Here is a 57024-nt window from a genome sequence, read left to right as displayed (position 1 = left end):
TCCCGAGTAGGGGAGGCGACCACTCCGGCGTCATCCAGCTCGGCGTCGATCATCGTCCGACACCCGCCCCGCTCGGTGTCGCCGCGGAATGCGCCAGCTCGGCGATCCGACGGCTTGTGAAGGCTGCCCGCAGTTGATCGGCCAGTTCATCACTGGTCCGGTCCGCGGCACCGCGCCGGGCGCGGATGACCACGAATGTCTCGACGGCCGGGCAGAGATGCCTCGATGATGCAAACGCGGCCCGCAGCCGTCTGGCGACGGCATGACGGGCCACGGCGTTGCCCACGGATTTGCTCACGACGAGGCCAAGCCAGGGTCCACCTGTCATGGCGACGTCGCGTCGTAACCCGGTGGGATCCGGCCACTGCGGGCCGACCGGAGCCAGGTGTACGGAGAAATCACGAGCATTCACCCGCGCACCGGACTTGAGGGTGCGTGAGAAGTCGGATCCACGAGAGATCCGATGAGAAGACGCAGTCATCGATCAGCTGACCGGACCCGAAGGATCCGGTGGATAGCCGACGATCAGGCGGTGAGCTTCGCGCGGCCCTTGGTACGACGGCTGCTGACGATCGCACGGCCGGCGCGGGTCCGCATACGCAGACGGAAGCCGTGCACGCGCGAACGACGACGGTTGTTCGGCTGGAAAGTACGCTTGCCCTTGGCCACGGTGACTCCTTGTGCTCCCTGTGGGCACGCCGGTTACCCGTGCGTGACCCACATGTTGTGGTTGGTCGTTGATCCAGGACGGTGCCGAACTCGTGTCGGTGATGAACTCGGCGAACATGACAAAACGTAAAACGCCGCGCAAATCCGCAACCTGGATGACCAGTCGAGACTACTGACAGCGCGCGCTCAAATCAAACGCGGCCGTCGGACCGGCCGAACAGTCTCTCACCAGGTGTGTTCTGGAGCACTCGGATAGTGACAATCAGTCCGAACGAGTCAATTGTCCCGATCGCTTTGTACCCCGCCGAGACCTCTGTTACGTTCTGTCACAGCGTCGGCCGCGAGCCCCCGCCGGGACACCACGAATCGTCCCCGGGAACCGAAGGTACCGACCAAAGTCCCAAGTTCGTCATCACCGTTGTACACAGGTGTGGATAACTCTGTGGAGAGATGCGGTTGATGACGTGGGTGCCCCGGTCCCTGTCAACGCTGGTAGTTTTCCGGGTCAGGAGGCCAGCCCCGTGACTTCAGACCGCGACACATTCGGTGAGGTGTGGCAACAGGTCGTCGCCGAACTCAACGACGACGAAGCCGCACGTGACCACGAACCACTGACCCGCCAGCAGAAGGCGTGGCTGTCACTGGTCCGTCCCCTCACACTCACCGAGGGCTTCGCCCTTCTCACCGTGCCGACCGCTCTGGTCCAGGAACAGATCGAGCGGAATCTGCGCGAGACCATCCGGTCGGTCCTCAGCCGTCATCTCAACGAGCCGGTCGATCTCGGTGTCCGCATCCAGACGCCCCGCAACGACGAACCGGCCCCGGAGCCGGCAGCACCCGATCCCCGCACCGTGAACGGCACAGGCGCGGTCGACTACTCCCCGGTCCCGGGTGCGGCCATCGGTGCCGGATACCCGGCGACGCCCGGACACGGATCCGCGCCGGGTGCCGACACCCAACGCCCCTCGGGCGACTGGGCGTCGTACTTCGCCGAGCGGCCGACCACCACCACGCCGTCGCCGTCGGGCGCAAACCTGAACCCCAAGTACACCTTTGACACTTTCGTCATCGGTGCGTCGAACCGGTTCGCGCATGCATCCGCGGTCGCGGTGTCCGAAGCTCCGGCACGGGCGTACAACCCGCTGTTCATCTGGGGGGAGTCGGGACTGGGTAAGACCCACCTTCTCCATGCGGCCGGGCACTACGCCCAGCGCCTGTTCCCCGGGATGCGCGTGAAGTACGTCTCGACCGAGGAATTCACCAACGACTTCATCAACTCGCTCCGTGACGACCGGCGAGTGGCGTTCAAGCGCCGGTACCGCGACGTCGACGTGCTGCTCGTCGACGACATCCAGTTCCTGGTGGGTAAAGAAGGTATCCAGGAGGAGTTCTTCCACACCTTCAACACCCTCCACAACGCCAGCAAGCAGATCGTCATTTCGTCCGATCGACCGCCGAAACAGCTTGCAACACTTGAAGATCGGCTGCGCACGCGATTCGAGTGGGGACTGATCACCGACGTTCAGCCGCCGGATCTGGAAACCCGGATCGCCATCCTGCGCAAGAAGGCACAGATGGACAACATCGCCGTGCCCGACGACGTCCTCGAACTGATCGCGTCGAAGATCGAACGCAACATCCGCGAGCTCGAGGGTGCGCTGATCCGTGTGACGGCCTTCGCCTCGCTCAACGACGCCGCGCTCGACAAGTCGCTCGCCGATGTGGTGCTGCAGGCACTGCTGCCCAACTCCGGCACCCTGGAGGTCAGCGCCGCCAGCATCCTGGCGATCACCGCCGAGTACTTCGACATCTCGGTCGAGGAACTACGCGGCCCCGGCAAGACCCGGTCCATCGCGCAGGCACGTCAGATCTCGATGTACCTGTGCCGCGAGCTGACCGACCTGTCGTTGCCGAAGATCGGCGAGACGTTCGACCGCGACCACACGACCGTCATGTACGCCGAACGCAAGATCCGCAAGGAGATGGCCGAACGACGCAAGGTCTACGACCACGTCCAGGAACTCACCGCCCGCATCAAGCAGCGTGCGGTGGGCTGACCGGCGTCCTTCTCTTCTCGCTCTCCACGCGCCTCTCGTGCCTCGCACGGGAGGCGCGTTTCGTATGTCAGGGGCGATCTGGGGGCTCTCTGGCCGGATGTGCGGCGGGTTTCGACCCACTCAACTGACAGAGGGCTGCCTGCCGACCGGGTAGCGCCCCCCGAACGAAGTGAGGACGCCGCGTATCGAGGTCGCTCCGACACCCCGTCGGAACCACAACTCTGCTCTCCGGGTCGAGACTCGCGCGCCGTGTTTCCTGTGTTCTCCCGCACTCGACGGGCCGGAGAGAATGACAATTTCCGGCCGTCGCGGGCTGTGGATCGCCTTGGGACAACAGGAGATCAGTTGTGCACCGACGGTGGACGCCGCGCGAACAACAAGTTTTCTCCACAGATTCTTGGGATTCGGCTCAACGACAGTCCACCGGTGATGCACACCCCCGCACCCGCTCCGACTGGCCCGATGCGACGGTTGTCCACAGATTTCACAGTTCCTATTACTGAGATGGATCCTTCCCTATAAAGAAATCTTTTGTAAGAAGGACTGTGCACAAACACCCATCCGGCCCACTGCCGAGCCCGGCCTCCCGGATGGACTGACTTGGCCCCAACCATCCCGGCCTCGGCGGTGGCGTTCTACAGTGGGATTCCCGGAGTGGGACGTGATCGACCATGCCGTCGCTTCGGCTTCGGCATGCCGACCGCACGAGAGAGAAGGGCAACCTCCCAGCATGAAGTTCCGTGTCGCACGTGACGAGTTCGCTGATTCCGTCGCCTGGGTCGCTCGAAGCCTGCCCTCTCGTCCGCCGGTACCCGTTCTGGGCTGCGTGGTGCTCAACGTCGGCGAGACCGGCCTGACGGTCTCGGGATTCGACTACGAGGTCTCGGCCCAGGAGAACCTGGGTGCCGAGGTCGCCGAGCCCGGCCAGGTGCTGGTCTCCGGTCGACTGCTGGCCGACATCACCAAAGCTCTGCCCAACAAGCCCGTCGACGTGACCCTCGACGGTGCACGTGTCGCGATCACCTGCGGTAGCGCCAAGTTCTCCCTGCCGACGATGCCGGTCGAGGACTACCCGCAGCTGCCCGACGTCCCGTCGATCACCGGCACCATCCCGTCGCAGCTGTTCGCCGAGGCGATCTCCCAGGTGGCCGTCGCGGCCGGCAAGGACGACACCCTGCCGATGCTGACCGGTGTGCGCGTGGAGATCGAGGGCAACTCCGTGGTCCTCGCGGCGACCGACCGTTTCCGCCTCGCGGTTCGCGAATTGCAGTGGGAGCCTTCGGACCCCGACACCAAGGGTGCGGTTCTCGTCCCGGCGAAGACGCTCTCGGAGAGCGCCAAGACCGCCGGATCCGAGGGCACCGGCGTCGTCTCGCTGGCCTTCGGCGGCGGCGCGGCCATCGGCTCCGACGGGATCCTGGGCATCCTCGGTGAGACCAAGAAGACCACCACCCGCCTGCTCGACGCGGAGTTCCCCAAGTTCCGCCAGCTGCTGCCGGCCAGCCACACCGCGGTCGCGACGATCGACAGCGCACCGCTGATCGAGGCGATCCGTCGTGTGGCCCTGGTCGCCGAGCGCGGCGCGCAGGTCCGCATGGAGTTCACCGAGGGATCCGTGCTGCTCACCGCCGGCGGCGACGAAGCGGGTAAGGCCGAGGAAGAGCTGCCGGTGTCGTTCCACGGCGAGCCCCTGACCATCGCGTTCAACCCGGGTTACCTCCAGGACGGTCTGTCGGCGATCAACGCCGACAGCGTCGACTTCGGTTTCACCACCCCGAGCCGCCCGGCGGTCCTGCGCCCGGCCAGCGGCGAGGATCCGGTGGCCGACGAGTCCGGCGCCTTCGTCGCCCCCGAGAGTGCGTTCAGCTACCTGCTGATGCCGGTCCGCCTGCCGGGCTGACCCGCACCGCATCACCGCCGATCATCGCGCCGCCGAAGTGTTCGTTCGTGAGCTGCACCTGAGGGATTTCCGCTCGTGGCGGGCCGTCGATCTCGATCTGCGGCCCGGCCCGACGGTTTTCACCGGCCGGAACGGCTTCGGCAAGACGAACCTGCTCGAGGCGCTGTTCTACCTGGCCACCCTGCGGTCGCACCGGGTGGGTTCCGACTCCCCGCTGGTGCACTCCGGATCCGCGTCGGCGCTGGTCACGGCCACCGTCGAGAACGAAGGCCGGGAACTGACCGCGGAGCTGCGGATCAATGCCGAGGGGGCCAACAAGGCGTCGATCAACCAGAGTCCGGCACGACGCTCCCGCGACCTGCTCGGGATCCTGCGGACCGTGCTGTTCGCCCCCGAGGATCTGTCGCTCGTACGAGGGGATCCCAGCGACCGGCGACGCTTCATCGACGAACTCGTCGCGCAGCGCGGTCCCCGGTGGGTCGCCGCGCGTGCCGACTACGACCGGGTGTTGCGACAGCGGTCGGCGCTGCTGAAGACGGCGGCCGCCGCTCTGCGTCGCGGTGGTGACCAGGCCGATTCGGTGATCAGCACCCTCGACGTCTGGGACGGACAGTTGGCCGATCTCGGTGGTCAGGTCACCGCGGCACGGCTGCAGGTGCTGGCCGAACTCGAACCACACTTCACCCGGTCCTATGCGTCGATCGCGCCGCATTCGCGACCGGCGACCCTGAGCTACCGGCCCGCCGGCGGCATCGGGTTCGAGGTCGCGACGGCCGAGTCGATCAGTGAGATCCTCGCCGCGCGACTGGGCGAATTGCGCGACAAGGAGATCGAGCGCGGGATGTGTCTGGCCGGTCCGCACCGCGACGACATCGACATCATCCTCGGCACCGACATCGCGAAAGGCTTTGCCTCCCATGGTGAATCGTGGTCTCTGGCACTGGCCTTGCGGCTCGGATCCGTCGAGCTGACACGTGCCGAGGGCATCGAACCGGTCATCATGCTCGACGACGTGTTCGCCGAACTCGATGCCAAACGGCGCAAGAAACTCGTGGAGTTCACCGCCGGTGCCGAGCAGTTGCTCATCACCGCCGCCGTTGCCGACGACATCCCGGGGGAGATCGGCGGCCGCCGGATCTTCGTCGACGTCGTCGACGATGAAGACGGGCGTCGATCCACGGTCATCGGTGACGAGGCGGACGGTCGAACTCAGCCAGGGGGCACACGGCTCGGGGGGTCACAGCTCCCGCAGGTAGATGAATCGGTGAGCGGGGTATCCGATGAGTGACGAAGCCCACCCGCCGACTCAGGCGGGAGCCGGCGAACCGGCGAACCGGCCGATCGAGCCGGGTGAACTCGGGGGATACGAGCGCGCCCGGAAGGCTCTCGAAGAGGCTCGGGCCGCGGCACGCGCGGCGGGCAAGTCGGTGGGGCGTGGTCGTGCGTCGCCGACCCGCCGGACACCCCGCGCCGCCCAGAGCCGTCGGCGCTGGTCCGGTTCGGGTCCCGATGCGCGGGATCCGCAGCCGTTCGGTCGTCTCGTCGGTGGTCTGGCGAAGGATCGCGGCTGGCAGGAGAAGATCGGCGAGGGCACCCTGTTCGGCATGTGGGACCAGATCGTGGGTGCCGACATCGCCGCTCACGCGAAGCCGATCGAGTTGCGCGACAACATACTTCATGTTCAGGCCGAGTCCACCGCATGGGCGACGCAGTTGCGGTATGTGCAGGCGCAGATCCTCGCGAAGATTGCGGCCGCCGTCGGTGACGGCGTGGTGAAGTCCCTGCGCATCAGTGGACCGAAGGGCCCGTCGTGGCGAAAAGGCGAGCGACATGTGCGGGGGAGGGGCCCGCGGGACACCTACGGGTAGAGCGGGCGTAGCAGACTCCGGAACAGATTACTAGTCGCTGCGCCCTGTGAGCCGATTTTCCTCCCCAGGCCATGATCGAACCGGGAACTATCCAAAATAATCGATCTGAGGGCCTGTTAGCGGCCCCGGATGCACGTTCCTGGGCAAGTCAGGCAGTACACTGTGAGGAGTTGTCCCGACAGGGGACCACAACGGCAGATCAACCGTCGCCCTCAGGCCAGCCGGGCAAGTCCCGGGCACACCTGCGTGCGCATCGTCCTGCGTGCCCCCTGGTCGAGTAGATCGACGACGGATCCCCGGTCCCCTGGGATCCGTCGATGAGCAGAACAGGAGCGGACGCACCTCGTGGCCGACACCAACGACACCGGACCCAAGAAGAGCAAGAAGAAGCCGTCGGAGTACGGCGCCGACTCGATCAACATCCTCGAAGGTCTGGAAGCCGTCCGCAAACGGCCCGGCATGTACATCGGTTCCACCGGTGAACGAGGCCTGCACCACCTGATCTGGGAGGTCGTCGACAACTCGGTCGACGAGGCGATGGCCGGCTTCGCGAGCCGCGTCGACGTCACGCTCCTCGAGGACGGCGGCGTCCAGGTCGTCGACGACGGTCGTGGCATCCCGGTCGAGAAGCACCGTACGGGCGTGCCGACCGTCGAGGTCGTCATGACCCAGCTGCACGCGGGCGGCAAGTTCGACTCGGACTCCTACGCGGTGTCCGGTGGTCTGCACGGCGTCGGCATCTCGGTCGTCAACGCCCTGTCGACCAAGGTCGAGCTGGAGATCGCGCGCGACGGTCACAACTGGGAGCAGACCTACACCTACGCCAAGCCGGGCGCCCTCGAACAGGGCGACGCCACGCGCAAGACCGGTACGACGGTGCGGTTCTGGCCGGACCCCGAGATCTTCACCGAGACCACCCGGTTCAACGCCGAGACGGTGGCGCGTCGTCTGCAGGAGATGGCCTTCCTCAACAAGGGCCTGACCATCACGCTGACCGATCAGCGTCCGCAGGCCGTCGAACCGCCGGGCGATGCCAACGGCGACGAAGACGCACCCGCGACCGACGTCGCCGAGGTCGTGCAGACGGAGACCGAGAAGGCCCAGGCCGCGGCCAAGCCGAAGACCCGGACCTACCACTACCCGGACGGTCTCGTCGACTACATCAAGCACCTCAACCGCACGAAGCAGTCGATCCACAACACCGTCATCGGGTTCAGCGCCAAGGGCGAGGGACACGAGGTCGAGATCGCGATGCAGTGGAACGCGGGCTACTCGGAGTCGGTGCACACCTTCGCCAACACGATCAACACCCATGAGGGCGGCACCCACGAAGAGGGCTTCCGCGCCGCGCTGACCAGCACGGTCAACAAGTACGCCCTCGAGAAGAAGCTCATCAAGGAGAAGGACGGCAAGCTCACCGGCGACGACATCCGCGAGGGTCTCGCCGCGGTGATCTCGGCGAAGGTCTCCGACCCGCAGTTCGAGGGCCAGACCAAGACCAAGCTCGGCAACACCGAGATCAAGGGCTTCGTCCAGCGCACCTGCAACGAGCACCTCGGTCACTGGTTCGAGGCGAATCCCGCCGAGGCCAAGATCATCATCAAGAAGGCCGCCGACTCCGCCCAGGCCCGCATGGCCGCGCGTCGTGCGCGAGAGATGGTGCGCCGCAAGACCGCAACCGACATCGGCGGTCTCCCCGGCAAGCTCGCCGACTGCCGCAGCAACGACCCCACCAAGTGCGAGGTCTACATCGTGGAGGGCGACTCGGCCGGCGGTAGCGCCAAGTCCGGTCGCGACTCGATGTACCAGGCGATCCTCCCGCTGCGCGGCAAGATCATCAACGTCGAGAAGGCCCGCATCGACCGCGTCCTGAAGAACGCCGAGGTCCAGTCGATCATCACCGCCTTCGGCACCGGCATCCACGACGAGTTCGACATCGCCAAGCTGCGCTATCACAAGATCGTGCTGATGGCCGACGCCGACGTGGACGGCCAGCACATCTCGACGCTGCTGCTGACGCTGCTGTTCCGCTTCATGCGTCCGCTCATCGAGCATGGTCACGTGTTCCTCGCACAGCCGCCGCTGTACAAGCTGAAGTGGCAGAAGTCGGCGCCGGAGTTCGCCTACTCCGACCGCGAACGCGACGGTCTTCTCGAGGCAGGGCGTGCGGCCGGCAAGAAGATCAACACCGACGACGGCATCCAGCGCTACAAGGGTCTCGGCGAGATGAACGCCAAGGAACTGTGGGAGACCACCATGGATCCGGCGGTGCGCGTCCTGCGTCAGGTGACGCTCGACGACGCCGCGGCCGCCGACGAACTGTTCTCCATCCTCATGGGTGAGGACGTCGCCGCACGTCGAAGCTTCATCGCCCGTAACGCGAAAGACGTTCGCTTCCTTGATGTCTGAACGTCACCAGGTCAGCTTCGTGCTGATGCTTCCCCCGCTGGTTGAGGTGCGAGGCGCGCTAGCGCCGAGCCTCGAAACCACTGGCAGAAAGAACTGAAATGACTGACACCACTCTGCCGCCCGCCGACGGTGAAGGCGACCGGATCGAACCCGTCGATCTCGGCCAGGAGATGCAGAAGAGCTACATCGATTACGCGATGAGCGTGATCGTGGGCCGCGCGCTCCCCGAGGTGCGCGACGGTCTCAAGCCGGTGCACCGCCGACTGCTCTACGCATCCTTCGACGCCGGGTTCCGTCCCGACCGCAGCTATGTGAAGTCGGCGAAACCCGTTGCGGAGACGATGGGCAACTACCATCCGCACGGCGACACCGCGATCTACGACGCCCTGGTGCGTCTCGCCCAGCCGTGGTCGATGCGCTACCCGCTCATCGACGGACAGGGTAACTTCGGTTCGCGCGGCAACGACGGCGCGGCCGCCATGCGTTACACCGAGGCCCGCCTCACCCCGCTGGCCATGGAGATGCTCCGTGACATCGGCGAGGAGACAGTCGATTTCACGCCGAACTACGACGGCAAGACCCAGGAGCCGACGGTTCTGCCCGCGCGGATCCCGAACCTGTTGATCAACGGATCCGGCGGTATCGCCGTCGGTATGGCCACCAACATGCCGCCGCACAACCTCAATGAGGTTGCGGATGCGGTGTTCTGGGCGCTCGAGAACCATGATGCCGACGACGAGACCACTCTCGCCGCCTGCATGGAATGCATCAAGGGACCCGACTTCCCCACGGCCGCACTGATCGTCGGCAGCCAGGGCATCAAGGACGCCTACACCACGGGCCGCGGCAGCATCCGCATGCGCAGCGTCGTCGACATCGAGGAGAACAAGGGGACCACCACTCTGGTGGTCACCGAGTTGCCCTACCAGGTCAACCCGGACAACCTGATCCAGTCGATCGCCGAGCAGGTCAACGAAGGAAAGCTCAAGGGCATCAGCCGGATCGAGGACCAGTCCTCGGACCGTGTCGGCATGCGCATCGTCGTCACGCTGCGTCGTGACGCGGTCGCCAAGGTCGTGCTGAACAACCTGTACAAGCACAGCCAGCTCCAGACCAGCTTCGGCGCCAACATGCTGTCGATCGTCGACGGCGTGCCCCGTACCCTGCGTCTCGACCAGATGATCCGCTACTACGTGGCGCATCAGATCGACGTGATCGTGCGCCGCACCCGGTACCGGTTGCGCAAGGCCGAGGAACGCGCGCACATCCTGCGCGGTCTGGTGAAAGCCCTTGACGCACTTGACGAAGTGATCGCGTTGATCCGCCGGTCGGCCAACACCGACACCGCGCGCACCGGCCTGATCGAGCTCCTCGACATCGACGAGATCCAGGCCGACGCCATCCTGGCGATGCAGCTGCGTCGTCTGTCGGCGTTGGAGCGCCAGAAGATCGTCGACGAACTGGCCGAGATCGAGCTGGAGATCGCCGACTACAAGGACATCCTCGACAAGCCGGAGCGTCAGCGCGCCATCGTGCGCGACGAGCTCAAGGAGGTCGTGGAGAAGTACGGCGACGAGCGCCGCACCAGGATCATCGCGGCCGACGGCGACGTCAGCGACGAGGATCTGATCGCCCGCGAGGACGTCGTCGTCACGATCACCGAGACCGGCTACGCCAAGCGCACCAAGACCGACCTCTACCGCAGCCAGCGTCGCGGCGGCAAGGGTGTGCAGGGCGCGGGACTCAAGCAGGACGACATCGTCAAGCACTTCTTCGTGTGCTCGACCCACGATTGGATCCTGTTCTTCACCACCAAGGGTCGCGTCTACCGGGCGAAGGCCTACGAACTGCCCGAGGCCAACCGCACCGCGCGCGGCCAGCACGTCGCCAACCTCCTGGCCTTCCAGCCGGAGGAGCGCATCGCGCAGGTCATCCAGCTCAAGACCTACGAGGACGCGCCGTACCTGGTGCTCGCCACCCGCAACGGTCTGGTGAAGAAGTCCAAGCTCGTCGACTTCGACTCCAACCGCTCCGGCGGCATCGCCGCGATCAACCTGCGCGGTGAGGACGAACTCGTCGGCGCACAGCTGTGCAGCGCCGACGACGATCTGCTGCTCGTGTCGCAGAAGGGTCAGTCGATCCGGTTCCACGCCGACGACGAGACGCTGCGTCCGATGGGTCGTCAGACGTCCGGTGTCCAGGGGATGCGGTTCAACGCCGACGACACCCTGCTGTCGCTCAACGTGGTCAGCGAGGGCACCTACTTGCTCGTCGCGACCTCGGGCGGTTACGCCAAGCGCACCGGGATGGACGACTACCCGGTCCAGGGGCGCGGCGGCAAGGGCGTGCTCACCATCGCCCACGATCGCCGGCGCGGTGAACTCATCGGTGCGCTCATCGTCGACGACGACTCGGAGCTGTACGCGATCACCTCGAACGGTGGCGTCATCCGTACCGCGGCCAAGCAGGTTCGCAAGGCCGGTCGCCAGACCAAGGGTGTGCGTCTGATGAACATCGACGAGGGCACCACCGTCATCGCGATCGCCCGCAACGCCGACGAGCCGGAGGAGACGGACGCCTCGGAGTAGGCGTTAGGGTTGAGAACACGTGCAGCCGAGGAAGTCGGTGACGTCTGGAAAGTGACCCGACGCGTCGATGTCGATCGGCAGTGACGCCAGAGTGAGGGATTGCCTGTGAGCACACCGAACGAGCCGACCCCGGAGCAGAACGGGCGCCCGGCCGGGAGCCCGTCCGGCCCCGGTACGGGCACACCGACCGGTGGGCTGGTGCCGCCGTGGCAGCGGGGACCGGCCGAGGATTCGTCTGGTTCCGCGCCGCCCGAGTCCCGAGGCGGCCCGCCGCCGCGCGGCGTCGTCACCAACAGCGGCACGGCCGCGGCGAGCATGAGCGGTCAGCAGGCTCCCGTCACCAAGCTCGACAATCCTCGGCGGCCGGGTTCGGCCGTGGCGACCGAGGAGCCGGGGTTCGTCGAATCGCCGACGAGCACGATCGACCGGGAGAACCTGCCCGGACAGGATCTGCCCGACCTCGATCAGATCCACCACACCGCCGATCTGAAGCGTCCGCCGGAGGCGCCGGCGCCCGCACCGTCGAAGGCGGTCCCGCGGTCGGCGCCGCGTCAGGTGGGGCCGGGAACGGCTCTGCGTGCCGCGGTGCAACTGCGTCGGATCGACCCGTGGGCGACCTTCAAGATCGCCGCGGTGCTGTCGTTCGTCGGTTTCTTCATCTGGATGATCGCGGTCGCCGTGCTGTACCTGATCTTCGACGGCATGGGCATCTGGGATCAGGTGAACAACAGCTTCGGAACGCTCGTGGCGGACGAATCCAGCTCCGCCGGGGATGTCATCGGGGCGGGCACGGTTTTCGGCGTGGCGGCCCTTCTGGGGGCCGTCAACGCCATCCTGCTGACGGCGCTCGCGACCGTCGGCAGCTACATCTACAACATCTGTGCCGACCTCGTCGGCGGTGCCGAGGTGACACTCGCGGATCTCGACTGAGTCGAGCCCTTGACCAGCCGTTTTGGTTGGTCGGGGATCCGTCGGGTAACCTCACTTCTCGGTTCAAGGGCCTATAGCTCAGGCGGTTAGAGCGCTTCGCTGATAACGAAGAGGTCGGAGGTTCAAGTCCTCCTAGGCCCACTGCGACGGACGTTTCCGGACTTCCGAAATCGCATCCCGTCGACCGATTCCGGTCGGCACGGGGCCTTAGCTCAGTTGGTAGAGCGCTGCCTTTGCAAGGCAGATGTCAGGAGTTCGAATCTCCTAGGCTCCACCACAGCACGAACCAGAAAAGCACCACCGGATCCGGTGGTGCTTTTTGCTTTCGCTCACTATCCCCGTTCCCGCTCACCCGATGACGGTGAGCGGGAACGGGAAATGTGAGCGGGTCATGCACGGACGTACTCGGTGAACGACACCCCGGTCCCGAACTCCCGGCTGCTGACGCGATCGAACCGTCCGGGCGCGTACGTCCCGGGGGTGAACAGCGGGATCCCGTCCCCGAACAGCAGTGGCTGCCGCTTGAGCACCAATCGATCGATCTCGCCGGCCAGCTGCGTCGCCAGCGACCCGCCGCCGCACAGCCAGACGTCCTTGCCGTCGCGGGACTTCAGTTCGCGCACCAGTTCCACGGGGTCGCGGTCGGTGAAGGTCACGCCGTCGACCGGGGCCGGCGGGCGATGGGTGAACACGTACTGGTCGAGATGCCGATAGGGACTCGGTGCGGCCGGCAGCCCGACGGCGTACGTGTTGGCTCCCATGAGGACGGTGTCGAAGCCGCCGCCGCTCTGGTCGATCCCGAGAGCTGCGGCGTGGTCGGTGGGGATCGTGTCGGGGAACCGCTCGTTGATGCCGGCCATGTGATCGCCCTCGACGAGGAAGGCGTCGAACTCTCCGTCCGGCCCCGCGATGTAGCCGTCGAGGCTCACCGCCACGTAGTACACGAGTTCACGCATAGCTCACTCCAATCACTTCAGGTGTAGTGGTTTGCAATGTACAACAGCTGTAGTGGTTCGCGCTATCGTTTTCCGTATGGCCCGAAACGAGGAACGACGACGCGCACTCGCCGACGCGGGACTGACGGTCCTGGCGACGACGGGGGCACGGGGGCTCACCCACCGCGCGGTGGATCGGGAGGCAGGCGTCCCCCAGGGAACGACGACGAACTACTTCCGGAATCGCTCAGCGCTCCTGCAGGGCCTGGTCGAGCGAATCGGCGAGCGACTGGCCCCCAGCGAGGAGTTCATCGCCGAGCGCACCGGCCTGCCACCGAGCCGACAGCTCTTCGGCGAGTACCTGCGCAACATCGTCGAACGCCTCCTCGCCAACCGGGAGGTGACGATCGCCCTGATCGAGCTACGCCTGGAGGGCATCCGACGACCCGAGGTCGCCGAGATCATCGGTGAGTGGCGTCGTACCGGCTTCGCGGGGGACGTGGCCTTCAACGAGCAGGCGGGACTGCCCGGTACGGCACGGGAGATCGCACTGTTCCACTACGCGGTCGACGGGCTGATCCTCGACCAGCTCACCGGACCGCTTCTCCCCGACGAGCGCCTCGACGACATCGTCGACGCTCTCGTCGACGGACTGCTGCCGGCGTGAGTCGGCGCTAGGCCGACTGCTCTGCGAGCTTCTTCACGCGGTGGAGAACCTCGCGTGCCAACTTCTCCGACGACGCCGGATTCTGTCCGGTGAGGAGGTTGCCGTCGGCCTGGGTGTGTACGGTCCACGGCAGGCCGAGGGTCACCTTGAAGCCGGCGTGGGTGAGCCGGTCCTCGAGCAGCCACGGGGCCTTGTCGGCGAGCCCGGCCTGTTGCTCCTCGGCGTTGCCGAAGCACGTCACCGTGCGGCCGGAGAAGACGTTGACTCCGTCCTCGCCGGTGGCGGCCAGCAGGATCGCCGGTCCGTGGCAGACGACGCCGATGGTCTTCTTGGCCTGATCGGCGGCGATGAGCAGCGCGCCGGCGTCGGTGTCGACCGCCAGATCCTCCATCGGTCCGTGCCCGCCGGGTACGAACACCGCGTCGTAGTCGGAGATGTCGACGTCGGACAACGAGATCGGATCCTGCAACTCCGGATCGGTGTCGACCAGGTGCCGCATCTGTGTGGCGCGTTCGGCGGATCCGACGACGTCGGGACTGAGACTGCCCTCGTCGACCGGGGGACGCACGCCGCCGGGCGTCGCGACGGTCACCGCGTATCCGGCCTCCCGGAACACCTCGAGCGGTACGACGGCCTCCTCGGCCCAGAAACCCGTCTTGTGTTTCGACCCGTCGTTCAGCGTCCACGAGTCGGCGCCGGTCATGACGAAGAGAATTGAATGTGTCATCTTGCCCTCCTTCGGTTGGGATGACCCCTCAGCGGGTCAGTCAGTTGAGCCCGGTCAGTTCTGCCGACTTCTCCCACAGCCCGTCGATGAGCCTCTGGTTGTGGGCCTGCCGGTTCTCGAGTCCGTTCGGCTTGTGGCGGCTGAAGTACACGCCGTTGATCGAGGGATCCGCACCGCGTTCGGCGAGTGCGATGAGCGGGGCGGCGCCCTGCTCCGGCGTGATCGTCACGAAACGCGCGATGGGCGAGCGGTAGGCGAGCCCGACCAGCCGCGAGTCGCGGCCGAAACTTGTCGCCGCAGGACCGGGATGCACTGCAGCAGAATAGATCTTGTCGTCGGTCCAGCGTTGCGCGATGCCGCGGGTGAACAGGATGTTCATCAGTTTCGCGGTCCCGTAGGTGCGCCCGCCGAACGCCCGGCGCCTGTCGAAGTCCAGGTCGTCGAGATCGACACTCCCGGCGAGATTGCCGACACTGGCGGTGTTCAGGACCAGCGACGACCCAGCGGCGGCGAGCCGGTCGCGCAGCAGATTGGTCAGCAGGAACGGTGCCAGGTGATTGATCTGGAAGTTGGGCTCGTGCCCGTCTGCGGTCCGCTGAGACGGATTGAACGTTCCGCCGGCGTTGTTCATCAGGACGTCGATGGAGTCGACGCTGCCGGCGATCTGAGCGGCCAGATCACGCACCTGGGACAGATGGGCGAAATCCGCGGTGAACGGCGTCGCCCCGGTCTCGGCGGCGATGGGCGCCAGCTTCTGTGAGGACCTCCCGACGAGGATCAGGTTGGTCGACGGTCCGGCCAGTGCCCGCGCCGCGATGGCACCGATTCCGTCGCTGGCACCCGTCAGGACGATGGTGCGCTGTTCACCGGCCATCAGCGGTCCCCTCCGATCCGCCGACGGCATGGTCCTTCGCCGAATCGGCGTCCGCGGGCGCGGCGTCGTACGTGGCCTTCTCCTCGCGGATGCGCTGCGTCTCGCCGATGGGGGAGTCGTCGGCCGTGGGGAGCACCGAGTCCGGGCCGCCCTGCTCGTCGGGCTGCTCGGGCATGTCGGGATCTGCCTTCAGGTCGTCTCGGGTCGTCGTCCAGTCCGGCTGCTCGTTGTCCGCCATCCCTCCACCATGCCTGAGTATCGGCGATACGTCACCGGTTCAGATGTGGATAGCGACGCCGGAACTTCTCGACCCGGCCTGCCACATCGGGGATGGTCGACACCCCGGTGTAGAACGGATGCGAGTCGCTGGTGACGTCAACGACGATGAGCGGGTACACATTTCCGTCGGACCACGTGATCGTCGTCGACGACGTGGCGGTGGACCCGGTCACGAACTGTCTGCCCGTGGATGCGTCCTGGATGACGACGGGGTGATAGTCGGGATGGATGTTCTTCTTCACGGTGATCTCGCTGTTCGTGGGCGGGTGAGGGTTGTCCGGGCGGTGCTCGTGCGTCAGTGGTCGGAGGAGTCCCCGGTCGCGGGACTGTCGGCCATCGGCGCCTCGATGTCGACGTCGTCACACGGGTCTGCGTGGAACTGGCCGAACGGGTCGTCGAGGGTGTCCCAGAACTCCTGTCCGGCAGCGAGTTCCACATCGTTGACGCAGGCGGCGCGCAAGGCTTCGGTGATGTCGGCCGGATCGCCGCGGTGGAGGAGCACGACCAGCGACGAATGACGGTCCCCGTGGGTGTCGTCCCAGCGCAGCGCGCCGAGGGCGCGACGCTCGGGCGAGACCCGGGCGAGTTCGTCGTCGTCCATGGCGGCCAGCCAGCTGCCGCCCGGTGCGACGCGGAGGCCGCCTCCGGCCGACTCCAGCCACAGGGCCTCATCGGGCTGCGTCGCCAGCCACAGCCGTCCCCGGGCGCAGACCACGCCGTCGAGCAGGGAATCGATCGCGTCGTGCAGGCGGCCCGGATGCATGGGTCGGTCGGTGTGGAACTCCATCCAGGTGACCCCGCAGTCCGGGTCGAGGGAGGGTTCGTCGGCGAGGAGCGGGTCGTGTGGTCCGTCGATTCGTCCGCGCCGCGAGGAGCGCGGGATCGCGGCGCGGAGATGCTCCATGAGCAGGGGAGTGATCGGACGTTCCGGCAACTCGAACATCATCGGCGCCCTCGGTGCCAGGCGCTTGAGTACGGCCGCGAGGCGAGCCGACTCCCAGGCGTCCCGAGCGGCGGCATCACTTCCGGCGATGACGAGGGCGTCCGCGAACGCGACCTGCCCGACGGCGACCTGGGCCAGCGTGCGCTCGTCGTCGGGCGGGACCGGCAGGACCTCGCACAGCGCGAGATCTCCTGTTGCCTGATCGAGCCAGCCATCCTCTGCCACAGCCGCGATCGTGGAATCCACCCGGACGTCGAGAGCCGCAGGCGCCGCGGGTACACCGGGCAGGCCGTCGACGACCACGTGCTCGACCGACCAGGCGATCCGCTCGGGTTCCAGGATCGGGTCGAGGGTGAGAACGATGCGTCGAACCGATGATCGCCGGTGCAGGCGCCGGAGCAGGGGCAACAGATCCTCGCGCAGGGTGCACGACACGCAGCCGTGGGCGAGTTCGATCACGGTGACAGCCTGGCGGCGACGGCCGTCGAGTTCGTGCCAGCTCAGCGTCCGCACCACCTGACCTTCGCCGACCCCGGTCAGATCGTGGTGGACCTGCACAGAGCCGTGCTCGGCGATCAATGCGTCGGCGATCCGCGAGAGTGCGGGCCGGTCGAGGCCGGTCACCAGGATGACCGGCGTTCGGTCGTCGGCCGGGAGGAATCTCATCTGCCCGTCGGCGGCGTTCTGGTCCACCATGTCCACACTCCAGACTATTGGCAATTATTTCCATTTAGGTCGGCTCGACGGTACCGTGACGGCGTCGCTAATGCCAATCATTGTCAATAAGGAGGACGCCATGTCTCGTCGATGCCAAGTCACCGGCCGTGAACCGGGCTTCGGCAAACAGGTCTCGCACTCGCACCGCCGTACGTCTCGGCGCTGGGACCCGAACATCCAGCGCAAGCGGTACTTCGTACCGAGCGAGGGTCGGTTCGTCACGCTTCGTGTGAGCACCAAGGGAATCTCGACCATCGACAGGTACGGGATCGAGTCCGTGCTGCGCACGATGCGCGCACGGGGGGAGAAGATCTGATGGCCCGCAACGAGATCCGGCCCATCATCAAGCTCCGGTCCACGGCCGGAACGGGATACACCTACGTCACCCGCAAGAACCGTCGCAACGATCCGGATCGGATGGTGCTCCGCAAGTACGACCCGATCGCCCGTGCCCACGTCGACTTCAAGGAGGACCGCTGATGGCGAAGAAATCCAAGATCGTCCGCAACGAACAGCGGCGGGAGATCGTGGCGCGGTACGCCGCCCTGCGCGCGGAGCTCAAGCGGGTCATCGCCGCACCGGACTCGACCGGCGCCGAACGCGAGGAGGCCCGGCGTCGGCTCCACGGGCTCCCGCGCGACTCGAGTCCGACCCGGTTGCGGAACCGCGACGCCGTTGACGGCCGGCCCCGCGGCCACATCGGGAAAGCGGGGCTGTCGCGGGTGCGGTTCCGCGAACTCGCGCATCGTGGCGAGCTACCCGGCATCCGCAAGTCCAGCTGGTGAACGACGATCACAGGAGATAGCTCATGGCACGCAGAGCACGTCGCGAGGACGAACGTCCCGCCCGCAAGAAGAACCAGCTGGTAGCGCTCGGGGTTCGCGTGGACGGCCGGAACCCGGTGGACTACAAGGACATCGGGCTACTCCGGCAGTTCCTCAGCGACAAGGGACGGATCCGGAGTCGCCGGCTCACCGGTCTGACGCCCCAGCAACAACGCCAGGTCGCGACCGCGATCCGCAACGCGCGGGAGATGGCGTTGCTGCCCTACAACTCTCGCTGAAGCAGGGACACAACACATCGCCGCCCCCGGTTCGGTTCGAACCGGGGGCGGCGATTGTGCTGAGAGTCAGGAACTCACCGCATGCGAGTCCGTCTTGCCCCATGCCGGGGAGTTCTCGATCGCCCCGATGATCCGCGGACGCAGTTCGTCTGCGCGGATGACCGCGTCGACCGAACCGACCTCGACGGCGCGCCGGATGCTGTGCACCTTGTCGAACTCGGCGGCGATCTCGCTGATCTTCTCGGCGCGGACCGACTGCCGGATGTCGGCGAGTTCGGCGTTCAGGCTCGAGCGATCGGTGCCGGAGGACTCGGCGACGCTCGTCTCGAGCTCGCGGACGCGAGGATCGGCGGCGACGCGCTTGGCGACCTCACCGGCGAACACGACCGCTGCGGCCGGCGCACCGCCGAGCACGGACGCGAACGAACCGTCGATGGCCAGGACGGTCATGTTCGGGTTCAGTGCCTTCGAGAACACCACGAACGCACCGCCGTGGTAGCGCGAGATCACGCAGAACACGATCGGGCCGCGGAAGTTGACGATCGCGCGGCCGATCTCGGCGCCGTACTCGAGCTGCAGCTTGCGCATCGACTCCGGTGAACCGTCGAAGCCCGACAGGTTCGCGAGTACGACGAGCGGACGGTTGCCGCTGGCCACGTTGATCGCCCGGGCCGCCTTCTTCGACGACTGCGGGAACAGGGTGCCCGCGGTGTAGGTGTCGGGTCCGTCGGTCGGCTTGTAGCCGCGACGCGCGACCTCGCGCGACTCGATGCCCAGCATGCACACCGGGATGCCGCCCAGGTGGACGTCGCAGACGACGGCCGTCTCGGCGTCGGCCATGCCGGCCCACCGTTCGAGGACCACATGGTCCTGATCGGCGACGGCGCGCATGACGGTGCGGATGTCGAAGGGCTTCTTGCGATCCGGGTTGTGCTGCGGCGAGAAGATCTGACCCACCGTGGTGAAGTCGCTGCCCGCGAGCACGTGCGGGTAGTCCGAGACGTCGCGCTCCGTCGGATCGGCGGTGACCGCACGACGCGGCGTGCGCTCACCCGGCAACACGTAGGTGTGCTCGTAGTGGGACATCAGGACATCCCGTGCCGCACCGAGATTCGGTGCCCAGTACTGCGCCTGACCGTTCGGCCCCATCACGCGGTCGAAACCGCCGATTCCGAAGTTGTCCTCGGCCGACACGCCGCCGGAGAAGTCCAGCGACTGCTTGCCGGTGAGGACCATCGCCGAATCCGGGGTCATGACCAGTATGCCCTTGGTGTGCATGAGCATCGTCGCCTCGGCGTTCCAGTAAGGCTGCGCACCGACGTTGATCCCCGCGACCACGATGTTGATCTCGCCGCCGTCCTGGGTGTACTCGACGACGCGCTTCAGCGCGCGGGCCACCCAGTCCATGTTCTCGGTACCGGAGTCCATCGAGATCCGGGCACCCGACGACAGTGCGTACCACTCGAGCGGCACCTGCATCTGCTCGGCGAGATCGAGGGCGGCGATGACCCGGCTGCACTCCGGTTCAGACAGTGCGCCAAGCGATTTCGTCGGATCGCCGAGCAGGACCACGCGGGCGACACCTTCGGGGAACTTCTCCGTCCGCGTGGTCACCACGCCGGCGACCATGGCGGCCGAGTTGCGACCCTTGGGACGGTCGACCGGGATCAGGCGATCCTCGGCGTCGAGGTCGTATTCGGTGAAATCACCGAGGATCTCGGCCAGCTCGTACGGGTACACGGTGTTGCGTGCCGCGGCGCGCTTGACCTTCTGGCGGTACTCGTCGACGGGCTCGATCGGCGCGTCGGAGGGTTCGCCGACCCGGACGTCGAACTCGCCGGTCGCGTTGAGCGAGAAGTGAACCGACACCTTGGTGAGTTCCCCGGTCTCGGGGTTGCGACGACGAGCGATCACCTGGACCTCTTCGAGGCCGATTCCCCGTGTGACACCACGGATGTGGTCGGCGATCAGGTCGAGGACGGCCGGATCGTCGTCGATCGGCGGCCACACGTAGAGGATGATCCGGTTGGTGCTCGACGGCCGGGCCGCACCGCGCTGGGCGCGGCGGATCGAATCCGCACACGAGGCGAGCGTCGACTCCGCGGTGGGCAGCGTCAGCAGGCGGCCGCCCGGCTCGCGGACCGCGGTGAGGTCGCGGACCTGGGCGAAGGCGATGAGTCGCTCGTCGGACGGGTTCTCCCTTGCGACACAACGGAAGAGATACACCTCTTCGTCGTCGGCCGACGGGAGCCGGGTGAGGTCGAACTTCCGTAGCCGCTCCATCTGCATCCGCTGCGCGATGTGCGGGTGCAGGCCGCGGATGAGACGTTCCTCCGCCATGCCCGTCGCGGACTGACGGAAGGTGACGTGGTGATGCATGCGCGCATCGCCGCTGCCGGCCACGGTGATCGTGACGCGGTGGACCTGCGGGGGGAGTGCGGCGTTCGAGACGATCTCGTGCAGCGTCTCGGCCAGCACGTCGAATCCGCTCGGTTGCTGCTCCCAGCTGAGGTAGACGTCGGCATCGACCGCGGCCGAGCCCCGGGCGAGTTCGCCGAGACCGTTCAGCGCCGACGGGAGTGCCGCGAAACCGACGGCCGCCGACATCAGGCTGCCGCCGTCGCGTTCGGCGACGACGAAGGTCGTTCCACCGGCGTCCTGGTTGCGGATGTCGGAGAGTCCCTTGTTGCCGTAGTAGCGGCGGGTCAGGACCTCGAGCATCACCTGGTTGTCGGTGGTGCCCCGCTCGATGCGCTGGCCGAGGAGACGGACCAGCGGTTCGGTGCTGCGCACCATGTTGTCGACGCGCTCGTCGCGGTCCGCGGCGTTCGGGTTCTCGTCGAGGTAGCGGAGTTGCTTGCGCACGTTGCTGTAGACGCGGGCGCGGTCGCGGAGCAGCAGCGGCTGGCCGTACCAGGCGTAGACGACGCCGCGGGCGAGGTCGGCGATGGCCGGGTAGCGCATCTGGGTCGCGGCGATGAGTCGATCGAGGGCGGGGCCCACGTCGTCGCGCAGCTCGTCGCGGGGAGTCGGCTCCTGCAGCCACTCACGCAGCAGGGTGCTGATGACGGTGACCGACCCGCTCGGGTTCTGCAGGGTCAGGAAGATGCGGAAGACCGCGGCCTCGAGTTCCGGTGTCCGGTCGAGTTCGGTGACCCCGTAGTGCCGCAGCGCCCGGCCGAGCTGATCGTGGAAGGCCGCGGGCAGGCCGTCTCGCTCGACGTCGAGGCTCTGTAGGTAGGTGTGGAAGTTCTCGCGGGCACTGTGGACGTGCTCGACGCCGAGTTCGTCGCTGGACGGCCGGTTCTGGCTCAGCTCGGCGAGGTCGGCGAACACGGTGATGAGTTCGAGCTCGTCGGCGAGGGGCCGGCGGCCGCTCGCCGTCGCGGCGCGACGCACCGCGAGGTACTCGTCGAGCAGACGGGTGCGGTCGTGGTTGTCGACGTCGAAGCCGAGGAGCTGCGCGCGCAGGTCCTCCTGCGTGCGGGTGGTGCGCTCGTCGGCCTCGACCTCGGGTTCGGCGGGCAACTCGATGTCGACGCCCGCGACCTCCTCCGGGGCCTCGTCGCCGTCGTCGTCGGCCAGCGGTTCGAGCCGCAGCAGCGTCGCGCCGGTCTCCACCTGGGTGCCGACCGACACCAGGCTCTCCTTGAGCCGCGACCGGACCGGTGCGCGGAGCACGGTCTCCATCTTCATGGACTCCAGGACCAGCACCGGTGCGCCGGCCTCGACCTCGTCGCCCACCTGCAGCGGTGTGGCGACGACCAGCGCGGGCGCCGGCGAGCGCACGACGCCGCCCTCGTCGCGGCTGACCCGGTGGGTGATGCCGTCGACGTCGACCAGGTGGACCGGTCCGTGGGTGTCGGTGACGAGACGGAATCGCTCACGGTTGACCACGAGCTGCGCGGCGTGGTCGTCGAAGCGTTCGAGCTCGACATCGGCGCTGCGGGTCTCGGTGCCGGCCTCGATGCTGACGCGGAAGCGGTGTGCACCGATCCGCGCGACGCGCACGCGGTAGGTGGCACCGCGCAGCTTCAGGTCGAGCGGTCGGCCGCTCTCGTGCTGGACCTGCGGCCGGCCACCCGAGGCGGTCGACATCAGACGCTGCTGTTCGACCTTCTCTTCCTCCTCGTAGGCGTCGATCGCCGCCGCGGTGAGCGCGATGGCCGAATGCTGGTTGGCGACGAGGCCGCCCTCGGCGCGGACCCGGTCGATCCAGCCGGTGTCGGCGCTGCCGTCGATGACCTCGGGCTGGTCGAGCAGCTCGAGCACGAAGGACTTGTTGGTGGCGCCACCGGCGATGATCACGCGGGTCTCGCGCATCGCCCGGCGCAGGCGGCCGAGCGCCTCGTCGCGGTCGCGGCCGTAGGCGATGATCTTGGCGATCATCGAGTCGAAGTCGGCGGGGATCGTGTCGCCCTCGCTCACGCCGGTGTCGACGCGGATACCCGGGCCGGCCGGCAGTTCGAGGAGATTGATGCGGCCCGGAGCCGGTGCGAAGTCGCGGTCCGGATCCTCCGCGTTGAGTCGGGCCTCGATGGCATGGCCGCGCTCCACCGGCGGCTCACCCTCGAGCTTGCCGCCGGAGGCGACGTGCAGCTGGGCGCGCACGAGGTCGAAGCCGTTGGTGATCTCGGTGATCGGGTGCTCGACCTGGAGACGGGTGTTGACCTCGAGGAAGGCGAACAGCTTCTCACCGGGGTGGTACAGGAACTCCACGGTCGCCGCGCCGCGGTACCCGACCGCGACGGCGAGCCGCTCGGCCGAGGCCTTCAGCTCGGCGACCTGCTCGTCGCCCAGGACCGGCGACGCCGACTCCTCGACGACCTTCTGGTTGCGACGCTGCACCGAGCAGTCGCGAACGCCGAGTGCCCATGCGGTGCCCTGACCGTCGGCGATGACCTGCACCTCGACGTGGCGCGCACCGGTGACGAGACGCTCCAGGAACACGACGCCGCTGCCGAACGCGCGGGCGGCCTCGTCGCGGGTGCGCTCGTAGGCGTCGCGCAGCTCGTCGTCGTTGTTGACCACGCGGATGCCGCGTCCGCCGCCGCCGGCGGTGGCCTTCAGCATCAGCGGGTAGCTGATGTCGGCGGCCGCGGTGAGCGCGTCGTCGATGGTGTCGACCGCGCCACGGCTCCACGGCGCGACGGGCACGCCGACTTCCTCGGCGATGAGCTTGGCGCCGATCTTGTCGCCGAGCTTGCGCATCGCGTCGGGCGACGGGCCGACGAAGGTGACGCCGATCCGCTCGCAGAGTTCGGCGAAGACGGGGTCCTCGGCGACGAAGCCCCAGCCGACCCACGCGGCGTCGGCGCCGGTCTCGAGCAGGGCGCGCTCGAGCACCTTCATGTTCAGGTAGGGGCGCGACGCCGCGGGACCCAGGTCGTAGGCGATGTCGGCTTCGCGCACGAATGTGGCGCTGGCGTCGACATCGGTGTGCAGGGCGATGACCTCGATCGGCTGCCCCGTCTCGGCGGACAGGCCACGGACGGCGTGGATGAGGCGCATGGCGGCCTCGCCACGGTTGACTATGGCGATTCGGGTGAACATCACCGACTCCTTCGGTTCGTCGTGCCGAGGGTGTTTTCGGCACACGCGAGGTGGTTCAACAGATCGATAGTTGCGGACCGAAGCCATTACGCGCGAGTACGGCGACACGCGTCGGCATCGGGTCGTCGTGGCCCGGCGGCTCGCCGTGATCGGGAACGCGCTGGATGGAGACCATTTCCGCTATCAGATCTTCCTACCGAAAAGACGCACGATTCGGTGCCGATCCGCGATCTCGATCCGCGGGATCCGTGCCTCGATGGCTGTGATCCGGGTCCTGGATCCGGGTCTGGACCGCGTTCGGCGTGACCCGGATCACGTCACGCGACGAAGAGGATCCAGCCGTATACGAGCAGACCGAACACCAGTACCCCGAGGTAGGCCCAACCGAGCCAGATCGCGACGTTCGCGAACGGCAGTCCGGTCTCCCGGGTGCTCCGGATCTGCGCCCGCGCGCGGTAGCCGAGTACGAGGCCGATCGGGAAGGTGATGCCCAATCCGGAGAGGATCAGGGCCCACACGGCCAAGCGATTGAGGCGTGGGCCGGACTGGGGAGCCACGTTGTCCTCCGGATCGTCCTCGATTGCTGGGGTGTTTGCAGAGTAGGCCTGGGGCACCGGCGTGAACGCCGTGCGGTCATCGGAGCCGGGTGTCTCGTCGTCGCGTCGCGTGGCGGTGGCCGAGCGGGTCGCAGCCGCCGGGGTGACGAACATGGTCGCGTCGGCCGAGTCAGGACGGCGCGGCTCGTCGGCCAGCGGATCCGGACGCGACTGAGGTGCTTCTGGACGCGAGGATGCGGGACCGGGTCGGCCGCCGAGGGCGTCCGGACGCGTCGGACCGGGGGGTCGTTGCGGCGGATTTCCTTGCGACGGAACCTGTTTGGTCGCCTGCGGGGACCCGCCGGGCGGCGGGCGGTGTCCGGCCGGGGGACGGCCGGGGGGATTCGTGGGTCCGGGATTGCCCGACGGATTGCCCGGGGCCGGGCGCGGACCCGGACCGGTCGTGTAGGCGCCGGCCGGACGAGGAGGAGCAACCGGGTCGCCGCCGGGCCGGGGACCGTTGGAACGGGGAGGTTGCGGTCGGGGTCCGCCCGGCTGACCGGGGCCGCCGGGAGGACGTGGACCACCGGGGGGCGGACCCGGACGCTGTGCAGGCGCCGGACCGCCGGGAGCCGGCCCACCGGACGAGGGCGGGAACGGTCCGCGGGGGCCGGGGCGGGCGGAGTCGGGTGCGTCACGGCCCCGCGGCGGGGACGGTGCGCTGATCGGGGCACTGGGCACGCGCTCCCACGGTGCGGTGCCGGAGGATCCGCCGGTGGGCGTCGGGCCCGGCGATCCGGCGATCGGACCCGGGCGGGTGGGCTCCGGGTCGCGGGACCGTGCGTCGTCGGACATCGACCACAGCTCGCGTGCCCGCTCGGACGCACCACCGCCGGAGGTGGGCGTGTTCGGAGAACGCTCGTCGTCTGAGGTCACGTGTTCAAATTACCCGTGGGCGCCGCCGACGCCCGGATGGACTGCCGGCGATGTCGTCACGAGGCCTGTGATTCGGTGCTCTCCGCGAGGGCCTCACGGACCTCTTCGACGCGGGGGACGGTTGGGGAGACCGGCGGCGGTTCCTGACGCGTACGTCGCAGGAGGACGGCGCCGACACCGGCGCCGAGCGCCGCTGCGAGCACGGTCAGTGCGACGACGAGGTAGTTCTTCGGCATGTCGACCAGAGTGCCAGCCCGGCCCCCGCGGATGCCACCTCAGACCCTGTGACGCTGCGCGCGTTTGTGCACCTGGGAGCCACGTCTTGACCATCGGATGCGGCACAAGTGGTTGGATGGAGGGGTGACCACTCAGAAAACCTCCGCAGTCATCCACACCAACCGCGGCGACATCAAGGTCGACCTGTTCCCGAACCACGCGCCGAAGACCGTCGAGAACTTCGTCGGCCTGGCGGACGGCAGCAAGGAATACAGCAAGCCGAACGCGTCCGGCGGCAACTCCGGCCCGTTCTACGACGGCTCGGTCTTCCACCGTGTGATCGCCGGCTTCATGATCCAGGGCGGCGACCCGACCGGCACCGGCATGGGCGGCCCCGGCTACCAGTTCGGTGACGAGTTCCACCCCGAGCTGCAGTTCGATCGTCCGTACCTGCTGGCCATGGCGAACGCCGGCCCGGGCACCAACGGTTCGCAGTTCTTCATCACCGTCGGCCCGACCCCGCACCTCAACCGTCGGCACAGCATCTTCGGTGAGGTCACCGACCCCGCGTCGCAGCAGGTCGTCGACGCGATCGCGACCACGTCGACCGATCGTCAGGATCGCCCGCTCGACGCCGTCGTCATCGAGAAGATCGAGGTCAACTGACTTCTCCGGAACACACCGCCCCACAACGGGCGGTGTGTTACCGGCATCCCGACCGTCCCACCGGCCTGTCCTGCAGCCGGTGCGGGCGGCCGGCCTGTCCGGAATGCCTTCGACCGGCGTCGGTCGGCCAGCATTGTCTCGAATGTCTTCGAGATGACGGCATCCAGCAGACGCCGGCCTTCGGTGATCGCAGGGTCCGGAGGATGGCGACCACCCGCCTGTCCGCCGGCAAGCCGTACGTCACCTACACCCTGATCGGGATCAACATCCTGATCTTCCTCCTGTGTGCTGTGCAGGCCGGAAGCTTCGGCGACCCCGGGGCCGCCACGATCTTCAGCGCCGGAGATCTGCTCAAGAGCGATGTCGCCGCCGGTGAGTACTGGCGCCTGCTGACGTCCGGCTTTTTGCATTTCAGCGTCATGCACGTGGCCGTCAACATGCTCTCGCTCTACATCCTGGGTCGCGACCTCGAACTCGCGCTCGGCATGTTCCGCTACCTGGCGGTCTATCTGATCGCCTTGCTGGGCGGCAGTGCCGCCGTCATGCTCTTCGAGAACGACCGTGCTCTCACCGCGGGTGCCTCCGGCGCCATCTACGGGCTGATGGGCGCGATGCTGGTGATCATCCTCAAGGCCCGCGTCTCGCCGGTGCCGGTGCTTCTGATCATCGGGTTCAACGTGGTGCTGTCGTTCTCGCTGCCCGGGATCTCCGTCCTCGGGCACCTCGGTGGTCTCGCCTTCGGCGCCGCGGCCACCGCATCCATCGTCTATCTGCCCGGCATCGCCCTGCCGGAGGGGCGTCGGACCCCGCAGGCGGCGAGTCAGGTGGGCTGGATCGCCCTCGGCGTGCTCTTCGTCGTCGCGCTCGGTCTCGGTGTCGCCGGCGGCATCACCTACGACGGGCTGACCTACATCCGCTGACGTTCAGGCGTCGACGTCGCGCGGCCGGGACGTCACCGGTCGTCGTCGACGCGGAATCCCGCTGCGCGGAGCTCGTCGACGACCGAGATGAGATCGGTCCCCAGATCCCACCGGCTGAAGACGAGTAGCCGGGCGTCGTCGGAGAATCCGCCATCCGGTCCGCCCGGCTCCGCGTCGTCGTCCAGGACGTCCATCTCGAGCTGTCCGACCCGACGCCCGACGCGGCGCATCGACAACAGCCGGATGCGTTCGACGCGGTCGGGCGTGTAGCTGCGCCGCCCGGTCAGACTGCGGACGGTCAGCGTGGCCGGATTCCCGGGGGAGAGTTCGAGGCGCGGCCGGACGATCAGGGTGTAGGCGCCCAGGCCGACGAGCAGTACGCCGGCGATCCCCATGAGCACAGACCCGGCGGGGTCGTTGGCCACCAGGATCGCGCCGCCGAGCAGGATCAGGCCTCCGACGCAGCCGGCGATCCCGGCTCCGACGGGTGTCGACCAGGAGCGTGTTGATGGGTCGACGGAGTTATCCACAGGAGTTACTCACAGTGGGGACTACTTACACACATGTTATTTCCACAGTGTGGATAACTTACACACATGTATTTTCCCTGGTCAGGATGGTTCATACGGCGAACAACTGTGGATGGAGCACTGTGGATGGGATCAGCGCCACCGCATGGTCATCAACAGGCCGGCCACCATCAGGGAGAAGCCGATGAGGAAGTTCCAGGAGTTGAGTTCGGCCATCCAGTGGAGGACCTGACCCTCGGCGCCGTACGCGGTGGGCGTGGCGGCGAGGTAGTAGACGACGAGCCAGGCGAGCCCGAGGAGCATCAGGCCGAGCATCACGCTCACGTAGATGGTGCTGGAGGCGCCGGCCTTGACCTTGACCGGAGTCCGGCTCGCGGTGTTGATCGTGTAATCGGTCTTCTTGCGGACTTTTGACTTCGGCATGACATCCTCTGTTGTGCTCTACCGCGGCAGCGGTCGTACGCGTGTGCCCTCCGGTCGCGATCATCGCGTCGACGATCGGCCCAGGGCCTTCAAACACTCGACTTCTACGGTATCTCACCAGGTCGCTGACCGAGCCACCCGCTTTCGGCGGTAGCCTTTTGTCCGTGAGTCGCATCCTGGTCATCGACAACTACGACAGCTTCGTCTACAACCTGGTCCAGTACCTGGGTCAGCTCGGTGTCGAGGCCGTCGTGTGGCGCAACGACGACCCGCGGCTGACCCCGTTCGACACCGAGCATCTGCGGGAGGCCGTCGCCGGATTCGACGGTGTGCTGCTCAGCCCCGGACCCGGCACCCCTCAGCGCGCCGGTGCGACGATGCCCATGGTCGAGGTGGCCGCCGCCGAAGAGCTCCCGCTGCTGGGTGTGTGCCTGGGTCATCAGGCGATCGGCGCGGCTTTCGGCGGAACCGTCGACCGCGCGCCCGAACTCCTGCACGGCAAGACCTCACTGGTGTTCCACGACGACAAGGGCGTGCTCGCCGGCCTCCCGGATCCGTTCACCGCCACCCGGTACCACTCGCTGACGGTGCTGCCCGAGACGATCCCCGACGAACTCGTCGTCACCGGACGTACCGAGTCGGGCATCGTGATGGCGATGGCCCACCGCGAGCTACCCATCCACGGCGTCCAGTTCCACCCGGAGAGCGTCCTCACCGAAGGCGGTCACCGGATGCTCGCCAACTGGCTCAAGACCTGCGGCATCGACGTCGACGAGGCTCGAGTCGCAGCGCTCGAGGCGGAGATGGCCAGCGCGGTCGGCTGATGCCGACTTCTCTGCTGTCGGACGCGACTTCACTGCTGTCTGACGCCGACTTCTCCGCTGTCGGACGCGACTTCACTGCTGTCTGACGCCGACTTCTCTGCTGTCTGAGGTGCGAGGAGCGAAAGCGACGAGCCACGAAGACCTGGTGAGATGACGTCGGCAGCCCTTCGTGGCTCGCTTCGCTCGCACCTCAGGGAGCAGATGGTCGCGCGCTCGCACCTCAGGGAGCAGATGGTCGCACGCTCGCACCTGAAGGGAGCAGGTGGTCGAACGCTCGCACCTGAAGGAGCGAGAGCCGTCAGTTCGGCAGCAGGCTGGCCTGACCGACGATGATCGTGATGGCGCCGCTCTTGCGCGCCTTGGAGCCCACCGGCGGGTCCTGTCCGACGACTCGCCCGTTGTCGGGACTGTTCAGCGGCACGTTCCGGGTCTGACGCGTCAGCGTCGACCGTTCCCACCCGGCCTGCTCCAGGGATGCCTGGGCCTCGGCGGGGGTCTTGCCGCGCAGGTTCGGGACGGTGAACAGATTGCCCCGGGACACCGAGATCTGCACCGTGCTGCCCTGCTCGGCCGTCGACCCGGGTCCCGGCGAGGTGGAGATGACCTCGCCGGCCGGCTGATCGGAGTCGACCGCGACCACGTCGACCACCATGCCCAGGTCCTCGAGAACCGCGCGAGCACGATCGCCCGGCATCCCCACGACGTCGCGGACGGTGACCTCCCTGGGGCCGTTGCCCACGTTGAGGACCACCGCGCCGTTGACCGGCACCTCGGTGCCGATCTTCGGTGCGGTCGAGACGACCTTCTCCTTCATCTCGACCGTCGAGTCGACACGTTCGGTCTTGACGTTGGTGAACCCGAGCACCTTGAGGGCGTCGAGCGCCTCGGCAGGCGTCTTCCCGACCAGGTCAGAGGGTATTCGGTGGCGTTGCGGTCCGGCCGAGATGTACAGCGCGACCTCGGATCCCTCCGCCGCCAGGACACCTTCGCCCGGCGTCGACCTGGTTGCGAGTCCGGCTCCGACGTCGAGGCTGGGTTCCTCGAGTAACCGCACCTCGAAACCGGCGCGTTCCAGCGACGACTGCGCGTCCTCGGAACTGAGGCCGGCGACCGCGGGCACGGTGACGTCGGGATTGGCGTCCGAGCTCCACGGGGACCACAGGAACAGCGTGCCGACGAGCAGCACCACGGCGGCGATCGCGCCGGCCATCAGCCAGCGGGACCTGCGGCGTGGCGGCTCGTCGTCGCCGTCGCCCGGGTATGCGGCATCGCGTCGATGGTTGCCGCCGGCACGGGTGGGGATGGCGCGCCGCGGTCCGGTCGTCTCCGGACGGGTGGGGCGTCGTGGACCGGTGTCGATGAACTCGGTCCGCTCCTCGTCGGTGAGCAGCATCGGCGCCGCCGGCTTCCCGCCGGCGAGCACCCGGATCAGATCGGCCCGCAGATCCGCGGCCGACTGGTATCGGTTCTCCTTGTTCTTGCTCATCGCCTTGAGCACGACGGAATCGAGTTCGCGCGGGATCTCGGGGCGCACGTGCGACGGCCACGGCGGGTCCTCGTGCACGTGCTGATGGGCGACCGCGACCGGCGAGTCACCGGTGAACGGCGGCTCCCCGGTGAGCAGTTCGAACAGCACACAGCCCATCGAGTAGATGTCGCTGCGCGGGTCGACCTTGATGCCGCGGGCCTGTTCCGGCGACAGATACTGGGCGGTGCCCATCACCGCGGAGGTCTGCGTCATCGTCGACGTCGAGTCGCTCATCGCGCGGGCGATGCCGAAGTCCATCACCTTCACCGCGCCGGACTTGTCGATCATGACGTTCGCCGGCTTCATGTCGCGGTGCACGATGCCGTTGCGATGGGAGAAGTCCATCGCCGCCGCGACGTCGGCCATCCAGGTCATCGCCTGCCGTGGGGCGATCGGGCCGTTGGCGCGCAACACATCTCGCAGGGTGTCGCCGTCGACGTACTCCATCACGATGAACGGCAGCGGGCCGTCCTCGGTCTCGGCCTCGCCGGTGTCGAAGACCTGCACGATCGTCGGGTGGTTCAGCTTCGCCGCATTCTGGGCCTCACGACGGAAGCGCAGGTAGAACGACGGATCGCGCGCGAGGTCTGCTCGCAGGACCTTGACCGCCACATCCCGGTGCAGCACCAGATCCCGGGCATAGTGCACCTCGGACATGCCACCGAAACCCAGCGTTTCGCCGAGTTCGTAGCGGTCGGAGAGGTGGTGTGGTGTCGTCATCTGCCTTGGGTCAGCCTGGGATCTCAGCTCAGAACGGTGGTCGGACGTGGTATCAGCATGCCCGGCGAACTAGCACAGCGGGAACGGCACGCCGGGGAAACAGGGAGTCCCGGTGGCGGCGCCGGTGTCCGTCGTCTCCTCGGAGGTGGGCGGCGGCGCTGTTGTGGTGGTCTGCGTCGTCGTCTCCTCGCTGGTCGTGGTCGTCTCCTCGCTCGTGGTGGTGCGGGTCGGGCGACGAGTGGTCGTGGTCTCCACGGGCTCCTGCGTCGGGACCACCGTGGTGGTCCGGGTGACCGCCGACGAGGTCGACGGAGTAGAGGGCGCGGCATCGTCGCCGCCGCTGCTGACCAGGTAGAAACCGATCAGGCCGATCGCACCGATGAGCAGTGCGGCGGCCACGCCGGCGAGGACCTTCTGGCCCGTCGTCCAACTGTTGTCCGGTGGCGGCGCCACTGCGGTCCGTGACGTGGGACGCGGGGTCACGGGACGGGAGGCGGTACCCGGCGCGGTCGTGGCGCGGGTGGCGACGGTGTTGCCCAGCGCCGCGGCACCGGCAGCACCTGCTGCCGCCCCGGCGATCGCGCCCGGACGCGGGGGCCGGCGACCAGCGCGCACAGCGGCCACCGCGTCGGCGAACTCGCCTCCGCTGGCGTACCGCTGGCGCGGATCCTTGGCCATCGTGATCTCGATGAGTTCACGGACACCCGACGGCAGGTTCGACGGCAGCGGCGGCGGCGATTCGCGGATGTGCTTCATCGCCACCGTGATGGCGCCGTCGCCGAGGAACGGACGACGACCGGTGAGGGCCTCGTAGCCCACGACGCCGAGAGAGTAAACGTCGGACGCGGCGGTCGCCTCGTCGCCGGTGGCCTGTTCGGGCGAGATGTACTGGGCGGTGCCCATCACCATGCCGGTCTTGGTGACCGGTGCGGAGTCGACGGCCTTGGCGATACCGAAGTCGGTGATCTTCACCTGTCCGGTCGGCGTGATCAGGATGTTGCCCGGCTTGACGTCGCGGTGGACCAGACCCTGGCTGTGCGCGGCCTGCAGCGCCCGGCCGGTCTGCTCGAGCATGTCGAGCGTGTTGGTCAGCGAGAGCCGGCCGAGTCGGGAGATCACCGAGTTCAGCGGCTCGCCGTCGACGAGTTCCATCACCAGGTACGCCAGCGGGTCGCCGCCGTTGTAGTCCGGGGTCTCGCCGTAGTCGAAGACGTTGGCGATGCCCGGGTTGTTGAGCTTCGCGGTGGTCTGCGCCTCGGCGCGGAACCGGGCGATGAACTCCGGGTCGCTCGTGTACTCGGCCTTGAGGACCTTGACGGCGACACGACGGTTCAGTCGCGTGTCGAGGGCTTCCCAGACCTGGCCCATGCCGCCGGTCGCGATCAGGCGGATGAGCCGGTAACGATCACCGATGGTGGTGCCGTTCTGCAGGGTCATCGACTGCCACCTCCCACCAGTGAGTTGATAACTTCTCGTCCGATCGGCGCGGCGACGGTCCCGCCGACCGAATCCGCACCGAATTGTCCATTCTCCACCACCACGGCCACCGCGATCTGTGCGTTCGACGACGGACCGAACGCGATGTACCAGGAGTACGGGGTGTCGGTGCTCGAACCGCTCTCCGCGGTGCCGGTCTTCGACGCGATCGCCACCGGTCCGCCGGCACCCGAGGTGGAGCGCTCGGACTCGATCATCATCGATGTCAGCTCGGCCGCCTGCTCGGGGGTGATCGGCTTGTTGGCGGTGGTCGGCGGTGTGGTCTGCAACGTCCGCAGATCCGCTGATTGAAGCTTATCGACCAGGTACGGCTGCATTCGCACCCCTCCGTTGGCGACGGTCGCCGCGATCATGGCGTTCTGCAGCGGGGTCAGCCGCACGTCACGCTGTCCGATGGATGCCTGAGCGAGCACGTCGAGCGACGGAATCGGACCCACGGTCGAGTCGGCGACCGGCATCGGGATGTCCGGGCCGGGCTGATCGAGGCCGAACAGGCTCGCGGTCTCGGTGAACTTGGGGATCGCGTCCGACATCTTCTCGGTCACCAGTTCGGCGAACGCGGTGTTGCACGAGTACTTGAACGCCGTCTCGAGTGACACGGTCCCGCCGGAGGAGCCGGGGCAGGCTTGGCCGCCGTAGTTCGGCAGGGACACGTTGGTGCCCGGCAGCGGGAAACTCGGCGCCGCGGTCAGGCGGATGCCCGGGGTGATGTTGTCGCGCAGGGCGGCCGCCGAGGTGACGACCTTGAAGGTCGATCCCGGCGGATACAGCTGGTTGATCGCGCGGTTCAGCATCGGTTGGGCGGTGTCGCCCGGACGGTTCCAGGCCTCCCAGCTGCTCTCGCGAACTTCCTGGTCGTGGCTGGCGAGCTTGTTGGGGTCATAGCTCGGGGTCGAGACCATCGCCAGGATCTTGCCGGTGTTGGGCTGCAGCGCCACGACGGAGCCGCGGCACGGTCCGTCGCACGGCCCGTTGAGCATGGCGCGGTACGCGGCCTGCTGGACCTTCGGGTTGATCGTCGTGACCACGTTGCCGCCGCGGGGGTCGCGGCCGGAGAACATGTCCATGAACCGCTGTCCGAAGAGCCGGTCGTCGGAGCCGTTGAGGATGGAGTTCTCGTAGTGCTCGATCTGGCTGGCGAGGTACTGGAACGAGTAGTACCCGGTTACCGGTGCGAACGCCTCGGCGCCTTCCCGCGGGTACTGCCGGAGGAACTTCAGGCGGCTGTCGATGGGCACCGACAGCGCGATCACGGTGCCGTCGGAGGTGGTGATCAGGCCACGCTGCCGCGAGTACTCGTCGAGCAGGACCCGGTTGTTGCGCGGGTCGGTCTTCAGGGCGTCGGCCTTGAAGACCTGGACGTAGGTGGCGTTGGCCAGCAGCGCGACGATCATCACGATCACCGCGAGCGACACATTGCGGATCGGTTTGTTCATCGGCGCTTCACCACCTGGGTGGGCAGCGCGTCGACCGGCTTGGCCGCCGTCCGCTTCTTCACCGGATCGGGTTCGCGGGCGGCGTTGGAGATGCGGATCAGCAGCGCGACGAGGATGTAGTTGGCCAGCAACGACGAGCCGCCGTACGACAGGAACGGCGTCGTCAGACCGGTCAGCGGGATGAGCTTGGTGACGCCGCCGACGACGACGAAGATCTGCATGGCGATGGTGAACGCCAGGCCCGTCGCGAGGAGCTTGCCGAAGCTGTCGCGGACGGCGATGCCGGTGCGCAGACCGCGGTGGATGAACACCATGTAGAGCAGCAGGATCGCGGTGAGGCCGGCGAGCCCGAGCTCCTCACCGATGGTCGAGATGATGAAGTCGGTGTTGGCGAACGGGACGATGTTGGGTCGCCCGGATCCGAGGCCGGTGCCGAACAGGCCGCCCGTGGCCAGGCCGAACAGGCTCTGACCGATCTGGTAGCCCGAGCCGTCGAAGTCCTCGAAGGGGTTGAGCCACACCGAGACACGGGTCTGCAGGTGGGAGAAGATCGACCACGCCAGCACGGCGCCGATGGCGAACAGGCCGATGCCGAGGACGAGCCATTCGACGCGGGACGTGGCCACGTAGAGCATCGTCAGGATCGTCGCGAAGATCAGCAGCGAGGTGCCGAGGTCCTTCTGGACCACCATCACCGCGATGGCGATGGCCCACGCGGCGATCAGCGGGCCGAGGTCGCGGGCGCGCGGCAGGTCGACGCCGAGGACGTGCGGACCCGCGGTGATGAACAGGTCGCGCTTCGACACCAGGACCGCCGCGGCGAAGATGATGATCAGGATCTTCGAGAACTCGCTCGGCTGGATCGAGAAGAACGGCGTGATGATCCAGTTCTTCGATCCGTTGATCTCCGAGAACGCGCTCGGCAGGATCGCCGGGATGATCAGGAAGATCAGTCCACCGAGGCCGAGGGTGTAGGCGTACCGCGACAGCGTGCGGTGATCCCGGATGAGGATCAGCACCGCCGAGAACGCGATGATCCCGAGTCCGGCCCACAGCAGCTGTTGATCGGCGTTGTTCGTGGCCTGGGTCGGATTGATCGACTCACCGGTGTTTCCCGACCCGAGGTCGAGGCGGTGGATCAGCACGAGCCCGAGTCCGTTGAGCACGGCGACGACCGGCAGCAGGATGGGGTCGGCGTGCGGCGCATAGCGTCGTACGACCAGGTGGGCGATCCCGAACAGCGCCGTGTACGCGGCGACGTACTTGAAGATGTCCCACGTCAGGTTCTGGCCCTGGGCCGCCTGGACGATGAGCAGGGCCACGGTCACCAGGCCGATGGCGAACACCAGCAGGAGCAGCTCGGCGTTCCGGCCGGTACTCGTCGCGGGCTCGCGAGGCGGGGCGTGCGGGGCGGGCGCGGCTTGAGTCATCTCACCTGCTGCCGGCAGCTGGTACCGGCGTCCTGTGGAGGTGCTGGCTTCTCGGCGGGTGCGGCGCCCGGCGCGGGCGGGGCCACGGACTCGGTGGCGCCGCGCTGCGGGATCCCGGTGGGTCCGGCGGTGGCCCGGGGAGCGGGCGGCACACTCGACGCCGGGGGCGGCGGGGTCGCCGACGACGGCGCAGGCGGGGGAGTGGACGAGGGAGCGTTGTCGCAGCGGAAGGTGAGCTCCTTGGTCACCACGCCTTCGATCTCCTCGGCGGTGCGATCGCGGATCATCACGTTCTTGACCGACTGGGCCGGCCCGGACACCAGGTCGTCGACGTTGAGCGGGACCTCGCAGGTGCCGTCGTACGGGATGAAGGTGTAGGTGGGCTTCTCCTGGTCGAGGTCCTCGACGCACACGCGGGTGACCGGCTTGCTCATCGACACGAACAGGAAGTCGGCGGGCGAACCCTGGTGGATCACGACGTCGCCGTCGGAGTCGGCGGCCACGTAGTAGTTGCTCTCCACGATCGAGCGGACGACGAAGAATCCGGCGACCAGTGCGACGACGACGGCGAGTACGACACCGACCGCAAGCCACCGGCGCCAGGTGCTCTTGTGCTGGTGCGGCTCGTGGTCCTCGGTCAGCACCGTCGGACGCTGCGGCTCGGCGGGCGGCGGACGCAGCGCGGCGGCGCGCCCGGCAGCGGTCGCGGGGTCGGGGGTGTAGTGCTCTTCGTTGCCGCCGGCGGCGCCGCCGACGATCGGGCGCGAGTCGCCGTACTCCGTGTCGACGACGTCGGCGAGGACGACGGTCACGTTGTCCGGTCCGCCGCCGCGCAGCGCGAGCTCGATGAGGCGGTCGGCGCACTCTTTCGGATCGGCGATGGATCCGAGGGTCTCGGCGAGGGTCTCCTCGCTGACGACGTCGGAGAGACCGTCGCTGCAGAGCATGTACCGGTCGCCGGCGCGCGCCTCACGCATGGTGAGCGTCGGCTCGACCTCGGCGCCGGTCAGCGCCCGCATGATCAGCGACCGCTGCGGGTGCGTGTGTGCCTGTTCGGCGGTGATCCGGCCTTCGTCGACGAGCGTCTGCACGAAGGTGTCGTCGCGGGTGATCTGGGTGAGCACACCGTCGCGGAACATGTAGCCGCGTGAATCGCCGATGTGGCACAGTCCGATTCGGCTGCCGGCGAAGAGGATGGCGGTGAGGGTGGTGCCCATGCCGTCGAGTTCGGGTGCCTCGTGGACCTGTGCGGCGATGGCCTCGTTGCCTGCCCGGGTGGCGCGATCGAGGTGACTCAACAGGTCGCCGCCGGGCTCGTCCTCGTCGAGTTCGGAGAGAGCGCGGATGACGAGTTGGCTGGCGACCTCGCCTGCCGCGTGTCCGCCCATGCCGTCGGCGAGTGCGAGCAGGCGCGGGCCGGCGTAGAAGGAGTCCTCGTTGTTGGACCGGACGAGACCGCGGTCGCTGCGCGCGATGTAGCGCAACACAAGTGTCACGGGCGCAACTCGATCACGGTCTTGCCGATGCGGATCGGCGTGTTCAGCGGGACCTTGACGGCAGTCGTCACCTTGGACCGGTCGAGATAGGTGCCGTTGGTCGAACCGAGGTCTTCGACGTACCAGTCGTCACCCCGCCGCGAGAGACGTGCGTGACGTTCGGAGGCGTAATCGTCGGTGAGGACCAGGGTCGAATCATCGGCACGGCCGAGCAGCACCGGCTGCTGACCGAGGCTGATGCGGGTGTTGGCCAACGCGCCGTGCGTCACGACCAGGTAGCGCGCCGCGCCTCGTACCCCGCCGCCGCGTCGACGCTTCTCCGCGCCGCCCGAGTAGCGCGGAATCCGCATGCCACCGGCCGACGCGATGTCGGCGCGCAGGGTCCGGATCACGGCGAAGACGAACAACCACAGCAACAGCAGGAACCCGATACGGGTCAGTTGCAGCACCAAGCCCTGCATGTCTTGCGTTCACCTCCAGCGCCGTCACATCTCGGTCCGGTAGTACTCGGCAGAGCCGTACCGGGGGCGGGTGTCGATCTCATTGCCGATCGCAACCGGCGGACCCGTGTGCATCTTATGGGCAGTTCCGGCGAACCCGGTCATTCACATATGACAGTTCAGTATCAACCGCCCGGATACGGTCCATCCGATCCCTCTGATCAGCGACGACCGCCGCCCCGTGCCGCGGGGCGTCTCTCCGGCGCTTGCCGGGCCTACTGGAACCGGACGGTGATGTCGGAATGTCCCACCCGGATACGGTCGCCGTCGGCGAGTTCCCAGGTGTTGACCTGCAGATCGTTGACGGTTGTGCCGTTGGTGGAGTTCAGATCGGTGAGCATCGCGGTGGTGCCGTCCCAGCGGATCTCCACGTGGCGACGCGAGACACCGGTGTCGGGCAGGCGGAACTGCGCGTCCTGGCCGCGGCCGATCACGTTGGAGCCCTCATGCAGCTGGAAGGTGCGGTTGCTGCCGTCCTCGAGGAGCAGGGTGATCGCCGTCGGGGCGTAGCCCGCAGCGGGTCGTCCGGCGCCGTAACCCTGGTCGTAGCCACCCTGGTAGTCGTAGGCGGCGGGCTGCTGCCCGTAGCCCTGCTGCGCGTAGCCCTGGTCGTAGCCCTGCTGGCCGTAACCCTGCTCGTAGCCGGGCTGCTGGCCGTAGCCCTGCTGTCCATAACCCTGCTGCTCGTAGCCGGGCTGCTGGCCGTATCCCTGCTGTTCGTAGCCGGCGGGCTGCTGTCCGTACGCCTGCTGCTCGTATCCCTGGCCGTAGCCGGGCTGCTGTCCGTAGGCCTGCTGCTCGTAGCCGGGCTGCTGGCCGTAGCCCTGGTCGTAGCCCTGCTGCCCGTAACCCTGCTGTTCGTAGCCGGCGGGCTGCTGTCCGTAGGCCTGCTGGTCGTAACCCTGTTCGTAGCCGCCCTGCTCGTAACCGGGCTGCTGACCGTACTGGTCGTAGCCCTGTTGTCCGTAGCCCTGCTGCCCGGCGCCCTGGCCGTACTGGTCATAGCCCTGCTGCTCGTAGGCCTGCTTGTCGTAAGCGGGATCGGCGCCCCTGCGCTGGTCGTATCCGGGGTTCTGAGTCATCTTGGGGGCTCCTTGGTCGAGGGCGTCGGCTTGGAAAGCTTGTGAGGCCTGGCGAGGAATCGGGGCCGGGGGACCGGCCGGTGGGTGGGGGGCCTTCGGTGGTGCGCCGTGTGGTTGCTCCGAACGCGACGGCACCGGGCGGGGCCGCGCGTCAGGGTTAACCGTGCCGCGCGCACGGAAGATCCCGGTGTGCAGGGATGGCGATTGGTCGAACTCTACGACGACCGTGCCGTACGTCTGCCATCCGTTGTCCTTGATGAAGTGTTCCAAATGCTTCGAGAAAGTCTTGCGGTTCAGTTCGTATTCCGCAGCGATGTGCTCATGATCGGTCGGACTCAACAGCAACGTGTAGCTGTTGGCCGCAAGGACGGTGCCGTCGCCGAGGTTTTCCAGCGACTCCTCGGCTTCACGCGCGAGGCCGTTCTCGATCTCCTGGGGGGCCACCTGACCACCGAAAACTCGCGCAAAGCCGTCGTCAACAGCACCTTCGAGCTTGCGTTCAATTCGTTGCAGGATCCCCACCGAGACCTCCTTCCGCGGCTTTAGAGCGTGTCGCCGTGCATATGGCCTTGTTTGATGATAGCGACAAGAACGGACAACTGTGCCACCGCGACAACTGGTTCATCGTGTGTAACACCTGTCCCATGGGTCTGGCCAGTCACTGGTGCCGCAGCTCACGGGCCGTCCGAACTCCCGCGGGTACCCGGGTTTTGTAGTAGGGGCGGGGTGCTGCTATCGTCGTCCAGTCGCCGGACGAAACCAGTTCGACGACATGCCCGCCGGAATTCTCGGCGGCCACGGGCGAGTGGCGGAATGGCAGACGCGCTGGCTTCAGGTGCCAGTGTCCTTCGGGACGTGGGGGTTCAAGTCCCCCTTCGCCCACCACGGTGACAGAGGCCGGATCGCGGAGACGCGGTCCGGCCTTTTTCATTTCTCCAAACCCACCCTTTTTCCGCAGAATCACCACCCACGCGGGTGGTGATTCTGCCGATCTGTGGTGGGTTTGCCGACTCGAGTTGCCCGGAACTCCGTTGGCGCGGGATTTCAACAAGATCCTCGCCACAGCAGCGATGGTGATCGCGTCCATGGGCGTGGCCACCGGTACCGCCTACGCCGACACCGCAGGCCCGGTCAGTACCCAGTGGAAGGTGGATCGGCACGACTCGAGCGTCGTCGTCTCCACCGACACCGGTTCATTCGTCGAGGACGGTGGTCAGCTCGTCCTCCGCGACCGCAACGGACACGACGTGGAGTCCATCCCGCTAACCCTGGCCGTCGACGACTTCACCCATCCGGTGGATGCCGATGTGCACGGACGGTCGGCCACCCTGACGGTGAACACCTCGCCGCTGGCCACCCGCTTCCAACCGGTTCGTCACAATGTCGACCTGCAGGCCGCGGTCGCCGGTGTGAAGGACAACATCGGCCTGACCGCGAGTGTGGGCGGGTTCCTCGGCGCGGCAACGGGACTGGTCGGTGGTTGTCTGTTCGGCGCCGTCGCCGCGGGCGTCGTCTCCGCCCCGGTGGCCCTGCTCTTCGGAGCCGGCCCCGTCGCCGGCTGCATCGGCGGCGCGATCCTGCTGGGTTCGGCTGCGTCGCTGGGCGGAACCGCCATCGGCGGACTCGGCTCGGCCATCGCCAACGCCCAGCCCTTCATCCAGTTGCGCAATGCCCCGCCGAAGAAGAAGTAGCCTCTCCAGACCGCCCGACCTCTCACCTCGAGGACCCCATTCCGCACTTGCGGAGTGGGGTCCTCGGCGTGAGCCGGCCGTCGTCAGGCGGAGACGCTGAGAGCGTCGTCTATCTCGACGTGCCGACCACGCGCCCGGCGAAGCCGTCGAGGCGTGTTCGCAACGACTCGATCCGCTGCCGCCGAACGGCTTCCGGGTCGTGGCCACCGAAGACCGGCGGCGGCTTCATCCGGACGTTCTTCGAGCACTCGAAGTTCGAGCAGATCAGGGTGCCGACGGTGTCGCCATTGCGGCCGGGGGCACCGGCGAGCTTGGCGCTGAAGAAGGCGACGTCGTTGGGCAGCAGGACGTCCTCGCAGAACGAACACAGCGGGCGCTTGCGCGGCTGGCGTCCGCCCAGCCGGAGCATGATGCCGACGGGATCATCGTCGGTCGGGATGACGACGTAGCCGACCATCGGCTGCTTCGGATCCCGCCATCCGACGAAATCCATTCTTTCCCAGTTCAATTCCTTGAAGCCGGGCGGAAGGACGAGTGACTTGCGTTCGCGGACGGACGCATTGACGAAGGATCCACGGATCTCGGACTCGGTCAGGGCATGCATGAAAGAAGAACACCTCGGGTGTCGTAAGAGGGATTGAGGGCACACGACGACCGGCGCGGTCCGCGGATGCGGTACTCGCGCCGTTCGGGGCAGGTTCCTCAACCGTCGGCGCGCACGACGCCGACGACCTCCTCACGCCCAGCGGGCGACGACACGAACAGATGCATGAACCAGATGTTCGCGTGCCGATGCGACTCTGTCAACGGAAATGACCACGATCGAGGAACGCGCCCTGCCGGCGGTGCCTCACCGGCGGCGATTGGCCCATGCCGAACGCGGGTACGTGCTTCTGGTGATTTCCACCACGGGCGTGCGACCAACGGACGAGCGTGTCGAGCCGACCGCGTCGGCACGCGGCCCGAGGTGAACCCGATGCTCCACATCGGAACCTCCAGCTGGCAGTACAAGGACTGGCGCGGGGCGTTCTACCCGCAGAAGCTCCCGCAGCGGGAGTGGTTGAACTACTACGCGGAACGGTTCACGACGGCCGAGGTGAACAACACCTTCTACCGCCTGCCGGAGAAGACGGCGTTCGAGAACTGGGCCGCGTCGGTGCCCGCCGACTTCCGAATGGCCGCGAAGATGAGCCGCTACCTGACGCACGTGAAGCGGCTGAAGGAACCTGCCGAACCGGTCGAACGCTTCCTCGACCGCGCCTCCGGCCTCGGAGACAAGCTCGGGCCCGTCCTTCTGCAACTGCCGCCGAACCTCCGAGCACAACCCGACGCCCTCGCCGAGACCCTGAAGCTCTTCCCGCCGAGTGTCCAGATCGCCGTCGAGCCACGTCACGAATCCTGGTGGACCGACCAGGTGCGCGACGTTCTAGAGCGCCACAACGCCGCGCTGTGCTGGGCCGATCGCAAGAGTCGAATCCTCACCCCGCTGTGGCGGACCGCCGACTTCGGGTATCTACGCATGCACGATGGCACGGCTCGTCGCCCGATGAGTTACGGGATCCGCGCCATCGACAGCCGGCTGCGACGTTTGCGTGACATGTTCGACGACGAGTGCGACGTCTACGTGTACTTCAACAACGATCCCGGGTGCGCCGCGATCGACAACGCGCGCAGCATGATTCGCCGCGCACAGGCCCTCGGTATGCGGGTGCGTACGTTCGACGCCGCAACGGCCGAGTGAGCTAGAACACGTCCCATAAATTGGTATCAGGCATACCAATTTATGGTTCACTTGCCGCATGCAGCTGACACGCTTCACCGACATCGGCCTCCGGGTCGTGATGCGACTCGCCGCCGCCGGTGAACAGTCGGTCGGTGAACAGCCGGGGGCTGCAACATCTCTCACCACGAAGGATCTCGCGGCGGAGCTCGCCGTCCCGTACACGCATGTCGCCAAAGTCGTCGGCAGGCTGTCGGAGATGGGCGTCGTCCACGCGCGCCGTGGTCGGGCCGGTGGTCTGACCATCACCGATCTCGGACGACAAGCGCGCGTGGGCTGGCTCGCCCGATCCCTCGAAGGTGACGGGGAGGTCGTCGACTGCGAAGGTCCGCAGCCGTGCCCGCTCCGCCGCGGGTGTCATCTCCGAGGAGCACTCGCCCGCGCGGTCGCCGCCTTCTACGACAGCCTCGACTCGGAAACCGTCGCCGACCTCGCCGGCGAGCCGACGACCGCGGTGCTGCTGTCGCTGTCGACGCGACCCCCGCACGGTGACAACGACTTCCGGCCAGACGCCGGAGAATCTCACCCGATGAGCAAGTGAACAAAGGAGTTCTCATGCTGTCCGACACCCAACGCGCCACTCTCGCGGCGACCCTGCCTGCCGTCGAAGGAGCTCTTCCGGAGATCACCCCGCGGTTCTACCGCGGATTGTTCGACGCGCATCCGACCCTGCTGGACAACATGTTCAACCGGACCCACCAGAAGTCCGGGGAACAGCCGCAGGCCCTCGCCGGCTCGGTCGCCGCGTTCGCGCGTCTCCAGCTCGAGCCCGACATCCGGCGTCAACGGTTCATCCTGGATCGGATCGCGCACAAGCATGCCTCGCTGGGCGTCACCGCAGATCAGTACAAGGTCGTCCACCAGCACCTGTTCGCCGCCATCGTGGAGGTCCTCGGCGACGCCGTCACGCCCGAGGTCGCCGACGCCTGGGACCAGCTGTACTGGGACATGGCGGACCTGCTCATCACCTCCGAAGCCGACCTTTATGCCGCCGCGGGTGTCGAACCCGGCCAGGTGTGGCGCGAGGTGAGGGTCACCGACCGCGTCCAGGTCTCGCCGGACACGATCGCCCTCACGCTCGCCGCCGACGACGGCGATCTCCCGAAGTTTCGTCCCGGCCAGTACATCTCGGTTCAGGTTTCGCTGCGCGACGGTGCCCAGCAGATTCGCCAGTACAGCCTGACCGGCTCGCCCGCCGACGCCCGGTGGCGCTTCAGCGTCAAGCTCGCGGGTGAGGTCTCGGCCCATCTGCACGAGAACGTCTTCGAGGGCGACACCCTGCGGGTCAGCACTCCGTTCGGCGATCTCGTCCTGCCCGACGACGACGCGCCGCTGCTGTTGGCCTCGGCCGGGATCGGGTGCACGCCGGTGATCGGCCTGCTGACCGCGCTGGCGGAGAAGGGCGACGCGCGACCGGTGACGGTCCTGCACGCCGACCGTTCCCGCGACCGCCAGCCGCATCGCGGAATGCTTGCCGCGCTGGTGGACTCGCTGCCGACCGGTCAGCTCATCCAGTGGTACGAGAACACCTCGCCGCACATCGTCTCCGATTCGGTCCGGGTGGGCCAGATGTCGCTGGACAATGTCGAGGTGCACCCCGAGTCGAATGTGATGCTCTGTGGCCCCACCGGATTCCTGTCCTCGATGCGTGAGGAGTTCCTCGGCCGCGACGTCGCGGAGAGCCGAATCCATTACGAGACCTTCGGTCCGGAACTCCTGCGGTCGAGTGCTCGATGACCACCGCCGGGGCGGTCGTCGCCGCGCTGACCTTCGTGTGGCTCGGCATGGTCTTCGCCATCTCGTTCCTGGAGGCGCCGCTGAAGTTCCGGGCGCCGGGTGTGACCCTGCCGATCGGTCTGGGGATCGGCCGACTGGTCTTCCGTGCCCTCAATGCCGCGGAGGTCGTCTGGGCGGTCGCCATCCTCATCGCACTGGTGCTCGGCTCGTGGCCCGGGGTGGCAGTGCCGACCACCGCAGGTGTTGCGATCGCTGCCCTGGGCGTTCAGCTCGTCGCGGTCCGGCCCGCGCTCACCAAGCGGTCCGACGCGGTGCTCGCCGGACACGAGGGTCCGCGTAGTCCAGCGCATCTCGTCTACGTCGCCGTCGAGGTGATCAAGGTGGCCGCGCTGATCTGGCTCGGCACGGCGGTACTCGTCAGCGCGACCTGACACGAGCGAATCCGGCTACACGTCCCTCATCGGTGACCACCCGTGTCACCGATGAGGGACGTGGCCAATTGCTCTGCCTGCATACGGATCTCGGGGACGGCGGTGGTCTCCCAGAGTTCACCGCGACGCAACGATCCGAGTGTGCGGATCGGACCCGGCCGGCCCTCGGCGTCGAGAACACGCCCGTCGTCGGTGATCAGGCCCAGACCGAGCGGGTCGGTCGTCGCCAGGCCGGCGTCGAACATCGAGTCCAGCACGGGATTACCGAGGCGCCGTAGGTCAGACTGCGGGCCGGTGCAGTTCACGATCCAGGAGTAGGTGCGTTCGTCCTCACCGGTCGCGACGGTGAGGCCACCGGCAACGGCGTCGACCCGTGATCCGCCCGGACCGCACGACGAGACGGCCCGTCCGCCGGGCCTCGTCGACCAGGGCGCCGCTCGACGGTGGCATCCGGTGGCGACGCACGCCCCAGTCACCGGCGAGGTCGCGGACGAAAGTACGACGATCCGCCTCGTCGAGGCGGCCCCACAATTCGGCGATCCGGTAGCGGACACCGTCGACGCCGGGACGCCAGTTACCCAGCAGCCGCTCGATTCTCGCCACATGTGTGGCGACGGCGGCGCGGATCTCATCGAGGTTGTCGCCCTCCGTCGCGGTGTCGGGGACGACTTCGCCGAGATAGGAGTCGGCGTGGCGCCGGGGGAGTCGGCCGCCGCGCGAGATGGCTTCCACGCGACGGTCGTCGCCGGACTTCAGCAGGCTGATCGCGACGTCGACCATGGTGAGGCCGGTGCCGATCACGAGAACGTCCCCGTCGTCGGCCAGCACGGGTCCGAGGGCGACGGGCATCCAGGGGTTGGCGATGTAGCGAGGCTGGTCACTCAGGTCGCACGGCGCCCAGCCGTTCCCGACACCCGGTAGTCCGGTTGCGAGCACCAGCCGGTCGCCGTCGAGGACGGTTCCGTCCGCCGTGGTCACCCGAACTCCCGCGCCGACGACGGCGACGCCGACGGCACCGTCACGCACGAACCGGACACTCAACCGTTCGCCGGCCCGATCGCGTGCCTCCGCCAGCCGGGTCCGCAGATAGCGCGCCCACTGTGCGCGCGGTGCGAAGAAGTAGTGCGCCTCGTCGCCGCCCACGAACCCCTCGGCACGGCACCAGTCCACGAAGTCGAACCGCTCATCCGGGTCCACCAACATCCCGGACGCGGGGACATTCAGCAAGTGGGCAGGATCCGTGGTGCCGAACGCGGGACCCGCGACCTGGTCGATCGGGTCCACGACGACGACCTCGAGCGGCTCGGCCCGGTCATCGGCGGCCACCAGACGAGCCAGATGGAACACGACCAGAGACCCGGCGGCACCCGCGCCGACCACGATAATGCGCATCAGCCGACACCGGCGCCGACGGCGCGGGAACAGGCGGAACCGCTTCGTGGACGGGGACGCATTCGGAGCACCGGTACTTCTTACCGCAGACGTGCCAGGGGTTGGTAGAGGACAGGTCACCAGTGTCCGCGATCACCTCGCTCTGCCGTGGTCTTCGTCTTGATCTGGTAGTTTAGAGCGAACCCATGAAGATCGGATCATGTTGTGACAGAAGCGAATCAGCCCGGAACGAACAAATCCGGACGACGCCCGGCGTACGAGATCGTCGCCGACGCGCTTCGTGTACGGATCCTCGCCGGTGAGCTGACCCCGGGTACCCGTCTGCCGCCCGACACCGAACTCCGCGCCGAGTTCGGCGTCGGGCAGAGCACGGTGCGAGAGGCCATCCGGACGCTCGCCAGCGAGAACCTGGTGCACACCACGCGCGGGGTGACCGGCGGGACATTCGTCGCCACACCGGACATCGGTCAGTTGAGTGCGAACCTCGAAGCGGGAGTCACCCTTCTGGCCGCAGCCGAAGGGGTGACCGTCGATCAGCTCATGGAGGTCCGGCAGCTCACCGAGGTGCCCGCCGCCGGAGTCGCCGCCTACCGCCACACCGATACCCATCTGGAAGAGCTGCGCGCCACCATCTTCGATCTCTCGGAGGGTGTCGGTCCGGAGGTCTACGCCAACAACCAGGAGTTCCACCGGATTCTGCTGCGGGCGGCGGACAACCCGCTCCTCGACCTCATCACCGTCCCGGTGTTCCGGGTCATCGGCAGCCGCTTCAGCCGCGACGTCGCGCCGGAAGGGTTCTGGCGATGCGTCGACGAGGATCACCGCGCGATCCTCGAGGCGGTCGAGCGCCGGGACTCCATGACGGCGATGACCCTCATGCGCCGGCACCTCGACCACCTCGGCGACGTCTACAAGCAGATGGACCTGCTCAGACGCCCGAACTGACGCGCACGGGCGGGAGCCGGAGATGCCATTCGCTGTGCTCCTGCACCTGCTCGGCCAGCGCGAAGAGGGTCCCCTCGCCCAGTCTCGCCGCAGTCAACTGTGCACCGATGGGCATACCGGACGGATGCACACCGACCGGCAGCGCCAGCGTCGGGCCGTCGTGCAACGACCACGGATACGTCAGCTGTCCCATTCGCCGGGCCTGCGCCACGACTGCTTCCCCGACGCCGATCTCCGGCACATCCACCGGCATCGCGGGGGTGAGCACGACGTCCACGTCCCGGAACATCTCGGCCATCGCCGACCGGAACACGTCCCGCTGTCGAACAGCAGCCGCCCGCTGCTCGTCGGAGATGCCCAGTCCGAGGGAGATCCGCTCGCGGGTCGCCGCCTGGAACAGGGAGGGCTCGTCGCGCAGTCGTTCGCCGTGGATGCGCGCCAGGTCCGAATAGATCAGTGTGTAGACCACATCCTGCGCCGAGTCACTGTGTGGCACCGGGTATTCCACAACCCGGTGACCCAGTCCCCGGATGAGTTCGACGGTCTCGGTGACGGCGTCGGCGATGGCGGGATCGACGTCGCCGGTGACGAACGGCCGCGGCACCGCAACCGTCAGGGCGCCGGTGTCCGCGGGCGTCGGATCCGAACCCGCGAGCACCGCGAATGTCTCCCGCACCCGGGTGGCCGTGCGGGCCAGCGGTCCGACGGTGTCGAAATCCGCACTGACGGGGAAGATCCCGGACATGTCCAGCACACCGATGGACGGTCGCAGACCGGTCACCCCGCAGCATGCGGCGGGCAACCGGATCGAACCGCCGGTGTCGGTGCCCAGCGCCACGTCGACGATCCCCGCGGCGACGGCGACACCTGAACCGCCGCTCGAGCCACCCGGTACGCGTCGGGCGTCCCAGGGATTCACCGGACCGCCCGACGCCGAGTTCTGGCTCGTGACGCCGACGGCGAACTCCGCGAGGTTCAGCGTGGAGGTGATCACCGCCCCGGCGCGCTTGAGGGCACCGACACACGCGGCGTCGTCGGTCGCCACACGGTCGGCGAAGAACTCCGAACCACAGGTGGACCGCACCCCGCCGACCTCGATGTTGTCCTTCACGCCCACGCGGACACCCGCCAGGGGGCCCCGCGCCCCGGAAGGATCGACCCGCAGCTCCTCGGGCACCCAGGAGATGACCGTGTTGAGCCGCTCGGCGACGGAAACCACCTCGGCGGTGGAAGCTCCGGAGATGCCGGAGGGGCCGGCGACAGCGACACTCAGCCCGCTCGCTTCGCTCCCGGCGCTGGAATCGCCGGCCCCTCCGAGATCACTGGTCAGGACGCCACCCGGGACGCGCGCAGCTGCTCGGTGGCCTCTGCGTCGACGGTCCAGTTGTCGGTGTTCACGACCACACCGTAGTCCTGGCGCGCCTCGTCGGCCGTGAGGTACTCGTCCCACACGTCGGACAGCACGGCGAACGGGTCGCGCAGGAACGGGTCACCGAAACCGCCACCCGACGGCATCCGGATCTCCAGACGTTCACCCTCATGGATGACCTCCTGGGTGACCTTCGAGAACAACACCTCTTCCTCGGGCGTGCCGGGGTTGCGGATGAACGATCCCGACGCACCGTCGCCGCCGCCGAGCGCACCCGCGGGCGGGTCGCTGCGGTTGTCGGCCTCCGAGCCCAGGAAGGTGTCGGTCTCCATGTACCAGGTACGCACGCTGCCGATGCCGCCGCGCCACTGGCCGGGAGCCGGCGACTCGTCACGCAGCTCGTAACGCTCGGCGCGCATGGCGTGGTTGAGTTCGAGTTCCTCGATCGGGTTGTTGCGGGTGTTGGCCATCAGGGCGTCGACGGCGTCCATGCCGTCCTTGCCGTTGCGTGCACCGTAGGAACCCTCGTTGATCTCGATGTAGACCCAGTACGACTCCCCGTCCTCCGCGAGACCGGAGTAGGCGATGGCGCACAGGGCCGCCGACGAGCCGGCGATCGCCCGCTCCGGCAGCACCGGCGCGAGCGCCAGGTTGATCGAGTCGAAGATGCGGTTGACCTGCGAGAAACGCGCGAAGCACGACGCCGGGAAGTCCGGGTTGAAGATGGTTCCCTCGGGTGCGTAGGCACGCACCGGACGGAAACAACCGTCGTTCTGCGGGACGAACTCCTCGGTGAGGTGCTCATCGAGGAGGATGGTGCGGATCGCGCTCACCGCGACCGGGAGCACCGAACCCTCGAAGGGCACGTTGAACGCCGTCGGCACCTGGTCGTTGGAACCGGTGAGGTCGATGAGGACGTCCTCGTCCTCGATCTGCACACGCACCGCGACCTTCAGCGGGACACCGCGGTTCTTGCCGTCGTCGTCGAGGTAGCCGATCGGAGCCTCGTAGCTGCCGTTGGGGATGTCCCGGATGCGGCTGCGCAGCATCTCCTCCGAGTAGTCCATCCACCGGTCGGCGGCACTCATGACGACGTCGAGACCGTACTTCTCGAGCAGTTCGACGAACCGCTTCTCACCGATGCGCGAGCAGGCGATGAGGGCCTCGAGGTCGCCGCGGTTCTGCTCCGGCGTACGCACGTTGTCCAGGATGTGCTGGATCAGCATGTCGTTGCGGACGCCGCCGTCGTAGATCTTCATGGAGTCCATCAGCTTGCCCTCGGCCCAGACGTCGACGACGTCCATGCACAGGCCGGGGAAGTTGCCGCCGATGTCGGAGACGTGACCGGTACACCCGGCGAAGCCGATGTGCTCACCCTCCCAGAAGATCGGGATGATCACGCCGTAGTCGGGGGAGTGGGCCGCACCGTGGTAGGGGTGGTTGTGCAGGATCACGTCACCCGGCTTGTACGTCCCGGCGAGCTTGCGGTTGACCCCGCGGATGTAGGCCGGGATCGAACCACAGTGCATCGGAGTCGAATCCGACTCGCACAGTTCGCGACCGTTGACGTCGAAGATGCCGGCGCCGAGATCCTCGGACTCGCGGATCAGGCTCGAGTAGGCCATGCGGTAGAGGACCTGGGCCATCTCCTTGGCCATCGAGTTCAGCGCGCCACCGATGACGCGCAGGGTGATCGGATCGACCTCGACGGTGTTCCAGGTCCGATTGGCCTCGGCGGCAAGGGAGACGCCGTCGGTGGGCATCAGGGTCTTCGCCATCTCAGGCGCTCCTCTCGATGATGATGTGGCCCACGGCGTCGACCGTGGCCTTCTGTCCGATACCGACGATGGTCGTCGAGTCGAACTGCTGGACGATGGCCGGGCCCTCGAAGGTGTTGCCCGCCTTGAACAGTGCGCGGTCGTAGACGGGGGTCTCGACCCATTCGGGGTCCGCGGAGTCGTTCTTCCAGAACAGCGCCTGGGTGGTCGACTTGATGGCGCCCGACGCGTCGGCGCCACCCTTCTCGATCTCGGCGATGCGGATGTGCTCGACGGCTCCGACACCGGTCACCCGGATGTTGACCAGCTGGACCGGCTTGTCGTCGAATCGCTGCGAGTAGGTACGGCCGTGCACCTCGTGGAAGGTGGCCGCGGTCTGCTCGACCCAGTCGGCGGTGATCTCGCCGTCGGGCGCGGGCACACGGAGCTCGTAACCCTGTCCGACATAACGGCAGTCGACGCTGCGCTCGAGAGTGATGTCGTCCTCGGAGATGCCGTCGGCGCGCAGCTGGGCGACGGCCTGCTCGGAGAGCCGGTCCATCTCGCGAGTCAGCAGGTCGAGATCGGGTTCGGCCGACGAGGTCCACACGGTGGTCGGAACCTCGTAGCGCACGTCGGTGGTCAGCAGGCCGACGGCCGACGTGATGCCCGGATGGCCGGGGACGATGACCCGCGGGATGCCCAGGTGCTCGGCGATCTGCCAGGCGTACAGCGGTCCGGCGCCGCCCTCGGCGACCAGCGAGAATTCGCGTGGGTCATAGCCTTTGCGCACCGAGTGCAGGGAGATGGCCTCGGTCATCGAGTGGGCGAGGATCTGGAAGATGCCCATCGCGGCGTGATCGAGATCGGCGCCGAGCTTGTCGGCGATGTGGGTCTTGACCGCCTCGGTCGCGAGCTCCGGCTTGACCTCCATGGTTCCCGACAGGAAGCTGTCGGCGCCCAGCCAGCCCATGACGACCATGGCGTCGGTCGAGGTGGGTTCGGTGCCGCCGCGGTTGTAGCAGGCGGGCCCGGGCATGGCTCCTGCGCTGCGCGGTCCGACGCGGAACATGCCGCCCTCGTCGATGCTGGCGATCGAGCCGCCGCCGGCGCCGATGGTGTCGACCTCGGCCATCGGGACCATTGCGTGGTAGTCGCCGATCCGGGTGTCGAGGAGATGCTTCATGCGCAGCTTGCCGTCGGGCGCGACACCGATGTCGGCCGAGGTGCCGCCCACGTCGAGGGTGATGACGCTCGGGTATCCCGAGGCGCGGCCGATGAAGCAGCCGCCGAGCAGGCCGGCGACGACGCCGCTGGTCAGCAGCGAGACGGGGACCTCGCCGGCGCTGCGCGAGGTCACCAGACCGCCGGCCGAGGTCATCAGGTGGACGTCCTCGCCGACCTGCGCGGCCTTGGCCTTGCCGGCCAGGTTCTCGATGTACCGGGAGGTCTTGGGTCCGACGAAGGCGTTGAGGGCGGTGGTCGAGAAACGCTCGTACTCGCGGTACTGGCTGGCGACGTCGCTGGACAGCGACACGAAGACGCCGGGGTACTCCTCGGCGATGATCTCGCGGACCCGCTGCTCGTGGGTCGGGTTGCGGTAGGCGTGCAGGAAGGCGACGGCGATCGCCTCGACCTTGCGTTCGCGGAGAAGAGCGACCTCGCGGCGGACGGCATCCTCGTCGAGCGGGGTCAGCACGTTGCCGGCGGCGTCGATCCGCTCGGCGACGGTCCGCCGGTTGCGGCGCGGCACCAGCTGCCACTTCTGCCAGGGCAGATCCTGGTAGTTGGAGTAGTTCAGGGGGCGCTTCTTACGCGCGATGTGCAGGAGGTCGCGGAAGCCGTCGGTGGTGATCATGCCGACGTCGCTGCCGTTGTGCTCGAGCACGATGTTGGTGGCCACGGTGGTCCCGTGGAAGAACATCTCGATGTCCGCGACGTCGATGCCCGCGCGTTCGGCGAGCACCTCGATCCCGTCCATCGTGCCGATCGAGGGATCGTGGTTCGTCGACGGCGTCTTGTGCACCGTCACCGTCCCGTCGTCGTCCCACAGGACCAGGTCGGTGAACGTACCGCCCACATCCACGCCGATTCGCTTCATCGAAACTCGCTTCCTCTTTTCGTGCCGCCACCCCGACGTCGGATCGGTGCGCCCCATCCGGTGACGGGAGTGATCTGAGCCATAGCTGCGCTCGGAAGAATGATGCAATACATCGGAGGTTTGAGCAACTCTTGAGCAGATTCTCAGGCTATACACGGCTGGATCACCGCCTTGACGGGTTAAAGATCTGATGTTTATGGTGGGCCACATCACGGCGTGTGCTTTTCGACGACGACGCCGCAGCCTTGGAGGAGGACCATTGACCACCCATCCCGCCACACTCGGACGCTTCTTCGAGGACTACGTCGTGGGCGACGTCTATCAGCACCCGATGGGCCGCACGATCACCGACACCGACAACGCATGGATCACCTGCCTGTCGATGAACACCAACCAGAACCACTTCAACGAGCACCTCGCACGGACGAATCCCATCACCGACGGCAAGGTGATCGTGAACTCGGGGCTGACCATCGCGCTGGTACTCGGGCTGTCGGTGATCGACATGAGTCAGAACGCCGTGGCCAACCTGGAGTTCACCGACGTCAAGCTCCAGCATCCGGTGTACGTCGGCGACACGATCTACGCCGAGAGCATCTGCACCGACCTGCGGCAGTCCAAGTCGCGGCCCTACGCGGGCATCGTGTCGATGACCACTCGGGGCATCAACCAGGACGGCGAGGTCGTGATCTCGTGGAAGCGTTCGGTGATGGTCGCGACCCGCGAGAGCGGCATCGGGCAGAACTACTTCCCCGAGGTCAAAGGACCTTCCCTGGCCGAGCTGACGGCTCCGGTATCCGCCGAGGTCACCCGATGAGGCCGCTCGAGGACGTCCGGATCATCGCCGTCGAGCAGTACGGTGCCGGCCCCTTCGGCAGCGTCCACCTCGCCGACCTCGGTGCCGACGTGCTCAAGATCGAGGAGCCGACCTCCGGCGGCGACGTCGGGCGCTACGTTCCGCCCTACAACAAGGGTGAGGACTCGCTGTTCTTCGAGACCTTCAACCGCAACAAGCGCAGCCTGTCGCTGGACCTCGGAACCCCCGGCGGACGCAAGGTCTTCGAAGATCTCGTCCGCACCAGCGACGCGGTCTACTCGAACCTGCGCGGCGACGTCCCGGCGAAGATCAAGATCACCTACGACGACCTCAAGCACCTCAACCCGGCCATCGTCTGCTGCAGTCTGACCGGGTTCGGCATGACCGGTCCCCGGGCCAAGCAGCCCGGTTACGACTACATCCTGCAGGGCCTGGCCGGGTGGATGGACCTCACCGGCGATCCCGACGGTCCGCCCACCAAATCCGGTCTCTCCCTTGTCGATTTCTGTGGCGGCTATGTCGCCGCGCTCAGCCTGATGGCGGGTCTGCACGCCGCCCGGCGAGACGGGATCGGCGGTGACTGCGACGTCTCGCTCTACGACACCGCCATCTCGATGCTCACCTACCCGGCCGCCTGGCACCTCAACGCCGGCTACCGTCCGGGCCGCACGAAGAACTCCGCGCATCCCTCGCTGGTGCCGTTCCAGGCCTTCGAGGCCTCCGACGGCTGGTTCGTCGTCGGCTGTGCCAAGGAGAAGTTCTGGGTGCGGCTGGCCGAGGCCATCGGCCTCGCCGAGCTGCTCGACGACCCGCGGTTCACCGACTTCGCGGCCCGCGGCAAGCACAAGGACGAACTGCTGCCGTTGCTGGAGAAGCGATTCGCCGAGTCGACGGTCGATCACTGGGTGTCGTTGCTGACCGAGGCGGGTGTGCCGACGGGTCCCATCAACGACGTCGAGCAGGCGCTGACCGAGGAGCACACCCTGGCGCGCGGGCTCATCGCCACCACCGACCACGAGGTGTGGGGCGAGGTCCGTCAGGTCACCTCACCGGTGCGCTTCGGCAACGAACCCGCGGAGTATCGTCGGGCTCCCCGCCGCAACGAGAACTTCGACGAGGTGATGGAACTGCTCGGCTACAGCGCAGAGGACGTCAGCGGTCTCGTCGACGCCGGCGCCTTCGGATCGATCGCACAGGCCACGCCGTGACCGCCCGCCGCCTCGCGACCTGGGCCGCGGGCCTCGACATCGACGACATCCCCGACGTCACCCGGCGGGCCGCGGTGCGGCATCTGCTCGACGGGATCGGCAACGCGATCGGAGCCCGTCGACTCGACCAGGGCGGCCCCGGACTGTCCGTAGCCCGTGGGCTCGGCGGCCCGGCGCAGGCCCATCCGCTCGGTGATTCCGAGGCCATCTCGGCTCCCGCGGCGGCCTTCGCCAACGGGGTGCTGATGCACGCACTGGACTTCGACGACACCCATGCCGGTGCGCTCGTGCATCCGACGACGGTCGTGGCGCCGGCCGTCCTGGCCGTCGCCGAGGAAGTCGGCGCGACCGGTGCGCAGACGGTGACCGCGCTGGTGGCGGGCCTGGAGATCGCTTGTCGACTCGGCGCGGCCGCACCGCACGGCTTCCACGCACGCGGCCTCCATGCGACCGCCGTCGTCGGCCCCCTCGCCGGTGCCGTCGCCGCCGGTCTGCTGTACGGCGCCGACGCCGATCGCCTCACCGATGCGATCGGTGTCGCGGCGTCGTCGTCGGGCGGGTTGCTCGAGTTCCTCGACACGGGCGCCAACACCAAGGTCCTGCATCCGGGGAACGCGGGTTTCAGCGGTGTCCTCGCCGCACGCCTGGCGCTGGCCGGGGCCAGCGGCCCGGAGTCGGTGCTGGAGGGCAGGCGGGGTCTCTACCGAGCGCTCGCCGACCGCGACGTCGATCCCGACGTGATCGTCGCTGATCTCGGAACTCGTTGGGAGAGTGCCGGGATCGGCATCAAGCCGTACCCGAGTTGTCAGCTCATGCACGCCTCGCTCGATGCGGTGACGCAGGCCCTGGCCGAGGCCGCGCGATCGGGCACCGAGGTGTCGGCGTCGCGCATCGCCGCCATCAGCGTCGACGTCCATCCCGACAGCGTGGACATCGTCTGCGGCCCGGGAACCGGAACCCGCAGCCCGCGCAGCGTCTACGACGCGAAGTTCGACCTGCCGTGGAGTGTCGCCGCACTCGTCCACGACGGAGCGGTCACGGTCGACACCTACGCCGACGACTCGATCGTCCGACCCGAGGTGGCCGCCACCGCCGGACTCGTCGAGGTCGTTCCGGTACCCGATGACCGCCCGGCCGCCGCCGCCGCCGGGCGGGCGGTCATCACCCTCGAGGACGCCACCCGGCTCGTCGGCGAGGTTCCCTGCAGCCGAGGCACTTCCGGCCGGCCGATGGACGACGCCGCGGTCGCCGAGAAGTTCCGGGGCAACGGCGGTGGGGGAAAGGCCTCCGAGGCACTCATCGAAGCCGTCTTCGGTTTGCGCGACGCGCAGTCCGTTGAGCAGATCCCGGCACTCGCGGCCACCCTCGTCGGCTGACCGACCTCTCTCGCCGAGCGTCGGGCCGGATGCCCGACACGGCTCACCTCTCAGATCAAGGATCACGCAATGGATTTCAGCTTCACCGAGGAACAGCGCGACTTCCGGTCGGCGCTCCGCCAGCTGGTCGACAAGGAGATCATCCCGGTCGCCAACGAATGGGAGCGCGAGGGTCGCTATCCCACGGAGATCGTCTCGCGATTGCGGGACATGGGTTTGTTCGGGATCACCACGCCGGAGGAGTACGGCGGACTCGACCTCGACATGGTGTCCTTCACTCTCGTCTACGAGGAGATCGCCCGCGGCTGGATGGGAATCGCCGGCATCCTGGGCAGTCACAACCTGGCGTGCTGGATGATCGCGCGGCACGGCACCGAGGAGCAGAAGCAGCAGTGGCTGCCCCGGCTGGCGAGCGGTGAATGCCGTACCGGCATCGGACTGACGGAACCGGGAGCGGGCACCGACCTGCAAGGCATCAAGACCACCGCCACCCGCGACGGCGACGACTACGTCATCCGCGGCACCAAGACGTGGATCACCAACGCGCGCCACGCCAATGTGCTTCCCGTCCTGGTCAAGACCGACCCGTCGGCCTCGCCGGCGCACAAGGGCATGAGCATCCTGCTCGTCGACACCACGACTCCCGGCTTCGAGGTCCAGCGCGACCTCGGCAAGCTCGGCTACAAGGGCACCGAATCGTGCGAGATCTTCCTCGACGAGGTGCGGGTGCCGGCGTCGACGCTGCTCGGCGGGGTCGAGGGCCGCGGCATGCAGCAGGCGCTGTCCGGGCTGGAGATCGGCCGCCTCAACATCGCCGGCCGCAGCGTCGGCATCGCGCAGGCGTCGTACGACGCGGCGCTCAACTACTCCCGCGAGCGGACCGCCTTCGGCAAGCCGATCTCGGACTTCCAGGCGATCCAGCTCAAGCTCGCCGACATCGCCACTCAGTTGCAGGCCGCCCGTCTCATGACGTATTGGGCTGCCGCGAAGGCGGATTCGGGTGCACGCGTCGACGGGGAGGCGGGCATGGCCAAGTACTTCGCCTCGGAGACCGCGATCACCGCGAGCCTGGAGGCGATGCGGATCCACGGTGGCTACGGCTACTCGACCGAGTTCAACGTGGAGCGGTACTACCGCGACGCGCCGCTGATGTCGATCGGTGAGGGCACCAACGACATCATGCGGACCGTCATCGCCAAGGCACTCGTCAACGGGACCGTCACCGTCGGATGAGTTCGGCGCTGATCTACCTGTACGTACCGGGCGACCGGCCCGAACGTTTCGGCAAGGCGATCGCCTCCGGTACCGACGCCGTGGTCCTCGACCTCGAGGACGCGGTGCCGCTGGCGGCCAAGGACTCCGCGCGCATCGCGGTGGGCACCTGGCTCGAGCGCCGCGACCGGCCCGGTGTTCCCGCATGGGTGCGGGTGAACCCGGGTGCCGAACTTCTCGACGACCTGACCATGGCGGTCCGGTGCGGTGCCGACGGCATCTGGCTGCC

53 protein-coding genes and 3 tRNA genes (2 of these 56 only partly in view) are annotated in these 57024 nt (G+C 67.5%); 29 read left to right on the top strand and 27 right to left on the bottom strand.

Annotation, left to right across the window (positions count from 1 at the left end):
- The 3 genes in view from yidD to rpmH are tightly spaced (at most 44 nt apart) and all read right to left on the bottom strand, a layout consistent with a single transcriptional unit that may run on beyond the window.
- On the bottom strand, positions 1-53 hold the start of the coding sequence (gene yidD / locus BLU62_RS23620; RefSeq protein WP_074852315.1) for a membrane protein insertion efficiency factor YidD. The gene continues 445 nt to the left of window position 1, outside the view; 53 of the gene's 498 nt are visible here — the first part of the coding sequence; its start codon is at positions 51-53; its stop codon lies off the left edge, out of view.
- Complete coding sequence (rnpA, locus tag BLU62_RS23615; protein ID WP_074852314.1) at positions 50-481, bottom strand: ribonuclease P protein component; 432 nt, start codon at positions 479-481, stop codon at positions 50-52. Before rnpA ends, yidD begins: the two co-directional genes overlap by 4 nt.
- 44 nt (positions 482-525) lie before the next feature.
- Positions 526-669: a 50S ribosomal protein L34 gene (rpmH, locus tag BLU62_RS23610; protein ID WP_006437507.1), complete on the bottom strand. Its 144-nt coding sequence runs from the start codon at positions 667-669 to the stop codon at positions 526-528.
- 521 nt (positions 670-1190) lie between these two features.
- On the opposite strand from rpmH, the gene dnaA reads away from it, so the two are divergent.
- The 9 genes from dnaA to BLU62_RS23565 all read left to right on the top strand — a co-directional run bounded on the left by dnaA (position 1191) and on the right by BLU62_RS23565 (position 12698).
- Complete coding sequence (gene dnaA / locus BLU62_RS23605; protein WP_074852313.1) at positions 1191-2726, top strand: chromosomal replication initiator protein DnaA; 1536 nt, start codon at positions 1191-1193, stop codon at positions 2724-2726.
- 730 nt (positions 2727-3456) lie between these two features.
- A complete protein-coding gene (gene dnaN / locus BLU62_RS23600) occupies positions 3457-4626 on the top strand; it encodes a DNA polymerase III subunit beta (RefSeq protein ID WP_074852312.1) in 1170 nt (389 codons plus the stop codon).
- A gap of 37 nt (positions 4627-4663) precedes the next feature.
- The gene (gene recF, locus BLU62_RS23595) at positions 4664-5914 is read left to right on the top strand and encodes a DNA replication/repair protein RecF (RefSeq protein WP_074852311.1); all 1251 of its coding nucleotides are present in this window, start codon (positions 4664-4666) and stop codon (positions 5912-5914) included.
- A complete protein-coding gene (locus tag BLU62_RS23590; RefSeq protein ID WP_074852310.1) occupies positions 5907-6494 on the top strand; it encodes a DUF721 family protein in 588 nt (195 codons plus the stop codon). Before recF ends, BLU62_RS23590 begins: the two co-directional genes overlap by 8 nt.
- A gap of 345 nt (positions 6495-6839) precedes the next feature.
- The gene (gene gyrB / locus BLU62_RS23585) at positions 6840-8903 is read left to right on the top strand and encodes a DNA topoisomerase (ATP-hydrolyzing) subunit B (RefSeq protein WP_074852309.1); all 2064 of its coding nucleotides are present in this window, start codon (positions 6840-6842) and stop codon (positions 8901-8903) included.
- Positions 8904-9001: 98 nt separating this feature from the next.
- Entirely contained in the window at positions 9002-11491 is a 2490-nt protein-coding gene (gyrA, locus tag BLU62_RS23580) for a DNA gyrase subunit A (RefSeq protein ID WP_074852308.1), read from the top strand.
- A gap of 105 nt (positions 11492-11596) precedes the next feature.
- Positions 11597-12421 (top strand): DUF3566 domain-containing protein, encoded by an 825-nt coding sequence (locus tag BLU62_RS23575; RefSeq protein ID WP_074852307.1) that lies wholly within the window; start codon positions 11597-11599, stop codon positions 12419-12421.
- A 67-nt stretch (positions 12422-12488) separates the two neighbouring features.
- A tRNA-Ile gene (locus tag BLU62_RS23570) sits at positions 12489-12562 on the top strand.
- 60 nt (positions 12563-12622) lie between these two features.
- A tRNA-Ala gene (locus BLU62_RS23565) sits at positions 12623-12698 on the top strand.
- 112 nt (positions 12699-12810) lie between these two features.
- Here BLU62_RS23565 and BLU62_RS23560 read toward each other — a convergent pair.
- Positions 12811-13377: a dihydrofolate reductase family protein gene (locus tag BLU62_RS23560; protein ID WP_074852306.1), complete on the bottom strand. Its 567-nt coding sequence runs from the start codon at positions 13375-13377 to the stop codon at positions 12811-12813.
- Positions 13378-13453: 76 nt separating this feature from the next.
- Between BLU62_RS23560 and BLU62_RS23555 the strand changes: the two genes are divergently transcribed.
- On the top strand, positions 13454-14023 hold the full coding sequence (locus tag BLU62_RS23555) for a TetR/AcrR family transcriptional regulator (RefSeq protein ID WP_074852305.1): 570 nt from the start codon (positions 13454-13456) through the stop codon (positions 14021-14023).
- 7 nt (positions 14024-14030) lie between these two features.
- Here BLU62_RS23555 and BLU62_RS23550 read toward each other — a convergent pair whose 3' ends face one another.
- From BLU62_RS23550 to mrf, 5 genes are read right to left on the bottom strand one after another with little or no spacing between them, the layout of a single operon-like run.
- Positions 14031-14750 carry a type 1 glutamine amidotransferase domain-containing protein gene (locus BLU62_RS23550; protein ID WP_074852304.1) on the bottom strand — a complete coding sequence of 240 codons (720 nt, stop codon included), beginning with the start codon at positions 14748-14750 and terminating at the stop codon, positions 14031-14033.
- Positions 14751-14790: 40 nt separating this feature from the next.
- Complete coding sequence (locus BLU62_RS23545; protein ID WP_074852303.1) at positions 14791-15624, bottom strand: SDR family NAD(P)-dependent oxidoreductase; 834 nt, start codon at positions 15622-15624, stop codon at positions 14791-14793.
- Complete coding sequence (locus BLU62_RS23540) at positions 15614-15862, bottom strand: hypothetical protein (protein ID WP_074852302.1); 249 nt, start codon at positions 15860-15862, stop codon at positions 15614-15616. The genes BLU62_RS23545 and BLU62_RS23540 overlap by 11 nt, the downstream gene beginning before the upstream one ends.
- A 31-nt stretch (positions 15863-15893) precedes the next feature.
- Positions 15894-16145, bottom strand: coding sequence for a type B 50S ribosomal protein L31 (locus BLU62_RS23535; protein ID WP_074852301.1), 252 nt, complete (start codon positions 16143-16145; stop codon positions 15894-15896).
- 53 nt (positions 16146-16198) lie between these two features.
- Entirely contained in the window at positions 16199-17542 is a 1344-nt protein-coding gene (gene mrf, locus BLU62_RS23530) for a ribosome hibernation factor-recruiting GTPase MRF (protein WP_074852300.1), read from the bottom strand.
- Between the two features lie 100 nt (positions 17543-17642).
- Here mrf and rpmB point away from each other — a divergent pair, with 100 nt between their 5' ends.
- From rpmB to rpsR, 4 genes are read left to right on the top strand one after another with little or no spacing between them, the layout of a single operon-like run.
- The gene (gene rpmB, locus BLU62_RS23525) at positions 17643-17879 is read left to right on the top strand and encodes a 50S ribosomal protein L28 (protein ID WP_074852299.1); all 237 of its coding nucleotides are present in this window, start codon (positions 17643-17645) and stop codon (positions 17877-17879) included.
- Positions 17879-18043 carry a 50S ribosomal protein L33 gene (gene rpmG, locus BLU62_RS23520; RefSeq protein ID WP_074852298.1) on the top strand — a complete coding sequence of 55 codons (165 nt, stop codon included), beginning with the start codon at positions 17879-17881 and terminating at the stop codon, positions 18041-18043. The genes rpmB and rpmG overlap by 1 nt, the downstream gene beginning before the upstream one ends.
- Positions 18043-18348: a 30S ribosomal protein S14 gene (gene rpsN / locus BLU62_RS23515; protein WP_074852297.1), complete on the top strand. Its 306-nt coding sequence runs from the start codon at positions 18043-18045 to the stop codon at positions 18346-18348. The genes rpmG and rpsN overlap by 1 nt, the downstream gene beginning before the upstream one ends.
- A gap of 23 nt (positions 18349-18371) precedes the next feature.
- Complete coding sequence (gene rpsR, locus BLU62_RS23510) at positions 18372-18626, top strand: 30S ribosomal protein S18 (RefSeq protein WP_074852296.1); 255 nt, start codon at positions 18372-18374, stop codon at positions 18624-18626.
- 66 nt (positions 18627-18692) lie between these two features.
- Here rpsR and BLU62_RS23505 read toward each other — a convergent pair whose 3' ends face one another.
- From BLU62_RS23505 to BLU62_RS23495, 3 genes are all read right to left on the bottom strand, one after another.
- Positions 18693-24179 carry an ATP-binding protein gene (locus BLU62_RS23505; protein ID WP_074853208.1) on the bottom strand — a complete coding sequence of 1829 codons (5487 nt, stop codon included), beginning with the start codon at positions 24177-24179 and terminating at the stop codon, positions 18693-18695.
- A 317-nt stretch (positions 24180-24496) separates the two neighbouring features.
- On the bottom strand, positions 24497-25651 hold the full coding sequence (locus tag BLU62_RS33990; protein ID WP_244278298.1) for a DUF4190 domain-containing protein: 1155 nt from the start codon (positions 25649-25651) through the stop codon (positions 24497-24499).
- Between the two features lie 56 nt (positions 25652-25707).
- Positions 25708-25887 (bottom strand): hypothetical protein, encoded by a 180-nt coding sequence (locus BLU62_RS23495; RefSeq protein WP_074852295.1) that lies wholly within the window; start codon positions 25885-25887, stop codon positions 25708-25710.
- Positions 25888-26011: 124 nt separating this feature from the next.
- Between BLU62_RS23495 and BLU62_RS23490 the strand changes: the two genes are divergently transcribed.
- Positions 26012-26533 (top strand): peptidylprolyl isomerase, encoded by a 522-nt coding sequence (locus BLU62_RS23490; protein WP_006437485.1) that lies wholly within the window; start codon positions 26012-26014, stop codon positions 26531-26533.
- Positions 26534-26736: 203 nt separating this feature from the next.
- Positions 26737-27453, top strand: a complete 717-nt coding sequence (locus BLU62_RS23485; RefSeq protein WP_074852294.1) for a rhomboid family intramembrane serine protease — start codon at positions 26737-26739, stop codon at positions 27451-27453.
- Positions 27454-27485: 32 nt separating this feature from the next.
- Here BLU62_RS23485 and BLU62_RS23480 read toward each other — a convergent pair whose 3' ends face one another.
- A complete protein-coding gene (locus tag BLU62_RS23480) occupies positions 27486-27983 on the bottom strand; it encodes a PH domain-containing protein (protein ID WP_074852293.1) in 498 nt (165 codons plus the stop codon).
- Positions 27984-28115: 132 nt separating this feature from the next.
- Positions 28116-28406: a cell division protein CrgA gene (crgA, locus tag BLU62_RS23475; protein WP_005200426.1), complete on the bottom strand. Its 291-nt coding sequence runs from the start codon at positions 28404-28406 to the stop codon at positions 28116-28118.
- Between the two features lie 164 nt (positions 28407-28570).
- Between crgA and BLU62_RS23470 the strand changes: the two genes are divergently transcribed.
- Positions 28571-29230, top strand: a complete 660-nt coding sequence (locus tag BLU62_RS23470) for an aminodeoxychorismate/anthranilate synthase component II (RefSeq protein WP_074852292.1) — start codon at positions 28571-28573, stop codon at positions 29228-29230.
- A gap of 298 nt (positions 29231-29528) precedes the next feature.
- Here the strand turns inward: BLU62_RS23470 and pknB are convergent, their stop codons facing one another.
- From pknB to BLU62_RS23435, 7 genes are all read right to left on the bottom strand, one after another.
- Positions 29529-31478, bottom strand: a complete 1950-nt coding sequence (gene pknB / locus BLU62_RS23465) for a Stk1 family PASTA domain-containing Ser/Thr kinase (RefSeq protein WP_074852291.1) — start codon at positions 31476-31478, stop codon at positions 29529-29531.
- A gap of 69 nt (positions 31479-31547) precedes the next feature.
- A complete protein-coding gene (locus tag BLU62_RS23460) occupies positions 31548-32915 on the bottom strand; it encodes a protein kinase domain-containing protein (protein WP_074852290.1) in 1368 nt (455 codons plus the stop codon).
- Positions 32912-34411, bottom strand: a complete 1500-nt coding sequence (locus BLU62_RS23455) for a peptidoglycan D,D-transpeptidase FtsI family protein (protein WP_074852289.1) — start codon at positions 34409-34411, stop codon at positions 32912-32914. The genes BLU62_RS23460 and BLU62_RS23455 overlap by 4 nt, the downstream gene beginning before the upstream one ends.
- Positions 34408-35841: an FtsW/RodA/SpoVE family cell cycle protein gene (locus BLU62_RS23450; RefSeq protein WP_074852288.1), complete on the bottom strand. Its 1434-nt coding sequence runs from the start codon at positions 35839-35841 to the stop codon at positions 34408-34410. The genes BLU62_RS23455 and BLU62_RS23450 overlap by 4 nt, the downstream gene beginning before the upstream one ends.
- On the bottom strand, positions 35838-37337 hold the full coding sequence (locus tag BLU62_RS23445; protein ID WP_074852287.1) for a PP2C family protein-serine/threonine phosphatase: 1500 nt from the start codon (positions 37335-37337) through the stop codon (positions 35838-35840). Before BLU62_RS23445 ends, BLU62_RS23450 begins: the two co-directional genes overlap by 4 nt.
- Entirely contained in the window at positions 37334-37798 is a 465-nt protein-coding gene (locus BLU62_RS23440) for an FHA domain-containing protein FhaB/FipA (protein WP_074852286.1), read from the bottom strand. Before BLU62_RS23440 ends, BLU62_RS23445 begins: the two co-directional genes overlap by 4 nt.
- Before the next feature lie 254 nt (positions 37799-38052).
- Positions 38053-39441, bottom strand: coding sequence for an FHA domain-containing protein (locus BLU62_RS23435; RefSeq protein ID WP_074852285.1), 1389 nt, complete (start codon positions 39439-39441; stop codon positions 38053-38055).
- Between the two features lie 277 nt (positions 39442-39718).
- Here BLU62_RS23435 and BLU62_RS23430 point away from each other — a divergent pair.
- Both BLU62_RS23430 and BLU62_RS23425 read left to right on the top strand, forming a co-directional pair.
- A tRNA-Leu gene (locus BLU62_RS23430) sits at positions 39719-39804 on the top strand.
- A gap of 185 nt (positions 39805-39989) precedes the next feature.
- Positions 39990-40610 carry a DUF8020 domain-containing protein gene (locus BLU62_RS23425; protein ID WP_074853204.1) on the top strand — a complete coding sequence of 207 codons (621 nt, stop codon included), beginning with the start codon at positions 39990-39992 and terminating at the stop codon, positions 40608-40610.
- A 109-nt stretch (positions 40611-40719) separates the two neighbouring features.
- Here BLU62_RS23425 and BLU62_RS23420 read toward each other — a convergent pair whose 3' ends face one another.
- Positions 40720-41214, bottom strand: coding sequence for an FBP domain-containing protein (locus tag BLU62_RS23420; RefSeq protein ID WP_074852284.1), 495 nt, complete (start codon positions 41212-41214; stop codon positions 40720-40722).
- Positions 41215-41586: 372 nt separating this feature from the next.
- On the opposite strand from BLU62_RS23420, the gene BLU62_RS23415 reads away from it, so the two are divergent.
- Genes BLU62_RS23415 through BLU62_RS23400 form a run of 4 tightly spaced genes read left to right on the top strand, consistent with a single transcriptional unit; the run spans position 41587 to position 44558 of the window.
- A complete protein-coding gene (locus BLU62_RS23415; RefSeq protein ID WP_074853203.1) occupies positions 41587-42351 on the top strand; it encodes a DUF72 domain-containing protein in 765 nt (254 codons plus the stop codon).
- Between the two features lie 58 nt (positions 42352-42409).
- A complete protein-coding gene (locus tag BLU62_RS23410) occupies positions 42410-42931 on the top strand; it encodes an RrF2 family transcriptional regulator (RefSeq protein WP_074852283.1) in 522 nt (173 codons plus the stop codon).
- A 14-nt stretch (positions 42932-42945) separates the two neighbouring features.
- Positions 42946-44127: a globin domain-containing protein gene (locus tag BLU62_RS23405; protein WP_074853202.1), complete on the top strand. Its 1182-nt coding sequence runs from the start codon at positions 42946-42948 to the stop codon at positions 44125-44127.
- A complete protein-coding gene (locus BLU62_RS23400; RefSeq protein ID WP_074852282.1) occupies positions 44124-44558 on the top strand; it encodes a hypothetical protein in 435 nt (144 codons plus the stop codon). The genes BLU62_RS23405 and BLU62_RS23400 overlap by 4 nt, the downstream gene beginning before the upstream one ends.
- 26 nt (positions 44559-44584) lie before the next feature.
- On the opposite strand, the gene BLU62_RS33985 is transcribed toward BLU62_RS23400, so the two are convergent.
- Positions 44585-44863 carry a hypothetical protein gene (locus BLU62_RS33985; protein ID WP_244278297.1) on the bottom strand — a complete coding sequence of 93 codons (279 nt, stop codon included), beginning with the start codon at positions 44861-44863 and terminating at the stop codon, positions 44585-44587.
- 25 nt (positions 44864-44888) lie between these two features.
- The gene (locus BLU62_RS23395) at positions 44889-45950 is read right to left on the bottom strand and encodes an FAD/NAD(P)-binding protein (RefSeq protein WP_244278295.1); all 1062 of its coding nucleotides are present in this window, start codon (positions 45948-45950) and stop codon (positions 44889-44891) included.
- A gap of 204 nt (positions 45951-46154) precedes the next feature.
- Here BLU62_RS23395 and BLU62_RS23390 point away from each other — a divergent pair, with 204 nt between their 5' ends.
- The gene (locus BLU62_RS23390) at positions 46155-46895 is read left to right on the top strand and encodes a FadR/GntR family transcriptional regulator (RefSeq protein ID WP_074852281.1); all 741 of its coding nucleotides are present in this window, start codon (positions 46155-46157) and stop codon (positions 46893-46895) included.
- Here BLU62_RS23390 and BLU62_RS23385 read toward each other — a convergent pair.
- The 3 genes from BLU62_RS23385 to BLU62_RS23375 form a co-directional block, all read right to left on the bottom strand.
- Positions 46879-48114 (bottom strand): amidase, encoded by a 1236-nt coding sequence (locus tag BLU62_RS23385; protein ID WP_099047880.1) that lies wholly within the window; start codon positions 48112-48114, stop codon positions 46879-46881. The genes BLU62_RS23390 and BLU62_RS23385 overlap by 17 nt on opposite strands.
- Positions 48115-48221: 107 nt before the next feature.
- Entirely contained in the window at positions 48222-50042 is a 1821-nt protein-coding gene (locus BLU62_RS23380; RefSeq protein ID WP_074852280.1) for a hydantoinase B/oxoprolinase family protein, read from the bottom strand.
- A 1-nt stretch (position 50043) separates the two neighbouring features.
- The gene (locus BLU62_RS23375; protein WP_074852279.1) at positions 50044-52122 is read right to left on the bottom strand and encodes a hydantoinase/oxoprolinase family protein; all 2079 of its coding nucleotides are present in this window, start codon (positions 52120-52122) and stop codon (positions 50044-50046) included.
- A gap of 259 nt (positions 52123-52381) precedes the next feature.
- On the opposite strand from BLU62_RS23375, the gene BLU62_RS23370 reads away from it, so the two are divergent.
- The 5 genes from BLU62_RS23370 to BLU62_RS23350 form a co-directional block, all read left to right on the top strand.
- Positions 52382-52939, top strand: a complete 558-nt coding sequence (locus tag BLU62_RS23370; RefSeq protein ID WP_074852278.1) for a MaoC family dehydratase — start codon at positions 52382-52384, stop codon at positions 52937-52939.
- Complete coding sequence (locus BLU62_RS23365; protein ID WP_074852277.1) at positions 52936-54147, top strand: CaiB/BaiF CoA transferase family protein; 1212 nt, start codon at positions 52936-52938, stop codon at positions 54145-54147. Before BLU62_RS23370 ends, BLU62_RS23365 begins: the two co-directional genes overlap by 4 nt.
- Complete coding sequence (locus BLU62_RS23360; protein WP_074852276.1) at positions 54144-55523, top strand: MmgE/PrpD family protein; 1380 nt, start codon at positions 54144-54146, stop codon at positions 55521-55523. The genes BLU62_RS23365 and BLU62_RS23360 overlap by 4 nt, the downstream gene beginning before the upstream one ends.
- A 69-nt stretch (positions 55524-55592) precedes the next feature.
- Entirely contained in the window at positions 55593-56756 is a 1164-nt protein-coding gene (locus tag BLU62_RS23355; RefSeq protein ID WP_074852275.1) for an acyl-CoA dehydrogenase family protein, read from the top strand.
- Positions 56753-57024: the 5' portion of an HpcH/HpaI aldolase/citrate lyase family protein gene (locus BLU62_RS23350; protein WP_074852274.1), read on the top strand. The gene runs 565 nt beyond the window's last position; the window shows 272 of its 837 coding nt (coding positions 1-272); its start codon is at positions 56753-56755; its stop codon lies beyond the right edge, outside the window. Before BLU62_RS23355 ends, BLU62_RS23350 begins: the two co-directional genes overlap by 4 nt.

The organism is Gordonia westfalica, from assembly GCF_900105725.1.
Lineage (GTDB): Bacteria > Actinomycetota > Actinomycetes > Mycobacteriales > Mycobacteriaceae > Gordonia > Gordonia westfalica.
This window is presented reverse-complemented; position numbering and strand designations above follow the sequence as displayed.

Bases quoted from the DNA above. Each gene is read 5' to 3' on its own strand.
- BLU62_RS23395 (WP_244278295.1), bottom strand. From the start codon at position 45,950: ATGCGCATTATCGTGGTCGGCGCGGGTGCCGCCGGGTCTCTGGTCGTG.
- BLU62_RS23485 (WP_074852294.1), top strand. From the start codon at position 26,737: ATGGCGACCACCCGCCTGTCCGCCGGCAAGCCGTACGTCACCTACACC.
- mrf (WP_074852300.1), bottom strand. From the start codon at position 17,542: ATGGTGGACCAGAACGCCGCCGACGGGCAGATGAGATTCCTCCCGGCC.
- BLU62_RS23460 (WP_074852290.1), bottom strand. From the start codon at position 32,915: ATGACCCTGCAGAACGGCACCACCATCGGTGATCGTTACCGGCTCATC.
- BLU62_RS23555 (WP_074852305.1), top strand. From the start codon at position 13,454: ATGGCCCGAAACGAGGAACGACGACGCGCACTCGCCGACGCGGGACTG.
- BLU62_RS23420 (WP_074852284.1), bottom strand. From the start codon at position 41,214: ATGCATGCCCTGACCGAGTCCGAGATCCGTGGATCCTTCGTCAATGCG.
- dnaN (WP_074852312.1), top strand. From the start codon at position 3,457: ATGAAGTTCCGTGTCGCACGTGACGAGTTCGCTGATTCCGTCGCCTGG.
- BLU62_RS23355 (WP_074852275.1), top strand. From the start codon at position 55,593: ATGGATTTCAGCTTCACCGAGGAACAGCGCGACTTCCGGTCGGCGCTC.
- BLU62_RS23590 (WP_074852310.1), top strand. From the start codon at position 5,907: ATGAGTGACGAAGCCCACCCGCCGACTCAGGCGGGAGCCGGCGAACCG.
- BLU62_RS23425 (WP_074853204.1), top strand. From the start codon at position 39,990: ATGGTGATCGCGTCCATGGGCGTGGCCACCGGTACCGCCTACGCCGAC.
- rpsN (WP_074852297.1), top strand. From the start codon at position 18,043: ATGGCGAAGAAATCCAAGATCGTCCGCAACGAACAGCGGCGGGAGATC.
- BLU62_RS23365 (WP_074852277.1), top strand. From the start codon at position 52,936: ATGAGGCCGCTCGAGGACGTCCGGATCATCGCCGTCGAGCAGTACGGT.
- BLU62_RS23405 (WP_074853202.1), top strand. From the start codon at position 42,946: ATGCTGTCCGACACCCAACGCGCCACTCTCGCGGCGACCCTGCCTGCC.
- BLU62_RS23415 (WP_074853203.1), top strand. From the start codon at position 41,587: ATGCTCCACATCGGAACCTCCAGCTGGCAGTACAAGGACTGGCGCGGG.
- BLU62_RS23560 (WP_074852306.1), bottom strand. From the start codon at position 13,377: ATGCGTGAACTCGTGTACTACGTGGCGGTGAGCCTCGACGGCTACATC.
- BLU62_RS23380 (WP_074852280.1), bottom strand. From the start codon at position 50,042: ATGGCGAAGACCCTGATGCCCACCGACGGCGTCTCCCTTGCCGCCGAG.
- rpmB (WP_074852299.1), top strand. From the start codon at position 17,643: ATGTCTCGTCGATGCCAAGTCACCGGCCGTGAACCGGGCTTCGGCAAA.
- gyrA (WP_074852308.1), top strand. From the start codon at position 9,002: ATGACTGACACCACTCTGCCGCCCGCCGACGGTGAAGGCGACCGGATC.
- BLU62_RS23440 (WP_074852286.1), bottom strand. From the start codon at position 37,798: ATGCAGGGCTTGGTGCTGCAACTGACCCGTATCGGGTTCCTGCTGTTG.
- rpmG (WP_074852298.1), top strand. From the start codon at position 17,879: ATGGCCCGCAACGAGATCCGGCCCATCATCAAGCTCCGGTCCACGGCC.
- rnpA (WP_074852314.1), bottom strand. From the start codon at position 481: ATGACTGCGTCTTCTCATCGGATCTCTCGTGGATCCGACTTCTCACGC.
- pknB (WP_074852291.1), bottom strand. From the start codon at position 31,478: ATGACGACACCACACCACCTCTCCGACCGCTACGAACTCGGCGAAACG.
- BLU62_RS23505 (WP_074853208.1), bottom strand. From the start codon at position 24,179: ATGTTCACCCGAATCGCCATAGTCAACCGTGGCGAGGCCGCCATGCGC.
- crgA (WP_005200426.1), bottom strand. From the start codon at position 28,406: ATGCCGAAGTCAAAAGTCCGCAAGAAGACCGATTACACGATCAACACC.
- BLU62_RS23450 (WP_074852288.1), bottom strand. From the start codon at position 35,841: ATGACTCAAGCCGCGCCCGCCCCGCACGCCCCGCCTCGCGAGCCCGCG.
- BLU62_RS23455 (WP_074852289.1), bottom strand. From the start codon at position 34,411: ATGAACAAACCGATCCGCAATGTGTCGCTCGCGGTGATCGTGATGATC.
- rpsR (WP_074852296.1), top strand. From the start codon at position 18,372: ATGGCACGCAGAGCACGTCGCGAGGACGAACGTCCCGCCCGCAAGAAG.
- BLU62_RS23375 (WP_074852279.1), bottom strand. From the start codon at position 52,122: ATGAAGCGAATCGGCGTGGATGTGGGCGGTACGTTCACCGACCTGGTC.
- BLU62_RS23545 (WP_074852303.1), bottom strand. From the start codon at position 15,624: ATGGCCGGTGAACAGCGCACCATCGTCCTGACGGGTGCCAGCGACGGA.
- BLU62_RS23410 (WP_074852283.1), top strand. From the start codon at position 42,410: ATGCAGCTGACACGCTTCACCGACATCGGCCTCCGGGTCGTGATGCGA.
- BLU62_RS23400 (WP_074852282.1), top strand. From the start codon at position 44,124: ATGACCACCGCCGGGGCGGTCGTCGCCGCGCTGACCTTCGTGTGGCTC.
- BLU62_RS23495 (WP_074852295.1), bottom strand. From the start codon at position 25,887: ATGCCGAAGAACTACCTCGTCGTCGCACTGACCGTGCTCGCAGCGGCG.
- BLU62_RS23540 (WP_074852302.1), bottom strand. From the start codon at position 15,862: ATGGCGGACAACGAGCAGCCGGACTGGACGACGACCCGAGACGACCTG.
- BLU62_RS23550 (WP_074852304.1), bottom strand. From the start codon at position 14,750: ATGACACATTCAATTCTCTTCGTCATGACCGGCGCCGACTCGTGGACG.